This window comes from Pseudomonas sp. BJa5 (assembly GCF_030272875.2).
In the GTDB taxonomy this organism is placed as follows: Bacteria; Pseudomonadota; Gammaproteobacteria; order Pseudomonadales; family Pseudomonadaceae; genus Aquipseudomonas.
In genome coordinates this window covers 1-57,671 of record NZ_JALRNG020000029.1, presented here as the reverse complement: position 1 = coordinate 57,671, position 57,671 = coordinate 1, and the positions used below count along the sequence as shown (strand labels likewise).

General features: G+C 64.8%; 47 protein-coding genes (1 of these 47 running past the window's edge). 34 read left to right on the top strand and 13 right to left on the bottom strand.

Annotation, left to right across the window (positions count from 1 at the left end; genetic code table 11):
- A protein-coding gene (locus tag M2D63_RS17100; protein WP_285864130.1) for a hypothetical protein crosses the window boundary here: on the top strand, positions 1-220 show its 3' end. 1,745 nt of this gene lie to the left of the window's left edge; 220 of the gene's 1,965 nt are visible here — the last part of the coding sequence; the start codon falls outside the window, past its left edge; the stop codon is at positions 218-220.
- Positions 221-335: 115 nt separating this feature from the next.
- Positions 336-1,178: a 2OG-Fe(II) oxygenase gene (locus M2D63_RS17095; RefSeq protein WP_285864129.1), complete on the top strand. Its 843-nt coding sequence runs from the start codon at positions 336-338 to the stop codon at positions 1,176-1,178.
- Between the two features lie 55 nt (positions 1,179-1,233).
- On the opposite strand, the gene M2D63_RS17090 is transcribed toward M2D63_RS17095, so the two are convergent.
- The 3 genes from M2D63_RS17090 to M2D63_RS17080 form a co-directional block, all read right to left on the bottom strand.
- Positions 1,234-1,515, bottom strand: a complete 282-nt coding sequence (locus M2D63_RS17090; protein ID WP_285864128.1) for a peptidylprolyl isomerase — start codon at positions 1,513-1,515, stop codon at positions 1,234-1,236.
- A 32-nt stretch (positions 1,516-1,547) separates the two neighbouring features.
- A complete protein-coding gene (locus tag M2D63_RS17085) occupies positions 1,548-2,645 on the bottom strand; it encodes a 3-deoxy-7-phosphoheptulonate synthase (protein WP_285864127.1) in 1,098 nt (365 codons plus the stop codon).
- Positions 2,646-3,292: 647 nt separating this feature from the next.
- A complete protein-coding gene (locus M2D63_RS17080) occupies positions 3,293-3,958 on the bottom strand; it encodes a response regulator transcription factor (protein ID WP_285864126.1) in 666 nt (221 codons plus the stop codon).
- A gap of 175 nt (positions 3,959-4,133) precedes the next feature.
- On the opposite strand from M2D63_RS17080, the gene M2D63_RS17075 reads away from it, so the two are divergent.
- The gene (locus M2D63_RS17075; RefSeq protein WP_285864125.1) at positions 4,134-4,766 is read left to right on the top strand and encodes a response regulator transcription factor; all 633 of its coding nucleotides are present in this window, start codon (positions 4,134-4,136) and stop codon (positions 4,764-4,766) included.
- Here M2D63_RS17075 and M2D63_RS17070 read toward each other — a convergent pair.
- A complete protein-coding gene (locus M2D63_RS17070; protein ID WP_285864124.1) occupies positions 4,763-5,401 on the bottom strand; it encodes a pentapeptide repeat-containing protein in 639 nt (212 codons plus the stop codon). The genes M2D63_RS17075 and M2D63_RS17070 overlap by 4 nt on opposite strands.
- Positions 5,402-5,482: 81 nt before the next feature.
- Positions 5,483-7,354 carry a quinoprotein ethanol dehydrogenase gene (gene exaA / locus M2D63_RS17065; RefSeq protein WP_285864123.1) on the bottom strand — a complete coding sequence of 624 codons (1,872 nt, stop codon included), beginning with the start codon at positions 7,352-7,354 and terminating at the stop codon, positions 5,483-5,485.
- Between the two features lie 310 nt (positions 7,355-7,664).
- Between exaA and pedF the strand changes: the two genes are divergently transcribed.
- Positions 7,665-8,051, top strand: a complete 387-nt coding sequence (pedF, locus tag M2D63_RS17060) for a cytochrome c-550 PedF (protein WP_405310421.1) — start codon at positions 7,665-7,667, stop codon at positions 8,049-8,051.
- Between the two features lie 123 nt (positions 8,052-8,174).
- Here pedF and M2D63_RS17055 read toward each other — a convergent pair whose 3' ends face one another.
- Positions 8,175-9,326, bottom strand: coding sequence for an acyl-CoA dehydrogenase family protein (locus M2D63_RS17055; protein WP_285864121.1), 1,152 nt, complete (start codon positions 9,324-9,326; stop codon positions 8,175-8,177).
- A 16-nt stretch (positions 9,327-9,342) separates the two neighbouring features.
- Positions 9,343-10,413 carry an enoyl-CoA hydratase/isomerase family protein gene (locus M2D63_RS17050; RefSeq protein WP_285864120.1) on the bottom strand — a complete coding sequence of 357 codons (1,071 nt, stop codon included), beginning with the start codon at positions 10,411-10,413 and terminating at the stop codon, positions 9,343-9,345.
- Between the two features lie 337 nt (positions 10,414-10,750).
- On the opposite strand from M2D63_RS17050, the gene M2D63_RS17045 reads away from it, so the two are divergent.
- Positions 10,751-11,926 carry a porin gene (locus M2D63_RS17045; RefSeq protein WP_285864119.1) on the top strand — a complete coding sequence of 392 codons (1,176 nt, stop codon included), beginning with the start codon at positions 10,751-10,753 and terminating at the stop codon, positions 11,924-11,926.
- Positions 11,927-12,011: 85 nt separating this feature from the next.
- On the opposite strand, the gene M2D63_RS17040 is transcribed toward M2D63_RS17045, so the two are convergent.
- From M2D63_RS17040 to M2D63_RS17030, 3 genes are read right to left on the bottom strand one after another with little or no spacing between them, the layout of a single operon-like run.
- Entirely contained in the window at positions 12,012-12,758 is a 747-nt protein-coding gene (locus M2D63_RS17040; protein ID WP_285864118.1) for an enoyl-CoA hydratase, read from the bottom strand.
- Between the two features lie 30 nt (positions 12,759-12,788).
- Positions 12,789-13,394 (bottom strand): cupin domain-containing protein, encoded by a 606-nt coding sequence (locus tag M2D63_RS17035; protein ID WP_285864117.1) that lies wholly within the window; start codon positions 13,392-13,394, stop codon positions 12,789-12,791.
- A gap of 46 nt (positions 13,395-13,440) precedes the next feature.
- Positions 13,441-15,390 (bottom strand): FAD-dependent oxidoreductase, encoded by a 1,950-nt coding sequence (locus M2D63_RS17030; protein WP_285864116.1) that lies wholly within the window; start codon positions 15,388-15,390, stop codon positions 13,441-13,443.
- 182 nt (positions 15,391-15,572) lie between these two features.
- Between M2D63_RS17030 and M2D63_RS17025 the strand changes: the two genes are divergently transcribed.
- The 15 genes from M2D63_RS17025 to M2D63_RS16955 all read left to right on the top strand — a co-directional run bounded on the left by M2D63_RS17025 (position 15,573) and on the right by M2D63_RS16955 (position 39,430).
- Positions 15,573-16,610: an ABC transporter substrate-binding protein gene (locus M2D63_RS17025; protein ID WP_285864115.1), complete on the top strand. Its 1,038-nt coding sequence runs from the start codon at positions 15,573-15,575 to the stop codon at positions 16,608-16,610.
- A gap of 73 nt (positions 16,611-16,683) precedes the next feature.
- Complete coding sequence (locus tag M2D63_RS17020; protein WP_285864114.1) at positions 16,684-17,445, top strand: class II aldolase/adducin family protein; 762 nt, start codon at positions 16,684-16,686, stop codon at positions 17,443-17,445.
- A 132-nt stretch (positions 17,446-17,577) separates the two neighbouring features.
- Positions 17,578-18,222, top strand: coding sequence for a TetR family transcriptional regulator C-terminal domain-containing protein (locus M2D63_RS17015; protein ID WP_285864113.1), 645 nt, complete (start codon positions 17,578-17,580; stop codon positions 18,220-18,222).
- A 69-nt stretch (positions 18,223-18,291) separates the two neighbouring features.
- Positions 18,292-19,008 carry a response regulator gene (locus M2D63_RS17010; protein ID WP_285864112.1) on the top strand — a complete coding sequence of 239 codons (717 nt, stop codon included), beginning with the start codon at positions 18,292-18,294 and terminating at the stop codon, positions 19,006-19,008.
- A 5-nt stretch (positions 19,009-19,013) separates the two neighbouring features.
- Positions 19,014-19,787: an ABC transporter substrate-binding protein gene (locus M2D63_RS17005; protein WP_285864111.1), complete on the top strand. Its 774-nt coding sequence runs from the start codon at positions 19,014-19,016 to the stop codon at positions 19,785-19,787.
- Positions 19,784-22,039: an ATP-binding protein gene (locus M2D63_RS17000; RefSeq protein ID WP_285864110.1), complete on the top strand. Its 2,256-nt coding sequence runs from the start codon at positions 19,784-19,786 to the stop codon at positions 22,037-22,039. Before M2D63_RS17005 ends, M2D63_RS17000 begins: the two co-directional genes overlap by 4 nt.
- Before the next feature lie 204 nt (positions 22,040-22,243).
- Complete coding sequence (locus M2D63_RS16995; protein WP_285864109.1) at positions 22,244-23,647, top strand: amino acid permease; 1,404 nt, start codon at positions 22,244-22,246, stop codon at positions 23,645-23,647.
- Between the two features lie 284 nt (positions 23,648-23,931).
- Positions 23,932-30,210, top strand: coding sequence for a hypothetical protein (locus M2D63_RS16990; protein ID WP_285864108.1), 6,279 nt, complete (start codon positions 23,932-23,934; stop codon positions 30,208-30,210).
- A 70-nt stretch (positions 30,211-30,280) separates the two neighbouring features.
- On the top strand, positions 30,281-30,571 hold the full coding sequence (locus M2D63_RS16985; protein ID WP_285864107.1) for a hypothetical protein: 291 nt from the start codon (positions 30,281-30,283) through the stop codon (positions 30,569-30,571).
- A 522-nt stretch (positions 30,572-31,093) separates the two neighbouring features.
- The gene (locus M2D63_RS16980; protein ID WP_285864106.1) at positions 31,094-31,885 is read left to right on the top strand and encodes an enoyl-CoA hydratase/isomerase family protein; all 792 of its coding nucleotides are present in this window, start codon (positions 31,094-31,096) and stop codon (positions 31,883-31,885) included.
- A 31-nt stretch (positions 31,886-31,916) separates the two neighbouring features.
- The gene (locus M2D63_RS16975; RefSeq protein ID WP_285864105.1) at positions 31,917-33,077 is read left to right on the top strand and encodes an acyl-CoA dehydrogenase family protein; all 1,161 of its coding nucleotides are present in this window, start codon (positions 31,917-31,919) and stop codon (positions 33,075-33,077) included.
- An 18-nt stretch (positions 33,078-33,095) separates the two neighbouring features.
- Positions 33,096-35,195: an acetate--CoA ligase family protein gene (locus M2D63_RS16970; RefSeq protein WP_285864104.1), complete on the top strand. Its 2,100-nt coding sequence runs from the start codon at positions 33,096-33,098 to the stop codon at positions 35,193-35,195.
- 10 nt (positions 35,196-35,205) lie between these two features.
- Positions 35,206-36,810 (top strand): 5-guanidino-2-oxopentanoate decarboxylase, encoded by a 1,605-nt coding sequence (locus tag M2D63_RS16965; RefSeq protein ID WP_285864103.1) that lies wholly within the window; start codon positions 35,206-35,208, stop codon positions 36,808-36,810.
- A 27-nt stretch (positions 36,811-36,837) separates the two neighbouring features.
- Positions 36,838-38,028, top strand: coding sequence for a pyridoxal phosphate-dependent aminotransferase (locus M2D63_RS16960; protein ID WP_285864102.1), 1,191 nt, complete (start codon positions 36,838-36,840; stop codon positions 38,026-38,028).
- Complete coding sequence (locus M2D63_RS16955) at positions 38,021-39,430, top strand: aldehyde dehydrogenase family protein (RefSeq protein ID WP_285864101.1); 1,410 nt, start codon at positions 38,021-38,023, stop codon at positions 39,428-39,430. The genes M2D63_RS16960 and M2D63_RS16955 overlap by 8 nt, the downstream gene beginning before the upstream one ends.
- Before the next feature lie 21 nt (positions 39,431-39,451).
- Here M2D63_RS16955 and M2D63_RS16950 read toward each other — a convergent pair whose 3' ends face one another.
- Positions 39,452-39,892, bottom strand: coding sequence for an Rrf2 family transcriptional regulator (locus tag M2D63_RS16950; protein WP_285864100.1), 441 nt, complete (start codon positions 39,890-39,892; stop codon positions 39,452-39,454).
- 254 nt (positions 39,893-40,146) lie between these two features.
- Between M2D63_RS16950 and M2D63_RS16945 the strand changes: the two genes are divergently transcribed.
- The 10 genes from M2D63_RS16945 to M2D63_RS16900 all read left to right on the top strand — a co-directional run bounded on the left by M2D63_RS16945 (position 40,147) and on the right by M2D63_RS16900 (position 50,905).
- Positions 40,147-41,745 (top strand): ABC transporter substrate-binding protein, encoded by a 1,599-nt coding sequence (locus M2D63_RS16945; RefSeq protein ID WP_285864099.1) that lies wholly within the window; start codon positions 40,147-40,149, stop codon positions 41,743-41,745.
- A gap of 52 nt (positions 41,746-41,797) precedes the next feature.
- The gene (locus M2D63_RS16940; protein ID WP_285864098.1) at positions 41,798-42,757 is read left to right on the top strand and encodes an ABC transporter permease; all 960 of its coding nucleotides are present in this window, start codon (positions 41,798-41,800) and stop codon (positions 42,755-42,757) included.
- A 3-nt stretch (positions 42,758-42,760) separates the two neighbouring features.
- Complete coding sequence (locus M2D63_RS16935) at positions 42,761-43,588, top strand: ABC transporter permease (RefSeq protein WP_285864097.1); 828 nt, start codon at positions 42,761-42,763, stop codon at positions 43,586-43,588.
- 2 nt (positions 43,589-43,590) lie between these two features.
- On the top strand, positions 43,591-45,231 hold the full coding sequence (locus M2D63_RS16930; protein WP_285864096.1) for an ABC transporter ATP-binding protein: 1,641 nt from the start codon (positions 43,591-43,593) through the stop codon (positions 45,229-45,231).
- An 11-nt stretch (positions 45,232-45,242) separates the two neighbouring features.
- Positions 45,243-45,944 (top strand): NAD(P)H-dependent oxidoreductase, encoded by a 702-nt coding sequence (locus M2D63_RS16925; protein WP_285864095.1) that lies wholly within the window; start codon positions 45,243-45,245, stop codon positions 45,942-45,944.
- Positions 45,945-46,141: 197 nt separating this feature from the next.
- A complete protein-coding gene (locus tag M2D63_RS16920) occupies positions 46,142-47,245 on the top strand; it encodes a polyamine ABC transporter substrate-binding protein (RefSeq protein ID WP_285864094.1) in 1,104 nt (367 codons plus the stop codon).
- A 33-nt stretch (positions 47,246-47,278) separates the two neighbouring features.
- The gene (locus M2D63_RS16915; protein WP_285864093.1) at positions 47,279-48,697 is read left to right on the top strand and encodes an aminotransferase; all 1,419 of its coding nucleotides are present in this window, start codon (positions 47,279-47,281) and stop codon (positions 48,695-48,697) included.
- A 103-nt stretch (positions 48,698-48,800) separates the two neighbouring features.
- The gene (locus tag M2D63_RS16910) at positions 48,801-49,616 is read left to right on the top strand and encodes a helix-turn-helix transcriptional regulator (protein WP_285864092.1); all 816 of its coding nucleotides are present in this window, start codon (positions 48,801-48,803) and stop codon (positions 49,614-49,616) included.
- Between the two features lie 76 nt (positions 49,617-49,692).
- On the top strand, positions 49,693-50,151 hold the full coding sequence (locus M2D63_RS16905; RefSeq protein ID WP_285864091.1) for a carboxypeptidase regulatory-like domain-containing protein: 459 nt from the start codon (positions 49,693-49,695) through the stop codon (positions 50,149-50,151).
- Positions 50,152-50,158: 7 nt separating this feature from the next.
- A complete protein-coding gene (locus M2D63_RS16900) occupies positions 50,159-50,905 on the top strand; it encodes a phytanoyl-CoA dioxygenase family protein (protein WP_285864090.1) in 747 nt (248 codons plus the stop codon).
- Positions 50,906-50,908: 3 nt separating this feature from the next.
- On the opposite strand, the gene M2D63_RS16895 is transcribed toward M2D63_RS16900, so the two are convergent.
- A complete protein-coding gene (locus M2D63_RS16895; RefSeq protein ID WP_285864089.1) occupies positions 50,909-51,805 on the bottom strand; it encodes a universal stress protein in 897 nt (298 codons plus the stop codon).
- A 204-nt stretch (positions 51,806-52,009) separates the two neighbouring features.
- Here M2D63_RS16895 and M2D63_RS16890 point away from each other — a divergent pair, with 204 nt between their 5' ends.
- Complete coding sequence (locus M2D63_RS16890) at positions 52,010-53,578, top strand: mechanosensitive ion channel family protein (protein ID WP_285864148.1); 1,569 nt, start codon at positions 52,010-52,012, stop codon at positions 53,576-53,578.
- A gap of 12 nt (positions 53,579-53,590) precedes the next feature.
- Here the strand turns inward: M2D63_RS16890 and M2D63_RS16885 are convergent, their stop codons facing one another.
- A complete protein-coding gene (locus M2D63_RS16885) occupies positions 53,591-54,985 on the bottom strand; it encodes an aldehyde dehydrogenase family protein (protein WP_285864088.1) in 1,395 nt (464 codons plus the stop codon).
- Between the two features lie 103 nt (positions 54,986-55,088).
- On the opposite strand from M2D63_RS16885, the gene M2D63_RS16880 reads away from it, so the two are divergent.
- The 3 genes from M2D63_RS16880 to M2D63_RS16870 all read left to right on the top strand — a co-directional run bounded on the left by M2D63_RS16880 (position 55,089) and on the right by M2D63_RS16870 (position 57,375).
- Positions 55,089-55,976, top strand: a complete 888-nt coding sequence (locus M2D63_RS16880) for a putrescine utilization regulator PtrR (protein WP_285864087.1) — start codon at positions 55,089-55,091, stop codon at positions 55,974-55,976.
- 73 nt (positions 55,977-56,049) lie between these two features.
- Positions 56,050-56,412 (top strand): DUF3302 domain-containing protein, encoded by a 363-nt coding sequence (locus M2D63_RS16875; RefSeq protein WP_285864086.1) that lies wholly within the window; start codon positions 56,050-56,052, stop codon positions 56,410-56,412.
- 3 nt (positions 56,413-56,415) lie between these two features.
- Complete coding sequence (locus M2D63_RS16870; protein WP_285864085.1) at positions 56,416-57,375, top strand: HlyD family secretion protein; 960 nt, start codon at positions 56,416-56,418, stop codon at positions 57,373-57,375.
- Positions 57,376-57,671: the final 296 nt, after the last annotated feature.

Genomic DNA, 57,671 nt, shown 5'->3' with positions numbered 1-57,671 from the left:
CTATGTCGTACAGCCGCCACCACCGCCGCCACCGCCACCGCCACCACCGCCGCCACCAGATCGACCTCCACACATTGATCCATCATTCGCTGCTAGGCGCAGCGATGGTACTTATGTGCTGTGGGGCGGTAACGTACAGAATCAGTATTACGACCCGACCAGCCCGGGTGCTCGGGGAGCGGTGAGGATCACACCTCGTCCACTGGATGAAGAGGTGTAACTGAAGCAGGGCGTGGCCAGCGCAGCCACGCCTTTTTTTGGTGCTGTAGAAAGTCCGCCTGGCGAATGTCGCAGCAGCGTCGCTCGGCCCGTGGGTGTTCACAGGGAGTTTCAGTATGGGACAGCAACAAAGAATCACGGAGCAACTGCGTCATTGGATCTTGATGCAACGCGCAGCCCATTACCCTGATGCACTGTTGTATACCCAACTGTTGTCGGTGGGCTGGAGTGATGGAGCAGCAAGGCAAGCCTTGGCAGAGCAGGGTATCGCCAGTGCCCAGGCGTTAGCGCTCGACCCTGGCAAGCCGATGCCAGGGCCGGACCTGTCCGGCTCACCGATGTATGTCGACGCCGGCGACCGCCGTGTGCAAGTGCTGCAAACCCTGCAGCACCCACGGGTCGTTGTGTTCGATGAGCTGTTGTCCGAGGACGAGTGCACAGGCCTGATCAGTATGGCGCGCATGCGCCTGGAGCGGTCCTTGACCCTGGATCTGGACTCCGGAAAGGACATCCTCTGCGAGGAGCGAACCAGTGACGGCATGTTCTTCCAGCGAGGTGAAAACGCGCTGATCACTCAAGTGGAACAGCGTATTGCGGCGTTGCTGCAATGGCCGGTCGAATGTGCTGAAGGCTTGCAGGTACTTCGCTATTTGCCGGGTGCGCAATACGCCCCGCATTACGACTATTTTTCACCCGAGCGTGCCGGGACTTCAGAGGTGCTGGCAAGTGGCGGGCAGCGTGTCGCCACGTTGCTGATGTATTTGCAGGCGCCGGACGCGGGGGGCGCTACGGTGTTCCCGGATGTTGGCCTGGAGGTCATGCCCAGGCGAGGAAGCGCGCTGTTTTTCAGCTACGACAGGCCGGACCCATCGACCCGCTCGTTGCATGGCGGCAGTCCTGTTGTGGCGGGTGAAAAATGGGTGGCAACGAAATGGCTGCGCGAACGCGAATTCGTATGAGCCGACCAAGGCTGCTTGTGTGCTCGCACAGCCTTGGCCGGATGCTGGGTGCGACTCAGTCCTGACGGCTGGTCACTTCCAGCAGGTGGTAGCCGAACTGGGTCTTCACCGGGCCCTGGACGGTGCCGACCGGGGCGCTGAATACCACGGTGTCGAACTCCTTGACCATCTGGCCCGGGCCGAACGAGCCCAGGTCACCGCCCTGGCGGCTGGACGGGCAGGTGGAGTTGGCCTTGGCGATTTCGGCGAAGTCGGCGCCAGCTTCGATCTGGGCCTTCAGTTCGTTGCACTTCTCTTCAGAGGCAACCAGGATGTGACGGGCAGTGGCTTTGGCCATGGGAGTTACTCCTTTGCAAGAAAGTGCCGAGACTACCCGATTGCCAGCGGTTTTGCCTGCGCAATGTCACGCAATGCGCTTGCCGCCTGGCGCAACAGGGCTTCAGTGCCCTCCCAGCCCAGGCAACCGTCGGTGATCGATACGCCGTATTTGAGCGGCTCCTTGCCCAGTGCCTGGCAGCCGTCGAACAGGTGGCTCTCGAGCATCATGCCGATCAACGAACGATCGCCCTGCAGGCGTTGGTCCAGCACGGCGTTGAACACCTCGGGCTGACGCAGCGGGTCCTTGCCGCTGTTGGCATGGCTGCAATCGACCATGATCCGTGCGGCGACGCCGGCCTTGGCCAGGCCCTGGCGCGCCATGGCGATGCTTTGCGCGTCGTAGTTGGGGCCCTTGCTGCCACCGCGCAGCACCAGGTGGGTGTCGCGGTTGCCCAGGGTCTCGATGATCGCCGGGAAGCCCTGCACGTCCATGCCGAAGTGGCGGTGGCTGTGGGCGGCGCTGCGAATCGCGTCGCAGGCGATGCCGACCCCGCCGTCGGTGCCGTTCTTGAAGCCCACGGGCAGGTCCAGGCCGCTGACCATCTCACGGTGAATCTGCGATTCGGTGGTGCGCGCGCCAATGGCCGCCCAGCTCAGCAGGTCGTCGAAGTAGCCGGCCGCCATCGGTTGCAGCAGCTCGGTGGCCACCGGCAGGCCGGCTTCGAGCATGGCCAGCATCAGGCCGCGGGACAGGGCGATGCCGCCGTGCATGTCGTCGCTGCCATCGAGGTGCGGATCGTAGGCCAGGCCTTTCCAGCCGACGGTGGTGCGCGGTTTTTCGACGTAGGCGCGCATCACCAGGAGCATCTGGTCGCTGACCTCGGTGGCCAGTTGTGCCAGGCGCTGGGCGTATTCGCGGGCCGAGCGTGGGTCATGCAGCGAGCAGGGGCCGACGATCAACAGCAGGCGTGAGTCTTTTCCGTCGAGGATGGCGCGTATGGCCTGGCGATGGGCCTGGACCTGGGCGGTGAGGGCGGTGGACAGCGGCATTTGCTGCTTGAGCAACAACGGGCTCGGCAGGCGCTGGCTGACGGCGTTGTTGGCAGCGGTGGGTTCGGACAGTGGCAGAGCGAGAGTGGACGATTGCATGTGCTGGTATCCCTGGGCGGATGGCGGGTTCTGGCCCGCGCTGTCGGCCCTATCGAGGTGTTCGACAGATGGCCTGATTGGCGTCTTGTGTAGGTGTGCCACCAACAATTGACCGATCGGAGGCGGCAGACTGGCCCGAACGGGATTGGCTAAATCGCCAGGCGGTAAAGCTTGGGTAACGGTAATAGGTGGCGTAGTTCATGGGGTAATCCTCGGTGTCTGTTCGGTTGTCGTGGGGCCTTGAAAAACAAAACCCCCGGTCGGGGGGCCGACCGGGGGTTGAGTATTCTCGTGTTCGGCGGCCCCTTGAAAGTGGGCGCCGGTGTGGGTATCAGCGGCGCCTGTGGCTAAACCAATACCCAAAATAAAATGCAGCGGGAGCCGCCGTCGCGCACTCGGCCACAGCCAGCACAGGGCGCGACAGGCGACCGGTGTGACGAGCGTGAGTGAGGGGGGTGTGCGACATGGGACTCTCCAGTTGATGAGCCCGAGCTTACTTCAGGCTTGGGCGTGGTTTCAATGGCTAATTTGCATGAGTGTGATATGTGCCGGCTATTTGGGGCTGCTTTGCAGCCTATCGCGGCGCAAGGCCGCTCCCACAGTGCATACCCGGACACTGTGGGAGCGGCCTTGTGCCGCGATTACGGCTAGCGCCGCAGGTAGGCGGTGAAGTCGATATCGCCGGCGCTGAGGATCGCCTGCACCCGGTTGTGCACGTTGAGCTTGCGCAAAATCGCCGAGACGTGGGCCTTGACCGTGGTTTCGGCGATGTCCAGGTTGTAGGCGATCTGCTTGTTCGACTCGCCCTTGGTCATGCGTTCGAGCACCAGCAGTTGCTTGCGGGTCAGGGCCTGCAACAGTTCGGGGGCAAACCCCGGGTGCTCGCCCTGGCTGCGGCGGCTGCCGGTCTTTTGCGTGCGGATGATGTCCGGTGGCAGGTAGACGTTGCCATTGAGGATCTGCTCGATGGCCTCGGTCATCTGCGAGCGCGGCGAGGATTTGGTGATGAAGCCGACGGCGCCGTAGGTGATGGCCTGCAGCACGATCTGCTTGTCCTGCTCGGCGGAGACGATCACCACCGGCACCGTCGGTGCCTCGTTGCGCAAGTTGATCAGGCCGCCCAGGCCGTGCATGCCGGGCATGTTCAGGTCGAGCAGGATCAGATCCAGGTCGTCGTGCACGGCGGTCAGGGCCAGGGCGCTGTCCAGGTCGGCGGTCTCCATCACTTCGCTGCCGGGAAAGCCATCGCTGATCACATTGTGGATGGCCTCGCGAAACAACGGGTGATCGTCGGCGATCAGAATCTTGTACATGGCTTTGCACCTTATTGTTGTGGTTGTCGCTGCACCCCTTCATTACAGGCCAGTAACAGCGCTTTGGAAATGCGACCATCGACAACTGAAACAGTACCAAAGTAGTAGTCCGACGGGGATAGCCGCGCCCTAGCATTGAGCAAGATTGTCTACGGCTGACCCGAGGAGCGCCGCCATGGCCATTTTGCTGGTCGACGATCATCCGCTGCTGCGCCTGGGCCTGGCCCGGGTGCTGGAACAGGGCCTCGAAGGCCTGGCCATCGTCCAGGCCGGCAGCGGCGAAGAGGCATTGCTCAGGGTTGCCGAACAGGTGCCGGGGCTGGTGATCATGGACTACGAGTTGCCGGGCATCAGCGGCCTGGAAACCACCCGCCGCCTGCGCCAGCGCCTGCCGCAGCTGCGGGTGCTGTTCTTCAGTGAACACCGGGAACTGGGGCTGGTGCGCCAGGCGCTGGATGCCGGTGCCTGTGGCTTTTTGTCCAAGGATGCCGAGCCGGGTGTAGTGCTTGAAGCGGTACGCCGGGTGTTGAGTGGTCATGCCTATATCGAGCAGTCCCTGGCCACGGAACTGGCGCTGCAGGTGCCGGGCAGCCATGCCCGTCTGCAGGGGCTGACCCCACGGGAAATCGAAATCTTCCGCCTGCTGGCCAAGGGCAGCTCAAGCCGGGTGATCGCCCGGCAGCTGTGCCTGAGCAGCAAGACCGTATCCAACTACCTGACCCTGCTCAAGAGCAAGCTGCAGGTCGGCTCCCAGGCCGAGATGGTGCACCTGGCCATCGAGACCGGCCTGCTGAAACGGGTAGCCTAGTTCCAGCTGTCGGGGCAGCCCTGGCAGCCTTCCATGTTGCTGTCCTGGAAGTTGGCGTAGTGCTGGCGACTACCGCGCAGGTCGGCGCCTTCCAGGTTGCTTTCGCCCAGCTTGGCCTCCTGCAGGTTGGCGTCGGCCAGGTTGGCGCCCTTGAGGTCGGCCTTGCTCAGCCAGGTCATTTCCAGGTCGGCGGCTTGCAGGTTGCTGTTGTGCAGGCGTGCGCCGGAGAGGCGGGCGAACTCGAGGTAGGCGGCGGCGAGGTTGGCGTCGCTGAAGTTGGCGCCCTGGCCGAACAGGCCCCAGCCTTGTACGGCGAGCAGGGTCGCGCCCTGCAGGTTGGCCAGGCGCAGGTTGCTTTGCTGCAGGCTGGCGCGGGTCAGGTTGGCGCCTTGCAGGTTGGCTTTTTCCAGGTTGGCCAGGTCCAGGCGGGCGTGGCGCAGGTTGGCGCCGCGCAGGTCGGCGCCGGCCAGGTTGATCTTGCGCAGGTCCTGGTTGCTCAGGTCGGCACCGCGCAGGTCGGCGTTGGGGCACTGGCTTTCCTGGGCGATCAGGCAGCCGTTGATGGAGAGCGGGGTGTCGTCGCTGGCGAAGGCGCAGGGCAGGGCGGCGGCGAGTAGCAGGGGAAGGTATTTCATGGCGATCTCCTGTGGCCGTGGAATGGTTTTCGCGGGGCAAGCCCGCTCCTACGGTAGGAGCGGGCTTGCCCCGCGATGCGGTCAACGCTGGGCGGTCTTGGTATCCCAGGCCGGAATCTTGAACACCCAGAACGAACCACCCTGGGCCACCGGCTTGGTCAGCTCGGCCATGTCGCCACCCCACAGCGGCACCGCGCCGCCATAGCCGACGGTGACACCGATGTACTGCTCACCGTCTTGTTCCCAGGTGATGGGCGGCGAGACGATGCCGCTGCCGGTCTGGAATTTCCACAGCTCTTCGCCGGTCTTGGCGTTGAAGGCCTTGAAGTAGCCATCGCCGGTACCGGTGAACACCAGGTTGCCCTTGGTCGCCAGCACGCCGGCCCATAGCGGCAGTTTTTCCTTGTGTTCCCAGACCATCTTGCCGGTGCTCGGGTCCATGGCGCGCAGGGAGCCGACGTGGTCCTCATACATGCGCTTGATGCGGAAACCCATGCCCAGGTAGGCCGAGCCCTTCTTGTAGTTGACCTCCTCGGTCCAGTATTCCTCTTTCCACTGGTTCGACGGCACGTAGAACAACCCGGTGTCCTGGCTGTAGGCCATGGGGTTCCAGTTCTTGCCACCGAGGAACGGCGGCGAGACCTCCACCGGCTTGCCCTTGGTCTGGCCGGGCTCGGGCTTGGCCGGACGCTGGCCAGGGTTCTCCACGGGACGTCCGGTCTTGAGGTCGATGTGGCTGGCCCAGGTGATGTTGTCGGAGAACGGGAAGGCGTTCTTGAGCTTGCCGTTGGTGCGGTCTACCACATAGAAGAAGCCGTTGCGGTCGGCGTGGGCGGTGGCCTTGTACTGCTTGCCGTCCTTGTCCTTGTAGTCGAACAGCACCAGTTCGTTGTTCCCGGAGAAGTCCCAGGCATCGTTGGGGGTGTGTTGGTAGAACCACTTCACCTCGCCGGTACTCGGGTCGACGCCGACCTGGCCGGAGGTATACAGGCTGTCGTAGTCGTGCGGGTTGCCATCCTTGGCCGTGCGCGCCCAGGTGTTCCACGGACCGGGGTTGCCGGCGCCGACGATGATGGTGTTGGTCTCGGCATCGAAGCTTGCGCTCTGCCACGGGGCACCGCCGCCATGGCTCCAGGCCTGGACCTTGCCAGTCTCGGTGCTCGGATCATCCGGCCAGGACGGCGCCTTGACGTCGCCGGTGGGGGTGCTGTCCTTGCCGTTCAGGCGACCCATGTGGCCCTCGACGAAGGGACGCATCCACACCTCGTCACCGGTTTCCGGATCGCGGGCGAACAACTGGCCGACCACGCCGAACTCATCGCCGGAGCTGCCATGGATCAACAGCACCTTGCCGCTCTTCTGGTCCTTGATCAGGGTCGGGGCGCCGGTCATGGTGTAGCCGGCGCCGTGGTCGCCGAACTTCTTCTTCCACACCACCTTGCCGGTGTCCTTGTTCAGGGCGACCACCTGGGCATCGAGGGTGCCGAAGTAGATCTTGTCGCCATAGATCGCTGCCCCGCGGTTGACCACGTCGCAGCACGGGCGGATGTTGTCGGGCAGGCGGTGGGTGTAGGTCCACAGGCGCTTGCCGGTCTTGGCATCGAGGGCGAACACCCGCGAGTAGGAACCGGTGACGTAGATCACCCCGTCGTTGACGATGGCCTGGGACTCCTGGCCGCGCTGCTTCTCGTCGCCGAAGGAGTAGGACCAGGCCGGGGTCAGCTTGAACACGTTCTTGTCGTTGACCTGGGCCAGCGGGCTCCAGCGCTGGGCGTTGGTGCCCATGCCGTACTGCAGCACGTTGCCGGTGCTCTTGTGGTCGTCGGCGATGTCCTCCCAGCTCACCGGCTGGGCGAAGGCAGGGGTGCCCAGGGCCAGGGTGCCGAACAGCAATACGGCATGCACGGCGGCAGACAGTGGTGAGCGAGTGGTGGGTAACGATCTTATTGTCATGGTTGGAGTTCCCAGTGAAGGTTTTGGCCTGTCTAGCCTGGAACGCCAGCGCCCTGCTTGATACGGAAAAACTCCCGCTCACGGCGGGAATACTTCCCAAACGGCCCCTGATTTGGCACTGCTCCTCAAGCCCTACGACCAAGGGAGTAGAACGCGACCTCCAAAGCAGCATGGGGGGCGCAGCGGCGGCTGCCTAAGCTGTCGGACAACCTTTCAGCCGAGAGGGGTTCGCGTGCAAACAGCAGTCGAGGGCAGAACAATGACAACAGCAAAAAACGCCTGGTTGAGCCTGATCGTGGCCGGCAGCCTGATGAGCAGCGCCGTGGTGCTCGCCCATGGCAACGTCACACCGACGGCAGTCAATACCGGCAATCTGGAGAAACTCGGCGAAGAGTGGCGAACGGAAAACCCTTATCGCAATAGCAAGGACCACGACGAGGCGGTGGCGATTGGTGCGTCGGCCTACAACCAGAACTGCGCGGCCTGTCATGGGCTCGAGGCCAAGTCCGGCGGCATTGCCCCTGACCTGCGCCTGCTCGATGAAGGCGCTGCCGGAGATGAGTGGTTTGTCGAGCGGGTGCGCAACGGCGCTGTGCGCGATGGCCGGGTGTACATGCCGAAGATGGCCGACTACCTGAGCCAGGAGGCGCTGTGGGCCGTGCGCAGTTACCTGGACAGCGTGCACGTCACCGAGTAACCCTGGTAGGCGCGGGCATGCTGTGGGAGCGGGCTTGCCCCGCGATTCGATGTGGCTGACACACCGCAATCGCGGGGCAAGCCCGCTCCCACAGCAAGCCCGCTCCCACCGACTGCAGCTGTGTCACAAGGCGTAGTGCTTGAGCTCCCGGGCAATCAGCATGCGCTGGATCTCACTGGACCCTTCGTAGATCTGGGTGATCCGCGCATCGCGGTAGTAGCGCTCCACCGGATAATCTTCCAGGTAGCCATAGCCGCCATGCACCTGGATCGCCTTGGAACACACCCGCTCGGCCATCTCCGAGGCGAACAGCTTGGCCTGTGACGCCTCGCTCAGGCACGGCTTGCCGGCGCTGCGCAGGCGCGCGGCATGGAGGATCAGCAAGCGCGCGGCATTGATCTGCACCTGCATGTCGGCCAGCAGGTTGGCGATGCTCTGGTGCTCGTTGATCGGCTTGCCGAACTGGATACGGTCACGGGAGTAGGCCAGCGCCGCCTCGAAGGCTGCCCGGGCGATCCCCAGGGCCTGGGCGGCGATGCCGATGCGTCCGCCTTCGAGGTTGGACAGGGCGATGGCCAGGCCCTTGCCACGCTCGCCGAGCATATTGGCGGCCGGCACGCGGCAGTTGTTCAAGGTCACCGCGCAAGTGTCGGAGGCGCGGATGCCCATCTTGTGTTCGCTGCGATCGACCACGAAGCCTTCATTGTCGGTGGGCACCAGGAAGGCCGAGATGCCTTTCTTGCCCAGTTCCGGGTCGGTGACCGCAAAGACGATGGCCAGGCCCGCGCGACGGGCGTTGCTGACGAACTGCTTGGCGCCGTTGATGACCCACTGGTCGCCCTGCAGCTCGGCACGGGTGCGCAGGTTGTGCGCCTCGGAGCCGGCCTGGGGTTCGGTCAGGCAGAAGCAGCCGATCACCTCGCCAGTGGCCAACGGTTGCAGCCAGGTCTGCTGCTGGTCGGCGTTGCCGTAGGCGAGCAGGGGGCCGCAGCCCACCGAGTTGTGGATGCTCATCAGCGCGCCGGTGGCACCGTCGCCAGCGGCGATTTCTTCCACGGCCAGGGCATAGGCGACATAGTCGGTGTAGCTGCCGCCCCATTGCTCGGGCACCACCATGCCCAGCAGGCCGAGCTCGCCCATCTTTTTGACCACGTCGTTGTCGATCCAGCCGGCCTTTTCCCAGGCCTGGGCATGGGGCGCGATCTCGCCGCGGGCAAAATCCCGGGCCATGTCGCGGATCATGATCTGTTCTTCAGTCAGTTCAAGGTCTTGCATCTGCGTACTCCAGCCCTTACAGGCCTTCGAAGAATTGGTCGACGCGCGAGCGGTTCAGGTCGGCGAGGGAGGCCAGGCTCCAGCGCGGCTGCTTGTCCTTGTCGATGATCAAGGCGCGCACGCCTTCGATCAGGTCGCCATGGTCGAACCACTGCCGGTCCAGGTGCAGCTCCATCTTGAAGCAGTCTTCCAGGCCCAGGTGACGGCCGCGACGCAGCATCTCCAGGGTCACGGCCATGGCCAGTGGCGAGCGAGTCTCCAGCAGGTCGGCGGTTTGCAGTGCCCATGCGTGGCTGTCGGCCACGGTCACGGCCCGCAGTTGTTCAACGATACTGCTGGCGTCGGGCAGGGCAAAGAAGTGGTCGATGGCCGGGCGCAGGCGGGCCAGCGGGGCGTCGTCGAGGGTCTGGGTGCCGAGCTTGGCCAGCACGCCTTGCAGGTCCTTGAGCGGGTGATCGCCAAACTTCAGGGTATCGAGGCGCTCGTCCAGCAGGGCCAGCTTGCTGCTGTCCAGGTACCAGTCGGCGAGGCCGCAGTACAGCGCATCGGCGGCCTGGATCTGCACGCCGCTGACGCCCAGGTAAGTCCCCAGTTCACCGGGAATGCGCGACAGGAAATAGCTGCCGCCTACGTCGGGGAAGTAGCCGATGCCCACTTCCGGCATGGCCAGGCGACTGCGCTCGGTGACCACGCGCAGTTCGGCGCCCTGGGCCAGGCCCATGCCGCCGCCCAGGGTGAAGCCGTCCATCAGGGCCAGGACGGGCTTTTCATAGCGATGGATGCACAGGTCGAGGGCGTATTCCTCGACGAAGAAATCCCGGTGCAGGCTGTCGCCGGCCTTGTAACTGTCGTATAGCGAGCGGATGTCGCCGCCGGCGCAGAAGCCCTTGGGGCCGGCGCCACGCAGGACCACGGCCTTGACCTGCGGGTCGTTCGACCAGGCGTCGAATTGCTGCTGCAGGCGGCGGACCATGTCCAGGGTCAGGGCGTTGAGGCCGGCGGGGCGGTTGAGGGTCAAGTGCCCGATGTGGTTACGGACCTCGGCCAGAATGGTCGCCTCGATGGGCGGTTGCGCGTGCGCGGTCATCGCTGTCTCCCTGCTTTGTTATTGATTTTCCACGTGAATTATCACGATCTGGATAAGCGCTAGAGGATCGGGGGATCCTAGCAGTGCAAATTTGCCCAGTACAATCGATAAAACTGCAGTTTGAGTCTGCATTTTTGCACGCCAGGCGCGCCTTCCGGACCCGTAGCAGACACTTTAGCCTTGCGACCCGGGCGGGCAGGGTCGTAGTTCCGTCCGTCAGGCCTGCACACGCCCGGCCCAAAGCAGTGGCTTTGTGCCGCCAAGGCAGCGTATGGCCCTGCGGCATGGCTTTCGATAATCGCCTCCGACATCGGTTCCCCTGATCGCGGAGAGCGTCATGCACAACAATAACAACCGCCGTATCCTGCCCCTGCTGACTGGCCTGGGGGCCATGAGCCTCGGCTCGCTTGCCTGGGCCGACATCATGCTCTATGACAAGGACCAGACCAGCTTTTCCACCGACGGCTACATCAACGCCTTCTACGTCAACAGCGACATCGATCGCGCCGGCGAGCAGTACGACCGGCGCCAGTCGCGGGTGAAGATGGGCTTTTTGCCCAACACCCTGGGCTTCAACATGAGCCGCCAGGCCGATGAGTTGAAGCTGGGGGCACGCGCCTCGTTCTGGGTGACCATCAACGACAGCGAAACCAACGGCACCGACACCGCCATCGACGTGCGTCAGTTCTATGGCACCGTGGCCAACCCCGAGTGGGGCGAAGTGCTGATCGGCAAGGACTTCGGCCTGTTCGCCCGTTCCAACATCCTGCTTGACGAACTGCTCGCCGGCTACGGCCAGGTCAGCGACACCCTGGGCCTGGTCGATGGCGGCGGGGTGTCGTTCGGCAACATCGGCAGCGGCTACCCATACCCGTTCCCCACCTCGCAGATCACCTACCGCACGCCGGTGATGGAGGGGCTGCGGGTGGCCGTGGGCATCATGGACCCGGTCGACACCAATGACGACAGCGAAGTGGGCAAGGCCTACCAGGAAAACCCGCGCACCGAGAGCGAGATCACCTACCAGTTCGACCTGGGCGGCGCGCAGATCTACAGCTGGGTCAACGGCAGCTACCAGACCTCGGACAACACCGACAGCAGTGTCGACTCGGTAACCTCCAAGGGTGTTGGCTACGGTGTGCAGGCGAAAATGGGCGGTTGGTCGTTGGCAGGTTCCGGCTTCACGGCCAAGGGCATCAACCCATTCTTTACCAACAACGCCGGCGAAGCGACCCTGCGCGAGGTGGACAGCACCGGTTACCTGGTGCAGGGCTCCTACCGTTTCGGCAAGAACCGCCTGGCGCTGTCCTACGGCAAGACCAAGGATGACGGCAATGGTGCGGTGAACACCGGGGCCGATTATGAGACCCGTGGCGTTGCCCTGTTCCATGACATCAACGACCACCTCAAACTGGTGGCCGAGTACAACCAGTTCGAGATTGACGGCCACGAGGGTGATGCGCAGAACGAGGACACCGACACCCTGGCGCTGGGGGCGGTGCTGACCTGGTAGCGGGCTCTGTGGGAGCAACTGTCTTTGTGGGAGCGGGCTTGTCCCGCGATTGAACGCACCGCCATATCGCGGGGCTAGCCCGCTCCTACGCCTTGACCAACGCCTTCAGCGCCGCTTTCGCCTGCGGGGTATGCAGGCGTTCGATGAACAACAGCCCCTCACGCTGCACCGTGGCTTCCAGCTCCGCCCGATGGGCATCCTTGAGCAAGCGCTTGCTGAGCCGCAGCGCGTCCTGCGGCAAGGCTTGCAAACGCGCCGCCAGTTGCCGGGCCGCGGCCAGGCACTGCTCGCCATCGTCGTGCAGCTCGTTGGCCAGGCCCCAGGCAACGGCCTCTTCGCCCGTGAGCAATTCATTGCACAGCAACAACCGAGCGGCGCGGGCATGGCCGAGCAGGCGCGGCAGCAACAGGCTGGAGCCGAACTCCGGGCACAGGCCCAGGGGCACGAAGGGCATGCGCAGCTTGGCCGTGCGGCTGACCAGCACCTGGTCGCAGTGCAGCAACAGGGTGGTGCCGATACCGATGGCCGCGCCCGAGACGGCGGCAATCAGTGGCTTGTCCAACGCCATGACCACCCGCATCAGGCGAAACACCGGGCTGTCCATGTCGCTGGGCGGGTTGTCGAGAAAGTCCTTGAGGTCGTTGCCGGCACTGAAGCACTGCGCGCCGCCGGTGATGAGGATCACCTCCACCTGCGGGTCTTCGCCGGCCGCCAGCAGCAGGTCGCCCAGCTGGCGGTACATGGCGTTGTTCAGGGCGTTGAGCTTGTCGGGACGGTTGAAGGTCAGGGTCAGCAGGCCCTGGTCCAGCTCGCGGGTGATCAGGTCGTTCATGAAGTGCCTTTTATTGTTGTTGTCGCAGGGTCAGAAGGTCGGTGGCGTGATCACCCAGATGACCACGGCATCCACTTCGCCAGGGTTGCCGTAACGGTGTGGCTCCTGGCTGGAAAAACTGAAACTGTCGCCTTCGCTGAGCTGGAAATAGCGCTCGCCCACCCACAGCTCGAAGCTGCCGGCCAGCAGGTAGCCGGCTTCTTCGCCTTCGTGGCTGTAGCTCTCCTGGCTGTAGGTGCCCGGCGGAAAGCGCGAGTGGAGGATTTCCAGCTGGCGGTTGGGCTGCGGGGTCAGCAGCTGGTCGACGATGCCGTCCTCGTAGTGCACGCTCAGGCGACTGTGCTTGCGCACCACGTAGCCGTTGTCGTCGGGATCGGTATTGGCTTCGCTGGCGAAGAACCACTGGATAGTCACGCCCAGGCTGCGGGCGATGTTGAACAGCGCTGGGATCGACGGGTAGGAGAGGTTGCGTTCCAGCTGGCTGATGTAGCCGGCGGTCAGCTCGCTCTGCTGCGCAAGCTCGGCCAGGGTCATGCCCCGGCGCTTGCGCAGGCCGCGAATGCGGGTGCCGAGAAACTGCGGGGCGGCGGTGCCTTCCTGGCTCGCCGCGGGCGGCGTCTTGCTGCTGTTGCTCATGGCGTGCTCCGAACCGCAGGGTCAAAACGCCGGAGTATAAACAGCCTCACAGGGTCCAGGCGACCTTCAATCCGTCGTAGACAGCTTCTTCGACGGTGCGCGGGGCCAGGCAGTCGCCGATGCGCTTGACCTCGACCACACCGCGCAGCTCATCGGCCAGGGTGTCCACCGGCTGATGCCCCTGGCACAGCACCAGGGTGTCGATGTCTTCGAAGATCATCGGTTCGCCGCTGGCGGTGTGTTGCAGGTACACCGTGTTGTCGTCGCAGCCGTAGAGGCGGGCATAGGGGGTGATCGGGATGCCGAGCTTGTGCAGCTCGCCGGCCATCTGGTCACGCACGTACAGCGGCAGGCTTTCGCCGCAATGGGTACCGTTGACCGCCAGTTGCACCTGGTGCCCGGCGCGTACCAGGCGCTCGGCGATGCCCGGGCCGATCCAGTCGCAGCGCCAGTCGACCACCAGCACCGAGCGGCCGAGGCTGACCTCGTCGCGCAGCACTTGCCAGGCGTCCACCACCTGCAGCTCGCCGCCGCGCTCGAAGGCCGGCCAGTAGGGTTCGGCGCCGGTGGCGACGATCACCAGGTCTGGCTGTTCACGTTCGACCAGGGCGCGATCGACCCGGGTGTTGCGCACCACCTCGACCCCGGCCAGTTGCATCTCGCGCTGCAGGTTGGTGCTAGCCCCGCCGAACTCGGCGCGCCGCGGCAGCAGTTGCGCCAGCTGCACCTGGCCGCCCAGTTGCGCGCTGGCTTCATACAAGGTCACCTGATGCCCACGGGCCGCCGCCACTGCCGCGGCCTTCATGCCGGCCGGGCCACCTCCGGCGATCATGATGCGTTTACGTGTGGTGGCCGGTTGCAGTTGGCCGAACTGTTGTTCACGGCCGGTTTCCGGGTGCTGGATGCAGGAGATCGGCAGGCCGCGGTGGAAGTGGCCGATGCAGGCCTGGTTGCAGGCGATGCAGGCGCGCACATCTTCGACCCGGCCGCTTTCGGTCTTGCCCGGCATCTGCGGGTCGCAGATCAGGGCGCGGGTCATGCCGCAGACATCGGCCTGGCCACGGGCGAGGATCAGTTCGGCTTCCTGGGGCTGGTTGATGCGTCCGGTGACGAACAGCGGGATCGACAGGCTGGCCTTGAAGGTACCGGCTTCGCGGGCCAAGTAAGCGGCTTCGATGGCCATCGGCGGGACGATATGGATGGCGCCGCCAAGCGAGGCCGAGGTGCCGGCGACGATATGCACATAGTCCAGCGAAGCCTGCAGCGCCTGCACGGCGGCCAGGGATTCGTCTTCAGTCAGGCCCTCGGCGTCGCGCTCGTCGGCGCTGATGCGCAGGCCGACGATAAAGTCGGGGGCGGTGGCGTCGCGCACGGCGGCGATCACTTCACGCAGAAAACGCAGGCGTTGCTCCAGTTCGCCGTTGTAGCCGTCGGTGCGGCGGTTGACCCGTGGATTGATGAATTGCGCGGGCAAGTAACCATGGCTGGCGACCACCTCGACGCCATCGATGCCGGCCTGGTGCAGGCGCCGGGCGGCATCGGCGTAGCCCTGGACGATCTCGTCGATCATGCCCTGGTCCAGCGCCCTGGGCATGACCCGGAAACGCTCGTTGGGCACCGCCGACGCCGAGTAGGCCACCGCCAGCAAGCCATCGCTGGACTCCATGATCTCGCGCCCCGGGTGGAAGATCTGCGACAGCACCACGGTGCCGTGGGCATGGCAGGTCTCGGCCAGGCGACGGTAGCCCTCGATGCAGGCATCGTCGGTGGCCATCAGCACATGGGAGGTGTAGCGGGCGCTGTCGTGGACCCCGGCGACCTGCAGCACGATCAGGCCGACACCGCCTTCGGCGCGGGCCTTGTGGTAAGCGATCAGGCGCTCGTTGACCAGGTTGTCGGTGGGGATCGAGGTGTCGTGCCCACTGGACATGATGCGGTTTTTCAAGCGTTTGCCGCGGATTTCCAGCGGTTCGAACAGGTGCGTGAAGGTCGACATGCTGCGCAGGCTCCAGCGGGGTGTTGTTATTTTTTTCTATAGAAGTGTACCGCCAGTAAAAAATCAACTTGTTTTTTTACTTGGCTTTGACTAGCGTTCGAATCACCCCGCGTCCTGGGGCACACCTCACACAACAAGAAAACGGACCACGCCCGGCGTGGTACCAGCATGAGGAACCACTGATGACATCGAACCTGCTCAAACTGTCTCCCTGGCTGCTGGCACTCGGTATTGGCAGCGCCCAGGCAGCACCGGACATGGTCGTGGTCGCCTACGGCGGCGCCGGCCAGAAAGCCCAGGATGCGGCGATCTTCCAGCCTTTCAGTGCCCAGGACGGCAGCAAGTTGATCCAGAGCGAATACAACGGCGAAATGGCCCGCATCAAGGTGATGGTCGACACCGGCAACGTCGACTGGGACCTGGTGCAGATCGAAGGCCCGGACCTGATGCGTGGCTGTGACGAGGGCATGTACGAGCCGCTGGACTGGGCGCGCCTGGGCCATGCCGAACAGCTGATTCCCGATGCCGCCCAGGCCTGTGGCTCGGCCGCCCTGGTGTGGAGCGTGGCGATCGCCTACGACCGCAGCAAACTGGCCCAGGCGCCGACCTCCTGGGCCGACTTCTGGGACGTGAAGAAGACCCCTGGCAAGCGCGGTCTGCGCAAGCGCGCGGTGTACAACCTGGAATTCGCCCTGATGGCCGACGGGGTCAAGGTCGAGGACGTGTACAAGGTGCTGGCCACGCCCGCAGGGGTCGATCGCGCCTTCGCCAAGCTGACCGAACTCAAGCCGTATATCCAGTGGTGGGAAGCCGGTGCGCAACCGCCGCAGTGGCTCAGCGCCGGCGATGTGGTGATGACCTCCACCTACAGCGGCCGGGTGGCCGTGGCCGCGCAGCAGGGCAGCTCCCTGGCCCTGGTCTGGCCGCAAAGCCTGTACGGTATGGACTACTGGGCGATCATCAAGGGCTCCAAACATGCCGACCAGGCCAAGCGCCTGATCGCCTACGCCAACCAGCCGGACACCCAGGTGCGCTATGTGAACACCATTCCCTACGGCCCGACCAATACCCAGGCCGCGGCGCAACTCGATCCGGCCCTGGCCAGCTGGGTGCCGACCTCCAAGCAGAACCTTGAAGGGGCCTTGTCGATGAACGTCGAGTTCTGGGTCGATCATGGTGACGAACTGGAGGAGCGCTTCAACGCCTGGGCCAGCAAGTAACCCGCGGTGGCTGGACATCGAGCGATGTCCAGCCCTATTGTCAGCCCAGCCCTCAGCCTGAGAACAACAACCAATGAACCCGACTGAAACGGAAATCCGTCTGCGCCAGGAACTGGCCGCCTGCTACCGGTTGATCGCGCACTTTCGCATGACCGACCTGATCTTCACCCACATCTCGGTGCGCATTCCCGGGCCCGAGCATCACTTTCTGATCAACCCCTACGGCCTGATGTTCGATGAGATCACCGCCTCCAACCTGGTCAAGATCGACCTGCAGGGGCGTGCCGTGGAGTCGACCCGGTATCCGGTGAACCCGGCGGGCTTTGTCATTCACAGTGCCATCCACGGTGCCCGGGAGGATGCCCAGTGCGTCCTGCACACCCACACCAAGGCTGGCTGCGCGGTGGCCGCGCTCAAGTGCGGGTTGCTGCCGGTCAACCAGATTTCCATGGAGTTCTACGGCAAGGTCGCCTACCACGACTACGAAGGCATCGCCCTGGACATGGACGAGCAGCGGCGCCTGGTCGATGACCTGGGCGACAAACCGGTGCTGATGCTGCGCAACCATGGCCTGCTGACGGTGGGCGAGACGGTCAGCCAGGCGTTCCTGCGCATGTACTACCTGGAAAAAGCCTGCGAGATCCAGTTGGCGGCACAGGCGGCGGGGGAGATCCTGTTGCCGCCGGACGCCGTCTGCACCCATACCGAGCGCCAGTTCAACGAGCCGGCGCGGCCGTTGAAAGAGGGCGAGCTGAGCGATCCGGATGGCATGCAACTGGCCTGGGCGGCGTTGCTGCGGTTGCTGGATCGGGTGGCACCGGGCTATCGCGACTGATCGATACTTGTTGTACAGTCGTTCAGCTATGCGGCCTTATCGCGGGGCACGCCCGCTCCTCCGGCCTGTAGGAGCGGGCTGGCCCCGCGAAAGGGCCGCTGAATATTTTTACAGTCCCCTCGAGACCCGCCCATGACCCAGGAAGCCCGTTACAGCCGTATGGTCCCGGAATTGCGCAAGGCCAACCTGGTCGAAGCGACCCTGGTGTGCCTCAAGCGCCATGGCTTCCAGGGCGCCTCGATCCGCAAGATTTCCGCCGAGGCGGGTGTTTCGGTGGGGCTGATCAGTCACCACTATTCGGGCAAGGACGAACTGGTGGCCGAAGCCTACATGGCGGTCACCGGGCGGGTCATGGGCCTGATCCGCGAGGCCATGGCCCAGGCCGCACCCAACGCCCGCGAACGGCTGTCGGCGTTCTTTCGTGCCTCGTTCTGCGCCGAGCTGCTCGACCCGCAACTGCTCGACGCCTGGCTGGCCTTCTGGGGCGCGGTAAAGACCGCCGAGGCGATCAACCAGGTGCACGATCACTCCTACGGCGAATACCGCAACGAGCTGGGCCGGCTGCTGCGCGACCTGGCCCGGGAAGAGGGCTGGCAGGCATTCGATGCGGATCTCGCGGCCATCAGCCTGAGCGCCTTGCTTGACGGCCTGTGGCTGGAGTCGGGCCTCAACCCCGGTACCTTCACCCCGGAGCAGGGCATACAGATCTGCGAGGCCTGGGTCGACGGCCTGCAGGCCGGCGGGCGGCGGCGCTTCACCCTGACCGAGGGCTGTTGATCGGTTGTTCAACAAGGGGTAGGCTGCTGACGCGAGTCATAGAACAATTCCTATAAGAGACAACACGCAATGACGCCTCGGGTACTGATCGTCGATGACGATCCGCTTATTCGCGACTTGCTGCACGCCTACCTGTCCCGGGAAGGCTACGACGTCCACTGCGCCGACACCGCCGAGCAGGCCGAGCAGTTCCTGGCCAGCCACAGCGTCGACCTGGTGATGCTCGACATCCGCCTGCCGGGCAAGGACGGCCTGACCCTGACCCGTGAGCTGCGGGTGCGCTCGGAGGTCGGCATCATCCTCATCACCGGCCGCAACGACGACATCGACCGTATCGTCGGCCTGGAATGTGGCGCCGATGACTACGTGATCAAGCCCCTCAACCCTCGCGAACTGGTGTCGCGGGCCAAGAACCTGGTGCGCCGTGTGCGCCACGCCCAGGCATCGCGCCCGGCAGTGGCCAGCCCCCAAACCCTGAAACAGTTCGCCGACTGGGCGCTGGACGTCGACCGCCGCCGCCTGATCGACGCCCAGGGCGCCGAAACCTTGCTGACCCATGGCGAGTTCCAGCTGCTCAGTGTGTTCCTGCGCAACAGTGGCCACACCCTGAGCCGCGACCAGTTGATGGACCAGATCCGCAACCGCGAATGGGTGCCCAACGACCGCTCCATCGACGTGTTGGTCGGCCGCCTGCGACGCAAGCTGCATGACGACCCGGCCGAGCCGCAACTGATCATCACCATTCACGGCGCCGGTTACCTGTTCACCGCCAGCGTGGCGGCCTGACAGCCATGCGTCACCTGTTCGGGCTGCTGTCGCTGTTGCTGGCCCTGTCTGCACAGGCGGGTGAACGCATTCGCTATTGCGATTACCCGGTGTACCCGCCGGTGTCCTGGAGCGACGGCAAGCAGGTGCGCGGCCTGGCGCCGACCGTGGTCCGCCAGCTGTTCGGGCGCCTGGGCTATGAGGTGGAAATCGTCGTGCTGGGCAACTGGAAGCGCTGCCTGCTCGATGCCGCCGAAGGCAGGGTGGATGTGGTGCTGGCCTACAACAGCGACCAGCGCGACCAGGGCATGCGTTTTTCCAGCGTGCCGGTGCTGCGCGAAGAGGTCGCGGTGTTCTTCAATCGCCAGCGCCCGGTGAAGTTCGAGCGCCTGGAAGACCTGGCCAACTACCGGGGTGGCTTGCTGTTCGGCGAGAGCTACGGGGCCGAGTTCGATCGCTTCGTCGCCCGCCACCAGAACATCGAATGGGTGTCGTCCAGCCAGCAGAACTTCGGCAAATTGATTCGCGGGCGCATCGATTTCGTCATCCAGGAGCGGCGCACCGGCCAGCTGTACATTGAGCGCCTGCCGGGCGCCGAGGACATCCAGGTACTGCCCAGGGCCCTGAGCGTGGATTACCTGCGCGTTGCGGTGTCGCGCCATAGCGAGCTGAGCCAGCGCATGGCGCAGATCGACCAGGAGCTGCAGCGCATGACCGATGCCGGCGAGATCGAGCAGTGGCTTGCACAAAGCGAAGTCACCTACCGCGACATGATCAACCTGCCGGCGGATGCCCGATGAAGCGCCTGCACCCGGGCGGTTTGCTGCGGCGCCTGCTGCTGTTCATCCTGCTGTTCAGCCTGTGTTTCACCGTGCTGGCCAGCAGCGTGCAGCTGTATTTCGAGTACCGCCGCGAGATGCGTGACATCGACGCGCGCATGGCGCTGATCCGCGGCGGCTACCTGGCTAGCCTGGAACGCAGTCTCTGGGACCTCGACCAGGAGCAGCTCAATGTGCAGTTGCGCGGCCTGGTGGACTTCTCCGATGTGGCCCGGGTGCGCCTGACCAGCAGCGATTTCAACCTGCTGCAGGGCGAGGCCAATCCGCCCGGGCCGCTGCGCATCGAGCGCTTCGCCCTGGACTTCCAGCCGCCCTCGGGGCCGTTGCGCCATCTGGGCGAGCTGGAGGTAAGCATCGACCTGGGCGCGGTGCATCGGCGCCTGTTCGCCACCGGGCTGACCAGCCTGCTGTGGATGGGCGTGTTCCTCTGCGGCCTGGCGGTGGCCTTGTCGGGTTTGTTCTATCGCCTGGTGACGCGCCACCTCAAGGTCATGGCCGAGTTCGCCCGGCGTGTGGGCGCCGGTGACTGGCAGGAACCCTTGCGCCTGGCCAAGCGCCGTTCGGCGCGGCCCGACGAGATCGACACGGTGGCCAACGCCCTGGACGACATGCGCCGGGCGATTCTCAGTGATATCGAGCGCCGTGAAGAAGACCGCCTGGCCCTGCAGGACAAGCGCGACGAGCTGCAGAAGATGGTCGAGCGCCGCACCGCCAGCCTGATGCGCGCCAAGGACGACGCCGAGGCGGCGAACCTGGCCAAGTCGCGCTTTCTCGCCACCATGAGCCACGAACTGCGCACACCGCTCAACGGCATCCTCGGCATGGCCGAACTGCTGCGCGGCGCCGGGCTGCACGGCCAGGACAGCAAGCGCCTGGAGGCCTTGTACAAAGCCGCCGAAGGCCTGCTGACCATCCTCAATGAAGTGCTGTACTTCGCCCGCCTGGAAGAAGGCGAAAGCCGCCCGGAGCCGGTGGACTTCTCCCTGCGCCAGCTGTGCGACGAAGTGATGACCCTGCTCGAACCCCGGGCCCTGGGCAACGGCAGCACCCTGGAGTGCCGCATCGACCCGCACCTGGCCGAGCGTCAGCACGGTGCCGAGCAGTACCTGCGCCAGGTGCTGAGCAACCTGCTGGCCAACGCCATCAAGTTCACCGCGGCCGGGCAGGTCAAGGTCGCGGTCGAGGTGCTGGGCGAGCAGGGCGAGCGCCAGCACCTGCGTATCAGCGTCAGCGACAACGGCATTGGCATTGCCCCGGCGATGCAGGCCAGGATCTTCGACCGCTTTGTCCAGGCCAGTGAGGCGGTGGCCCGGCAGTACGGAGGCACCGGATTGGGCCTGGCAATCTGCAAGCACCTGGTCGAACAGCTGGGCGGACGCATCGGCCTTGAAAGTCATGAAGGGCAGGGCAGTTGCTTCTGGTTCGAGGTCGAGCTGCAAGGTTCCGGCGACAGCGCCGTTTCCCTGCCAAGGGCAAATCCGGTCGCCGCCCTGGACATCCTGGTGGTCGAGGATGTGGAGCTGAACCGCGAGGTGGTGCGTGGCCTGCTGCGCCGCGACGGCCATCGGGTGTGGCTGGCCGAGGAGGCCGAACAGGGCCGCGTGCTGTGCAGCCAGCGACGCTTCGACCTGATCCTGCTCGACGTGCACCTGCCGGGCATCAGCGGGGTCGAGCTGTGCCGGCAGATTCGTGCATCGCCGGGGCCCAACCGCGATAGCCGGATCCTGGCGTTGACTGCCAGTGTCCAGCCGGCGCTGGTGCGCAGTTACCTGGATGCCGGCATGCAAGGCATCCTGGCCAAGCCGCTGAAACTGGAGAGCCTGCGCCAGGCGCTGGCGCAGGAGATGCCGGTGGTCGAGCAACAAGAGGCCGACCCGGGCATGGACTGGGCGTTGCTGGAAACCCACCGCACCTTGCTCGGCGAACAGAAGGTCCAGGGCCTGCTGGCGGTGTTGAACGAGGCGATCGAGCAGCATCAGGCGGCGTTGGGCGAAGCGCTCAAGGCCATGGACTTTACCGAGATCACCCACCTGGCCCACCGCCTGGCCGGCAGCAGCGACTCCCTGGGTTTTCGCGGGCTGGCCGGCGTGTTGCGCCGCCTGGAAATAGCGGCGCTGAGCAACGACCCCCTGGCCGTACAGGGCCTGAATGCACCGCTCGACGCGCAAATGCAGCAGGCCAGGGAGACCCTGGAACAGCTGCTGCAGGGCTGACGTACAAAAAAGTTACGACTTTTTACATCTTCGATCTTTACGTACAACAGCACCTTACATCGCTTTCCAATAATCGACGTCAACCGCAGAGCACGCGGTCTTCGAAGCTTATTGGAGATAATAATAATGAACTGCCGCAAAGCTGATCGTCCCTCGCCGTATCCCTTGTCCCTTTCGCACTTCAGCCACAGTTGAGGTGCCGACATGAGTGAATCTACCGAACGTAAAGGCATTCACCTGACCCGCGCGCTCAAGAGCCGGCATATCTTCATGCTGTCGCTGGGCGGGGTGATCGGCACCGGGCTGTTCATGGGCTCGGGCGTGACCATCAACCAGGGCGGACCCATGGGCGCGATCCTGGCCTACCTGGTGGCGGGCTTTCTGATGTACCTGGTGATGGTCTGCCTGGGTGAGCTGTCGGTGCAGATGCCGGTGTCCGGCTCGTTCCAGGCCCATGCGACCAAATACATCGGCCCGGCCACCGGCTTCATGATCGGCTGGGTGTACTGGATGAGCTGGGCCACCACCGTGGGCCTGGAGTTTACCGCCGCCGGCATGCTGATGGTGCGCTGGTTCCCGGAGGTGCCGATCTGGTACTGGTCGGCGCTGTTCGTGGTGGTGCTGTTCGGCCTCAACGCCCTGGCCACCCGCGCCTTCGGTGAGGCGGAGTACTGGTTCTCGGGGATCAAGGTGGCGGCGATCCTGGGCTTTATCATCGTCGGCGTGCTGGTGATCTTCGGCGCCATCCCGCTGAGCAGCGGCGAACCGGCGCCGATGATGAACAACCTGATTGGCGATTCGATGTTCCCCAATGGCCTGTCTGCGGTGTTCGCGGTGATGATGACCGTGGTCTATGCCTTCCAGGGCTGCGAGATCATGGGTGTGGCCGCCGGTGAAACCGACCAGCCGGAAAAGAGCATCCCCCGCGCCGTGCGCAATGTGGTGTTCCGTGTGCTGATCTTCTACGTGCTGGCCATCGTGGTGCTCTCGGCGATCGTGCCGTGGCAGCAGGCCGGCCTGATGGAAAGCCCGTTCGTGCAGGTGTTCGACATGGTCGGCATTCCCTATGCGGCCGACCTGATGAACTTCGTCATCCTCACTGCCATCCTCTCGGTGGGCAACTCGGGCCTGTATGCCTCCACCCGCATTCTCTGGGCCATGTCCAAGACCGGCATGGCGCCGAAAAGCCTGTCGCCGCTGAGCAAGCGCGGCGTGCCGCTGCGGGCCCTGAGCATCACCCTGTGCTTTGCCCTGGTGTCGCTGATGACCAGCTTCGTCGCCGCCGACACCCTGTTCATGGTGCTGATGGCGGTGAGCGGGATGTCCGGCACCGTGACCTGGATCGTCATTGCCCTGGCCCAGTACCGCTTCCGCCGCAGCTACCTGCGAGAGGGCGGCAAGCTGGCCGACCTCAAGTACCGCGCACCGCTGTACCCGCTGGTGCCGCTGCTGTGCATCACCCTGTGCAGTTCGCTGTTCGTGTTCCTGGCGATGGACGAGACCCAGCGGCCTTCGCTGTACTGGGGTTTTGGTTTCATTGCAGTGTGTTACGCGGCGTACTTCATCATCAATCGCAAGCGCCAGGCGGTGTTGGCGCCGTCGGTGTGAAGTCGGGGGCTGCCTTGCAGCCCCTTCGCAGGCTTCGCCAGCTCCCACAGGGTTTGTGCAGTAACCGGGTAGGCGCAATTGTCTTTGTGGGAGCTGGCGAAGCCTGCGATCGAGCGCGCAGCGCTCGTCATCCAGTCCAGTGTTCTCGCCACCTGGTATTTCTGTCAGTTGTTGGGCTCCAAAGTGAGGTATTGAATAAGGGTCGACTTTCCCCCGGTCGACCCTTTCTCATTGCGGTTATTGCGTAGGGTCGAGGCTGTACTTCCTGCAGACGAGGCCTTGCCATGAATGACCTACAAGCACCGACCAACCTTGTGCGCACCACACTGAGCCCACTGGCGATCTATCGCATGGCCACCCCCGTCGAGGGCTTTGACGGCGGCGTTAGCATCGACACCCTGGCCACCAGCGTGCTCGGTGTGCTGGCCACGGTGCCAACCTTTCGCGACGCCCAGGTCGGTGACCTGCTGCAGGTGTTCATGGAGGGCGAGCCGGCGCCGATTGCACCGGCATTGCAGGTTGCCGAGCGTGACCTGAACCGGCCGCTGTCGCTGTACCTGGCCGCCGACCGCTTCACCCCGGGGGAGAAACGCCTGTACTACACCTTCACCCGCCAGGGCCTGGAGTACCAGCGCGCAAGATCGTTGTCGGTGTGGGTCAAGCTGACCCGGCCCGGCGGCGAGGACATCGATCCTGCGCCTGGCCACCAGGGCCTGGTGGCGGCCGAGGTGGCCGCCAATCCGGTGACCGCCGCGCACCTGGAAGCCGGGGTCGATGTGCGCATCTTCCACTACGAGAACAAGGCCGTCGGCGATGTGATCCGCCTCAGCTGGGGCGGCATCATGCGCACTTACACCCTGAGCGAGGCCGATATCAATCACCCGGTGGTCATCAACGTCCCGGGCAGCGTCATCCTGGAAGCGGGCGACAGCCCCAACCTGGTGGTCAGCTGGGAGGTGCATGACCTGGTGTACAACACCAGCCAGGCCTGGGCGCCCCATGTGTCGATCGTGGTCGACACCGGCACTGCGCAACTGCCCGTGGCGGCGGTGCAGGGGGTCGACAGCGACGGTTATCTTGATCTGGAAGCGCAGGGCGACGCGCCGCTGCTGATTGCGGTAAACGCCAAAGCCCCGGACTTTGCGGTGGGTGACCAGGTCAAACTGCGCTTTACCGGCTACATCGACTCCGGATTGCCCACCCATACCGACCTTGAGCAGGTCATCCGTGGTCAGCTTCCCCAGGTGATTGTGTTCAGCATCGCCAACGACAAGCTCTGGGCGTTGGCCAACGGCCTGGCCGTGGTGTCCTATACCCTGGTGACGGCCAGCGGCGAGCTGCGTTCGCAGCGCCTGACCGTGGGGGTCAAGGGGCAGCCACAGGCGCTGCAGGCACCGAGCGTCAATCAGGCGGTGGAGGGCGAGTTGGCCTACGACGCCACACGGGCCACGGTCATGATTCCCAAATACCTGGGGCGCACGGCAGGCCACGAGATCGTGCTGGTATGGCTGGGCACCATGTTCGACGGCAAGCCGACCGTGCATGAACAGGTCCGCACCGTCAGCGCCCAACAGGCCGGCTCGGATGCGCCCATCGCGATCAACGTCGCGGCGGAGCACATTCGCCTGCTGGAGTCGGGCTCGGTGAAACTCTACTACCGGGTACGCATGGCCACTTCGCGCAGCGTCGGCTACCGCGAGTCGGCGCCGCTGAATTTGACGGTCAGCACGGCGGGGCTGCTGCCGCTGCCAGGCGTGGAGGCTCCCGGGAATCAGCTCGATCCGCATTTTTTCCCTGGCGGGGTGCAAGTCAGTGTCGACTACCCGGTGATGCTGGTCCAGGACACCGTCACCCTGACCTGGCAAGGCGCCGATGCGGCGGGAACGGTCAGCCTGGTGCAAACCGTGACCCAGCCGGGTACGGCACTGCTGTTCAACGTGCCGCAAGCGGTGGTGCAGGCCAGCCTGGGCGGCGCGGTGCAGGTCAGTTATCAGGTCGAACCGCGCGATGGGCGGCCCTTGCCGTCCCAGGTGCTGAACCTCGCAATCCGCTCGCAAGCGCCGACACTGACGCTGCCCACCCTGACCGGCGCACAAGGCGGCAGCTACGATGCCATGCTCGGCTTGCACGGTGCCCAGGTGCGCATCAGCTACACCGGCATGCGTGCCAGCGATCGTGTCCAGTTGCTCTGGCAAGGCGCGCCAGGTGTCGGCACGCCGGCGCTGATCGAGCGGCCAGGCAGCGACAGCGGCTTCATCATGGCCAGTGTGCCGCCGTCGGCGGTGGGGGCCAATATCAACGGCCAGGTGCGTATCAGCTACCAGGTGCTGCGCAATGAACTGCCCGCCCTGGATTCCCCGGTGCTGAGCGTCCAGGTACGGGCACCGGCGGCAGATGCGCTGGTCAAGCCAACCATCGAGCAGGCCGTTGGCGGCGAGCTGGAGCTGGACAGCTTCGATGGCCCGGCCACGGTCACCGCCGCGCCCTGGCCGTTTATTGCCCTTGACCAGCGGGTGTGGCTCGAAGCCCGTAGCGGCAGTGCCGTGCAGCCACTGCTGGTGGCCAGTGTCATTGACGCCTCGACGCTCAATGGCCTTTCGGTCGAGCTGCCCCGAGCGTTTCTCACCGCGCTGGCGGATGGCGCCGAGCTGAGCCTGCACCTGAAGGTGAACTTCGGCGCCACGGCCGATGCCGGGCAAACCGTGGACTTTCCCGTGCGCAGCTACCAGGTACGCCAGGGCCAACTGCATATCATGGTCTCCGACCTGGGCCTGGCCACCTCGGCCTTGCCCCAGGACTGGTCATTGAAAACCCAGACCTGCGGCCTCACCCTCATCGGTCGTCCGGGCGCCCAGGGCACGCTGTCGGTCAATGGTTCGGCGCAGTTCGACAATGACAGCCAGCAACTGGCCTTTACCCTCGACAGCCGCGGCGAGTTCAGCGCCTGGCTTGGCGATGCCTTTGCCGAAACCGTGCTGGTCAGCGCGCTGATCGATGGCGTGGCGCCGCGCTACGTGCCAGTGCGCTTCAGCGACGTCTTCGTCTTCGACCAGGAGCAGGACGAGCAGGGCGTACGTGCCCGTGCCGCCGCCGGCGCCCTGGCCAACGGGCGCGCGGGCAACCGTGTGTGTTTCGATGCCCGGGGTTTTGCCGATGTCACCTACGTGCAGGTCGAGCTCAGCGGCAGCGCCAGTATTCCAGGCCATCCCGGGCAGATTGCCAGCCTGGCGCTGACAGAGCTGTCCGGCGACTGCCAGTTCGAGGTGGTCGACAGCGTGGCCGAGGAAGTCACCCTGACCTTCCATCTGCCCCAGGGCGGCAGTTGGACGCGCTTCAGCAAGACCCTGTACTTCTCCAGCCTGGCTTCCAACTACTCGCCCAGGGCCGCGGGCGGCGATCCGCGGCCCTGGTTCATGCGGGTCAACCAGATCAAACCGCTGGACTTGAGTGCACTGCGCATTCCCAACCTGCGCGAGTACGTCGATCACCCGGATGGCCTGCACGGCGGGATCGGTAAGCCGGGCCTGGAGAACGACCCCAAGGGCCTGCAAGTGATCGTCGAACCTTACCTGGGCATGGAGGCGGGCGACGAGATCCAAATTTACTGGGGCGACGAAGCCACCCCGGTGACGCCGTTCCCCTACGTGGTCAAGCCGGAGGACCGGCACGAGCTGGTGTTCATCTATGTGCCGCCCGGGCGTATTCCCAATGGCAACAGCAAGGTGTGGTTCACGGTCAGGGCGGCCAACGGTAACGACTATGCGTCGGCGCAGCTGTTCATCAAGGTCAAGCGCAGCTTGCCGGGCGGGCCCAATCCGAATCCGGGCAGCCCGCACCACACCGGTCTGATGTTCCCGATCATCCCGCCCGGCATCATCGACTGGAACGCCGCCCAGGAGGGGATTTCGGTCAGTGTCTACCCATGGCGCTTCATGGAAGTGGGCGACCGGCTCAACCTGAGCTGGGGTGGCGTCAAGGTGCAGCATGTGGTGCAACCGGGAGAGGTCGGCACAATCATTTCTGTGTACGTCGATCTGGCTACCATCGAGGAGGCCGGAGATTCCGAAGAGCTGTTGGTGTTGTACTGGCTTGAAGATGAAGTCGGCAACCCGTCCGATGGTGCCTCGCTGCCTAGCTACGCCTTCGTGGAAATCAGTGCCTTCCTGTTGCCGCGCCCTGCGGTCGAGCCATTGGACAGCGAGGGCTTTATCGAACTGGGGGAGCTTGGCCCGCAGGATGTCACGGTCACCGTGGTTGCCGACTTCCCTCGATTTATCGCCGGAGATCGCCTGAGGCTGGTCTGGCGCGGCTTTACCAGTGACGCGGTGGCATTGCCGGTCCATGAGCAACTATCAGATCCGTTGCCCAGCATGCCGCCGGCTCGCCGCGTGGAGTTTCGCGTTGCCAATGCATTGATCCAGGCCATTGCCGGTGGGCTGGCTTATGTCTCCTACAGAGTCGTGCGCAATGGCTTCCCAACGCCAATTCCCTCCAAGACTTCAGCGGTGGGGGTACGGGGCGTGGCGACGCAGTTGGTCAGGCCCGACGTTGACGGTCGTGACGAGGATTACCTGCCCGATACCTTGAGCCGCGTGGTCATCAGAATCCCGCCGTGGTTGGCGATGTTCCCCGGGCAGGAGGTGCGGGTGGTGTGGCAGGGCACCAAGGCCAATGGCAACGAATATGTCTACATGGAAGAGCGACGGCTGACGGGTGCCCAGGTGGGCAAAGAAGTGGTGTTTGTCTGGCATGACCCTGTGCATCTGGTGGCCATTGCCGGTGGTAGCCTGGTGTTGTTTTTCCAGGTCAAGAATGCCTCGGGAGAGCCCTGGGAGTCGGAGCGCCTGGAAGTCTGGGTGGGCGAACCGGCGCCGGAGTTCATCAGGCCCGAGGTGGAAGAGGCCGAGAATGGGGTGCTCGATCCGGTCGGCATTGTCGTGGCCAGTACCCTGGTGCCGCTCTACACCGGCATGGCCCAGGGGCAGACCATCCACCTGGAATGGCTGAGTCCGGTGGTGGCGGGCAACTGGTTCGACTATCTACCGGTGCAAAGCGCCCGGGATGAGTACTTTGGCGTACCTGAAGAGAATATCCTGCCCAGCCTGAACCGGCCGGTGCGGGTGCGTTATGTGGTCAGGGAGCCAGGAGAGCGAAGCCGGAACTCGGATTACTTGAACTTGTGGATCGGACCGGTGTTGACCAATCCGCCGCAGCCGCTGATCGAAGAGGCCAGGGGCGATAGGCTGGACCTGTTGCTGTTCCCCGGCGATGCATTGGTGACCGTCGCACCCTGGGTCGGTATCAACGAAGGGCAATACTACTGGTTGCGTTGCATTGGAGTGGACGAAGCCGGTGGTGAAAAGATCATTACATTGGCTGAACGGCAGGCCATTGCGCCCGGTGAGGTCGATCTGGGCATACGCGCGGTGTTACCGCGTGCCGAGCTTCAAGGCTTTGCGCATGAAAGCCGTATTCGCCTGGAAATGCAGGTGGTGTTGCATGAGGACGCCGGGGACGACGAGGCTATTGTGTTTCCGCAGCGGCACTACCAGATTTTCCTGGTACAGGTTCAACTCGTCGCGCCGTTCATTGAAGAGGCCAGGGGGATTGTCCTGGAACTGGCGGCTTTCCAGGGCGATGCAACCCTTAGGCTTGAGCCGTGGCAAGGTATAGTGCAAGGTCAGGTCATCTGGATCACGCTACGCGGAACCCAAGGTCAAAATACGGATTGGCAACTACCGCTTGTAGAGGCTGAGCTTGTATCCGCGGATGAGACCGTCGAAGGGTTTCGATGGTCTATTCCGAGAGCAGAACTGGACACACTTTCTCATGGTACGCAATTGACCATTCATGCGGCGGTTAATACCGCAGGAGAGGATGACTTCGACGCAGCGATCGAAGCGCCTGTAAAGGCATATGAAATGAACGTTGCTACTTTCGTTCTGGCCGTTTCTAGTCTTGGGATGCAGAGCACTGCGCTGCCAACCGACTGGATCCATCCGAAGGAAACAAACAGTGTCACGGTGATAGGTAGCCCCGGTGAAGTCGCGACGTTAGTCGCTGGGTCGAGAGCAAGTTTTGTCGGGGGAGCGCAACAGCTTCAAGTCACCCTCGACCAAAACGGTGAAGCACATCAGATGCTCCGCGCTACAAGCCCCTACACAACCGTCACAGCGAGAAGAACCGGTAAACCTTCGGTCACAGCCGAACTGCAATTTACCGGTAAATTCCCGTGGGACAGGTACTCTGGAATACACCGTGTGGGGGCAATGTTGGCTCAATCCGCCAGAGCCAATGGTCGAAGCCGAAATCGCGTGTGTTACGACACTGAGATTTATTATGTTGCTCCATTAAGTCATGTGATAGTCAGCATACCAAGTCACTTTCAGATCGTCGGCTACGCGGGACAAAGGGTGCATATCACGCTGCACGGTAGTGCTGTAGGGGAACCAGGGGATATTTACTTTGATGTGGTCAGTACGGTACCAGGGACATATGGGATAACCTTTGAGCTGCCGGGTTATAGTTGGGCACGTTTCACCAAATACATGACCTTCACATAAGTAATTTTTTGCACTGTGCTCTTGGGCCATCCCTTCGGGATGGCCCTTTAGTTTTGACTTGTGCGAAGTTGTGACGTCCTTCAGCCTGAAAAACCTCCACGCCTTGCTCGATGCCCATGACGCCGACCAGGCTGTGCGCGTGGTGGTGGTGACTTGCTTCGTTGCCGCCGACACTCTGTGCAGTTCGCTGCTCGTGTTCCTGGCGATGGATGAGATCTCGCCGCCTTCGTTGTGCTGGTTTTTTTGGTTCTTTCGCTGTGTGTTAAGCGGTGTACTTCATCATCATCATCATCATCATCGATCGCAAGCGGCAAGCGGCAAGCGGCAAGCGGCAAGCGGCAAGCGGCATTGGCGCTTGTGAGTGAAGTCGGGGGCTGCTATGCAGCCCTTTCGCAGGCTCCGCCAGCTCCCTCAGGATTTGTTCAGTCACCAGGTAGGAGCACTGTCTTGATTGCCTGAAGGTGTAGCCGCTGCCGCTAGGCTGCGATCGGCCGTATAACGGCCGCAGAGCCCGGCGACTGCGGTATACCAGGGACAACGAAGTGACCGGGTTGCGACTGCTGCGCAGTGGATCGCAGCCTCGTTCCTCGGCAGCGGCTACACGGGTAGGCGCAATTGTCTTTGTGGGAGCTGGCGAAGCCTGCGATCGAGCGCGCAGCGCTCGTCATCCAGCCCACGCTCGGCAACAGTTGTGCGAAGTTGTAACAGTCCCCGGATTGGGCAAATCTGGCTAAAGAAAATAAATCAATAAAAACAGCTAGATATATCTGTAATTTAATGTGTTACACGAGCTAATCTCCCCGATTGTCTCCTTGCTGAACACTCGTTTAGTATCTCCCCAAGTCCTACCCCTCACACCAATCACAATAATTCGAGGCCTCCCATGACTACTTCCCCGTCTCTGCTCAGCAAGGTCGAAGCCGGCGTCGCCTGGATCACCCTGAACCGCCCCGAGCAGCGCAACGCCCTGGACATCCCTGCGCTCAAGCAACTGCATGCCCTGCTGGATGCCTTCAACAGCGACCCGGCCGTGCGCGTGGTGGTGCTGACCGGTAGCGGGCGCAGCTTCTGCGCCGGCGCGGACCTGGCCGAATGGGCCGAGGCCGAGGCCCGTGGCGCCCTGGAGAGCTACGGCTGGACCGAGACCGCCCACGCCCTGATGCAGCGCCTGCACAGCCTCGACAAACCCACCATCGCCGCCATCAACGGCACCGCCGTCGGCGCCGGCATGGACCTGACCCTGTGCTGCGACCTGCGCGTGGCCGCCGCCTCGGCGCGTTTCAAGGCCGGCTACACCAGCATGGCCTACAGCCCGGATGCCGGCGCCAGCTGGCACCTGCCGCGCCTGATCGGCAGCGAACAGGCCAAGCGCCTGCTGTTCCTCGACGAACTGTGGGGTGCCGAGCGTGCGCTGGTGGCCGGGCTGGTGGGTGAGGTGTGCGCCGATGACCAGTTGCTGGCAGTCACTGCCGAGTTGGCCGGTCGCCTGGCCAATGGCCCGACCTTCGCCTTCGCCCAGACCAAACGCCTGATCCGCGACGGCGCCCAGCGCACCCTGGCCGAGCAGTTGCAGGCGGAGCTGGCGGCCGGCCTGCTGTGTGGCCGCAGCGAGGACGGCGCCGAGGCCCTGCGCGCTTCGACCGAGAAGCGGGCAGCAAAATTCGTTGGCAAATAAATACTTACACGACCTTCTTCAGGAACGACTCATGAATTTCCAACTGACCCAAGAACAAGAAATGTTGGTGGAAGCGGTACGCAGTTTTGTCGCCAAGGAGTTGCTGCCTCACGAGGAAGCAGTGGACCGCGCCGATGAAGTCTCCCCGGAACTGGCCGCGCAGATCCGCGGCAAGGCCATCGCCGCCGGCTTCTACGCCTTCAACATGCCCGAGGAAGTCGGTGGCGGCGGCCTCGACTACCTGTCCCAGGCCCTGATCGAGCGTGAGCTGTCCAAGGTCTCCTGGGCGGTGCACGTGTTTGTCGCCCGGCCCTCGAAAATCCTCATGGCCTGCAAGGGCGAGCAGATCAACGACTACCTGCTGCCGTGCATCCAGGGCGAGAAGGTCGACTGCTTCGCCCTCACCGAGCCTGGCGCCGGTTCCGATGCCAACGCGATCAAGACCCGCGCAGTGCGCGAGGGCGACGACTTCGTCCTCAACGGCAGCAAGCACTTCATCAGCCACGCCGGGCATGCCGATTTCGCCATTGTCTTCGCCGTGACCGACACCTACGAGCACAACGGCAAGAAGCGCAACGCCGTGACCGCCTTCCTGGTCGACCGTGGCACCCAGGGCATGACCATCCGCCGCGGGCCCAAGTGTGTGAGCAACCGTGGCTACCACACCTACGAGCTGTTCTTCGACGACTGCCGCGTGCCGGCCAGCAAGGTGCTGGGCGAAGTGGGCAAGGGCTGGGAAGTCGCCAACGCCTGGCTCACCGCCGGGCGCGTGATGGTCGCCGCCAACTGCGTCGGCCAGGCCCAGCGGGCGCTGGATGTGTCGCTGCAATGGGCGGCGGACCGCAAGCAGTTCGGCCAGCCGATCGGCACTTACCAGGGTGTGTCGTTCAAGCTCGCCGACATGGCCACGCAGATCCGCGCTGCTGAGCTTCTGACCCTGCACACCGCCTGGAAGATGGACCAGGGCACGATGACCGACGGCGAGGCCGGCATGGCCAAGCTGTTCGCCAGCGAGGTGCTGGGCAAGGTCGCCGATGAGGCGGTGCAGATCTTCGGCGGCATGGGCCTGATGGACGAAGGCCCGGTCGAGCGGATCTGGCGCAACGCGCGGATCGAGCGGATCTGGGAGGGTACCTCGGAGATCCAGCGGCACATCATTTCCCGCGAACTGCTGCGTCCACTGTTGCGTTGATCGGGTCGGAGAATACTTATGTCGCAGTCGATTCGTGACAACCTCAAGCGCCTGCTGGCGCCGCGTCACCTGGCCTTCGTCGGTGGCCGCAGCATGGCCCGGGCGCTCAAGCGCTGTGCCGAGGGCGGCTACCAGGGGCAGATGTGGTTGGTCAACCCGCAGCACGACAGCATCGATGGCGTGCCCTGCGTGCGTAGCGTGGCCGAGCTGCCCTGTGGCCCGGATGCCGTTTTCATCGCCACCAACCGCGAGCTGACCCTGACCTGCGTCGGAGAGCTTGCCGCCAAGGGGGCGGGCGGGGCGATCTGCTACGCCTCGGGCTTTGCCGAGACCGGCGCCGAAGGCCAGGCGCTACAACAACAATTGATCGAGGCCGCCGGCAGCATGGCCTTGCTCGGGCCCAATTGCTACGGCCTGCTCGACTACCTGCACAGCAGTGCGCTGTGGCCCGTGGCCCATGGCGGCAAGGCGGTGGAGAAGGGCGTGGCGATCCTCACCCAGAGCGGCAACTTCGCCTACAACCTGTCGATGAGCGACCGCTCGCTGCCGGTGGCCTATATGGCCTCGGTCGGCAACCAGGGGCAGATCGGCATTGCCGAGCTCATGGATGCGCTGCTCGACGAGCCGCGGGTGACCGCCATCGGCCTGCACCTGGAAGGGCTGAAGAATGTGCCCGGTTTTGCCCGCGCCGCGCACAAGGCGCTGGAGAAGGGCATTCCGATCATCGCCTTGAAAACCGGCGTGTCGCAGATCGGTGCCGAACTGGCGTTGAGTCACACAAGCTCCTTGTCCGGCTCCGACGCCCTGTACGACAGCCTGTTCCGACGCCTGGGGGTGATTCGCGTCAGCGGCCCGGTGAGCTTTGTCGAAACCCTCAAGGCCGCGGCCTGCGGCAACCTGCCCAAAGGTGGCAGCCTGATCGCCCTGGCCTGTTCCGGCGGCGACGCCGGGCTGATTGCCGACTATGCCGAACGCAACCAGCTGAGCCTGCCGAAGCTCGATCAAGGCCAGGTCGACGAACTGGCCCAGGTGCTGCCCGGTTACGCCAACCTGGTCAACCCGCTGGACTTCACCACGGCGATCTGGGGCGACGGCGCAGCGCTTGAGCGCATGCTCGACAGTGCCCTGCGCACCGAGGCCGACGCGGCCATGCTGGTGCTCGACTACCCGGCGGAATTTACCGGTGAACGCAAGGAGTGCGACCTGCTGCTGGAGCTGTACTGCGCCGCCTTGAAGCGCCATGGCAAGATCGGCTTCGTCACCTCGGCCTTTCCCGAGCTGCTGCCGGCCAGTGCCCGCGAGCGCCTGCACGCTCATGGCATCGCTGCCTTGCAAGGCGTCGAGGACGGCCTGGCCGCCTGGGGCCGTATCGCGGCCTATCAGGCCAGCCGCCAGGCCTTGCTTGATCGCGGTGAGTCGGCCCTGGTGCCGCTCTGCCCGCAAGCGCTTGCAGGGGACAGTCAGTTGCTCAACGAATGGGATTCGAAACAGGCCCTGCAGGCGTTCGGGCTGCCCATTCCGGCAGGCCGCTTGAGTACACCGGAACAGGCGCAGGGCGATGCCGCCGCTGTCGGTTACCCGCTGGTGCTAAAGGCCGTCAGCGCGCAACTGCCGCACAAGACCGAAGCCGGTGCCGTGGCCCTGAACCTGCGCGATGCCGACGCCCTGGACCGCGCACTGGCACAGATGCGTGGACGGATTGCCGACTATGCCCCCGAGGTACCGTTCGATCAGGTCTTGCTCGAACCTATGGCCGAAGCGCCGCTGGCCGAACTGATCGTCGGCATCAAGCGCGAGAACGATTTCGCCCTGGCCCTGGTGATTGGCGCCGGCGGCGTGCTGGTCGAGTTGCTCAAGGACAGCACCAGCCTGTTGCTGCCCACCACCGAGGGCGCCATCCGCGCGGCCTTGCTCAGCCTGCGCAGCGCCACCTTGCTACAAGGCTTCCGTGGCCGTCCGGCGGCCGATCTGGACGCCCTGGTCGCGGCGATCGGCGCGGTGGCCGACTACGCCTGCGAGAACGCCAGCCAGTTGCTGGAGCTGGATGTGAACCCCTTGATGGTCGGCCCGCACGGTAGTACCGCGGTCGACGCCCTGATCCGCCTGGGCAAGGCGTGAGGAATTGAACATGACTACTCCATTGACCGGCGGCCAGGCCCTGGTGCGCCTGCTGGCCAACTACGGCGTCGACACCGTGTTCGGCATTCCCGGGGTGCACACCCTGGAGCTGTACCGCGGCCTGCCCGGCAGCGGCATCCGCCATGTACTCACCCGCCACGAGCAGGGCGCCGGATTCATGGCCGACGGCTACGCCCGGGTCAGCGGCAAGCCGGGGGTGTGCTTCGTCATCACCGGCCCCGGTGTCACCAACGCCGCCACCGCCATCGGCCAGGCCTATGCCGACTCCATCCCGATGCTGGTGATCTCCAGCGTCAACCACACCGCAAGCCTGGGCAAGGGCTGGGGCTGCCTGCATGAAACCCAGGACCAGCGCGCCATGACCGCGCCGATCACGGCGTTTTCCGCCGTGGCCCTGAGCGCCGAGGACCTGCCGGAGCTGATCGCCCGGGCCTATGCGGTGTTCGACAGCGAACGCCCGCGCCCGGTGCATATCTCGGTGCCGCTGGATGTACTGGCCGCGCCGGTCAAACGCGACTGGAGCGGTGAAGTGGTGCGCCGGCCAGGTCGGGGCGTCCCGGCCAGCAGCGTGCTGGAGCAGGCCGCGGCGAAACTGGCGGCGGCCAAGCGGCCGATGATTATCGCCGGTGGCGGCGCACTGCAGGCTGCCGACGTGTTGCAGCAACTGAGCACGCGCCTGGCGGCGCCGCTGTTCACCAGCGTGGCCGGCAAGGGCCTGCTGGCCCCGGACGCGCCGCTCAACGCCGGTGCCAGCCTGTGCGTCGAGCCCGGCTGGAACCTGATCGGCGAGGCCGACCTGGTCCTGGCCGTGGGTACCGAGATGGCCGATACCGACTTCTGGCGCGAGCGCCTGCCACTCAACGGCGAGCTGTTGCGGGTGGACATCGACCCGCGCAAGTTCAACGATTTCTACCCTTGTGCGCTGGCCCTGCAGGGTGACGCGCAACAGACCGTTGCCGCCTTGCTGGACCATCTGCCGCAGATCAACCGTGATCCCGCTGCAGCCATCGAAGCGGTGGCCGCCTTGCGTGGCGCGCTGCGCGAAGGCCATGGTCCGTTGCAGGCGATCCACCAGGCGATCCTCGACCGCATCCAGGCAGTACTGCCGGACAACGCCTTTATCAGCACCGACATGACCCAGCTGGCCTACACCGGCAACTACGCGTTCGCCAGCCGGGCGCCGCGCAGCTGGCTGCACCCCACCGGCTACGGCACCCTGGGCTACGGCCTGCCGGCCGGCATCGGCGGCATGTTCGCCACCACCGATCGCCCGGGGCTGGTGCTGGTCGGCGACGGTGGCTTCCTCTACACCGCCCAGGAGTTGGCCACTGCGGTGGAAGAGCTGGACCGCCCGCTGGTGGTGCTGCTGTGGAACAACGATGCCCTGGGGCAGATCCGCGACGACATGCTGGGTCTTGATATCGAGCCCATCGGCGTCTTGCCGCGCAACCCGGACTTTGCCGGGCTGGGCCGGGCCTTCGGCTGCACCGTCGCCCAGCCGCACAGCCTGGATGAACTGCAACGCGAGCTTGCGGCCGGCTTTGCCCGCAACGGCGTGACCCTGGTCGAGCTCAAGCATGCCTGCGCTCGCTGACGTCCACTCTTATTCAGGAAGCTTGCCATGCGTTTTTCCGATCTGACTCAACGTATCGCCGGTGACGGCGCCGCCGCCTGGGACATTCACTACCGCGCCCTGGAGCTGCAGGCCCAGGGCCAGGACATCCTGCTGCTGTCGGTCGGTGACCCGGACTTCGACACCCCGGCACCCATCGTCCAGGCGGCCATCGACAGCCTCAAGGGCGGCCACACCCACTACGCCGACGTGCGCGGCAAGCTGGCCCTGCGCCAGGCCATTGCCCGCCGTCACCAGCAGCGCAGCGGCCAGGCAGTCAGCGCCGACCAGGTGACGGTGTTGGCCGGCGCCCAGTGCGCGCTGTTCTGCGTGGCCCAATGCGTACTCAACCCGGGCGATGAAGTGATCGTCGCCGAACCCATGTATGTCACCTATGAAGCGGTGTTCGGTGCCTGCGGCGCCACGGTGATCCCGGTGCCGGTGCGCCCGGAGAACGGCTTTCGCGTGTGCCCCGAGGACGTTGCCGCGCGCATCACCCCGCGCACCCGCGCTCTGGCCCTGAACAGCCCGCACAACCCCTCGGGGGCCAGCCTGCCGCGCAGCACCTGGGAGGCCCTGGCCGAACTGTGCATCGGCCATGATCTTTGGCTGATTTCCGATGAGGTCTACAGCGAGCTGTTGTACGAAGGCGAGCACATCAGCCCCGGCAGCCTGCCGGGCATGGCCGAGCGCACCGCGACCCTCAACAGCCTGTCCAAGTCCCATGCCATGACCGGCTGGCGGGTGGGCTGGGTGGTGGGTTCGACGGCGCTGGCCGCGCACCTGGAGAACCTGGCGCTGTGCATGCTCTATGGCTCGCCCGATTTCATCCAGGATGCCGCCGTGGTGGCGCTGGAACAGCAACTGCCGGAATTTGAGACCATGCGCGAAGCCTATCGCCAGCGCCGCGACCTGGTTTGCGAATGCCTGGCCGATTGCCCGGGCCTGAAGGCGCTCAAGCCCGATGGAGGCATGTTCGTGATGGTCGATATCCGTGAAACCGGGCTCAGTGCCCAGGCGTTTTCCCAGCAGCTGCTGGAGCGTCATGGCGTCTCGGTACTGGCCGGTGAAGCCTTCGGACCGAGCGCCGCCGGGCATATCCGCCTGGGCCTGGTGCTGGACACCGAGCCGTTGCGCGATGCCTGCCAGCGTATTGCCCGCTGCACGGCGGAACTGATGGAGGGCAAGGTCCATGCGTGAGTACGCACGACTGTTTATCGACGGCGCCTGGCAGGTGCCGTCCGGGCAGGGCCTTGCCGAGGTGATCGACCCGGCCAGTGAAACCGCCATCGGCCGGGTGCCGCTGGGCGACGAGCAGGACGTCAATCGTGCGGTGGCGGCAGCGCGCCAGGCCTTTGCCGGCTGGTCGCGCACACCGTCCAGCGTGCGGGCCGGCTACATCCGCGCACTGGCCGAGCAGTTGAAACAGCGCGCCGGGGAAATGGCCGGGGTGATCACGGCCGAACTGGGCATGCCGGTGCAGTGGTGCCAGGCGGTGCAGGTCGAGGGGCCGATCGTCGGCCTTGAGCAGTACATCGAACTGGCCGGGCTGATGGATGAGGTGCGCGAGGTCGGCAACTCCCTGGTGTACCGCGAGGCGGTGGGCGTCTGTGCCTTCATCAACCCCTGGAACTACCCGCTGCACCAGTTGATCGGCAAGCTGGCCCCGGCGCTGGCCGCAGGCTGCACCGTGGTGGTCAAGCCGAGCCAGGAAACCCCGCTGCACGCCTTCCTGCTGGCCGAGATGATCGAAGCCATCGGCTTGCCGGCCGGGGTGTTCAACCTGGTCAGCGGGCCCGGTTCGAAGGTCGGCGAGGCGTTGGCGAAGCATCCACAGGTGGACATGGTGTCGTTCACCGGCTCCACTGGCGCCGGGGTGCGGGTGGCCCAGGCCGCAGCGCCGACGGTCAAGCGGGTATGTCTGGAGCTGGGCGGCAAGTCGCCACTGCTGATCACCGCCGACGCCGATCTGCAAGCGGCCGTGCGCTACGGCGTGCAGGACGTGATGATCAACTCCGGGCAGACCTGCACGGCCCTGACCCGTATGCTGCTGCCCGCCAGCCGCTATGCCGAGGCACTGGAAATCGCCCTGGAGGAGACCCGCAGCCTGGTCATGGGCGATCCGCAGGATCCGCGCAGTTTCCTCGGCCCCATGTGCTCGGCGGGCCAACGGCGCACGGTGCTGGACTATATCCGTATCGGCCAGGAGGAGGGCGCACGGCTGTTGTGCGGCGGTGAAGCGGGAGCGGCGCGTGGTTTCTACGTGCAGCCGACTCTGTTCGCCGACGTCGACAACCGCATGCGCATCGCCCAGGAGGAGATCTTCGGCCCGGTGCTGTGCCTGATCCCCTACCGCGATGAGGCCCAGGCCATCGAGCTGGCCAACGATTCACCGTTCGGCCTGTCCAGCGGCGTCTGGGCCGCCAGCCGCGAGCAGGCCATGGCGCTGGGGCGGCAACTGCGTGCCGGGCAATGCTTCATCAATGGCGCCGCCTTCAACTACCAGGCACCGTTCGGCGGCTACAAGCAGTCGGGCAATGGCCGCGAGTGGGGCGAGGAGGGGCTGGCCGAGTTCGTCGAGATCAAGGCCATGCAGGTCTGAGGGTGCTGCAAACGAGCAGGCTCAGGCCTGCTCGGCTTTTTCCACCGGCTTGTCGAAGGCCACGAACAACTGGTCGGCGGTGATCGCACCGAGGTCCAGGCGCATGTTGGCTTCGAGCATGGCGAACAGACGGGTGAACACCTCGAACACCTTGCAGTGATCTTCAAGGCCCGAGAAGGGGTTGTCGATCTTCTCGGCGATCAGCGAGCTTTCCTGCACCGCGTCGTACACCTCGCGCAGGGTGATCTCGCTGGCCGGGCGGGCCAGGGTCAGGCCACCGTTGGCGCCGCGCCAGGACTTGAGGATATTGGCCTTGACCATCTGCGAGGCCAGGCTGCGCACGCGGGTGGGGTGGGTCTTGACCCACTTGGCGATGGTTTCGGTGCGCAGTTTCTGCGGGGCGTTGGCGGCCACGAACGACAGAATGTATGAAGCGGTGATCAGGCGGGTCGACTGGCTCATCGGCTGAAATTTCCCTGTGGGAGCGGGCTTGCCCCGCGAAACGATCTTACTGACAAACTGCAATCACTGACAAACCACAATCGCGGGGCAAGCCCGCTCCCACAGCGATCGCAAAAAGCACCCCGTGGGGGCTTGGCAGCGGTGTGCTGTTGAGTCTAATGTAATTGTCACGATGACAAATACAAATATTTGCACCATCGATGCGTGCGAGGTCGACTGAATCCTTTTCTCTGCGGTTTTTCAGGGGCAATGCCATGAGCGATAACAACAACAAGATTACTCAAGCGATGCACGACGGCGGCCTGCCGCGTCGGGATTTTCTCAAGTACAGTGCGGCCGCGGCGGCCGTGGCCGGTGCCTTCTCCCTCGGCCTGCCCAGCCGTGGCTGGGCCGAGGAGACGCCCAAGGCCGGCGGCGTGCTGCGCATGGGCCTGGCCGGGGGCAGCACCACCGATTCGCGTGACCCGGGCTCCTGGAGCGACACCTTCACCTTCGTCGGCTTCTCGGCGGTGTACAACACTCTGAGCGAGATCGGCGTGGACGGCAACGCCATTCCGGAGCTGGCCGAGCGCTGGGAGTCGAGCCCCGATGCGCGTATCTGGACCTTCACCCTGCGCCAGGGCGTGACCTTCCATAACGGCAAGACCCTGAGCGCCGACGACGTGGTGGCCTCTATCCAGCATCACCTGGGCGACAAATCCACCTCGGCGGCCAAAACCGTGCTCGGCGACGTTGCCCAGGTCCGCGCCCAGGGCACCGACAGCGTGGTGTTCGAGCTGCATTCGGGCAACGCCGACTTCGCCTACGTGGTTGCCGACTATCACCTGGTGATCATGCCGGCCAAGGACGGCCTGGCCGACTGGCAGTCGGCGGTCGGCACCGGCGGCTATCGCCTCAAGGCCTTCGAGCCGGGCGTGCGCATGGACCTTGAGCGCAGCCCCGATTACTGGAAGCCGGGGAGGGCGCACTTCGCCAGCGCCGAGTTGCTGGCCATCGCCGACGGCGCCGCCCGGGTCAATGCCCTGGTCACAGGCCAAGTCGATGTGATCAACAAGGTCGATCTGAAGACCGTGGCACTGCTCAAGCGCAACCCGAATCTTGCCATCGAGGAAACCAAGGGCGCCCAGCACTACACCTTCCCGATGCTGACCGACAGCCAGCTGTTCCAGGACAACAACGTGCGCATGGCGCTCAAGCATGCGATCAACCGCGAAACCCTGCTGGCCTCGGTGCTCTACGGCTACGGCCAGATCGGCAACGACCACCCGATCCAGCCCGGCAGCCGCTTCATCAACAATGCCCTGGAACAACGCAGTTACGACCCGGACAAGGCGCGCTTCTACCTGCGCCAGGCCGGTCTCGACTCGCTCAAGGTACGCCTGCAGGCCTCCGATGCCGCCTACACCGGTGCAGTGGATGCCTCGGTGCTGTTCAAGGAGCAGGCGCGCCAGGCCGGTATCGACATCGACGTGGTGCGCGAGCCGGCCGACGGCTTCTTCACCAACGTGTGGATGAAGCAGCCTTTCACCACCTCCTTCTGGTACAGCAGCCTGACCGCCGACCGCATGTTCAGCATCGGCTATGCCAAAGGTGCGGCCTGGAACGAGACGCACTGGGACAACGCCCGTTTCAACCAGTTGCTCAGCGCCGCCCGGGGCGAGATGAACGCGCCGCTGCGCCAGGAGATGTACAACGAAATGCAGGCGCTGTGCCGCGATGAAGGCGGGGCCATCGTGCCGTTGTTCGCCAGTTCCGTGGCGGCGCGCTCCAAGCGGGTTACCCATGGCGGGCTGACTGCGCCCTACGGCGAGCTGGACGGCCTGCGCCTGATCGAACGCTGGTGGCAGGCGTAAGCGCCACTGCTCGAAAGCCTTCTTTCGGTGTACCTGTTCGAGGAACTGTACGGTGAATAGTCTTTGCAAACTGCTTGGCCAGCGCCTGGCGCTGGGCCTGCTGTCGCTGCTGGCGGTGGCGGTGATCATCTTCCTGGCCGTCGGCATGCTGCCGGGCGATGTCGCCCAGGCCATGCTCGGCCAGGCCGCCACTCCGGAAACCGTGGCGGCGCTGCGGGCCCAGCTGGGGCTGGACATGCCGGCGCTCAACCGCTTCGGCCACTGGGCCTGGCAACTGCTGCACGGTGACCTGGGGGTGTCGCTGGCCAACCAGCGGCCGATCGCCGAACTGATCGGCGCACGCCTGGGCAACACCTTCAGCCTGGCCTTGCTGGCGGCGCTGGTGTCGGTACCGGTGGCGCTGGTGCTGGGCATGCTCGCGGCGCTGTACCGCAACAGCTGGTTCGACCGCCTGCTCAACACCAGCGCCCTGAGCGCGGTGTCGTTCCCGGAGTTCTTCGTCGCCTACATCCTGATCCTGGTGTTCGCGGTGAAGCTCAACTGGCTGCCGAGCATCTCCAACCTGGCACCGGGGGCGAGCCTGGGCGAGGTGCTGGAGCGCTCGCTGCTGCCGGTGCTGACCCTGAGCCTGGTGGTGATCGCGCAGATGATGCGCATGACCCGCGCCGCCCTGATCAACCTCCTGGCCAGCCCCTACATCGAAATGGCCCGGCTCAAGGGCATCAGCCAGGCGCGGATCATCTTCCACCATGCCTTGCCCAATGCCCTGGCGCCGATCATCAACGTGGTGGCGCTGAACCTGGCCTACCTGGTGGTCGGGGTGGTGGTGGTCGAGGTGGTGTTCGTCTACCCGGGGCTCGGCCAATTGCTGGTGGACTCGGTGGCCAAGCGCGACATCCCGGTGGTGCAGGCCTGCAGCCTGATCTTCGCCGCCACCTACATCCTGCTCAATACCACGGCCGATGTGCTGTCGATTGCCAGCAATCCACGCCTGATGCATCCGAAGGGGTAGTCCATGAGCCTGATCAAACACCTGCTGCGTGCGCCCCTGAGCGCCCAGTTCGGCCTGCTGGTGATTCTTTTGTATGTGCTGGTGGCGCTGTTCGCGCCGCTGCTGGCGCCCTTCGGCGAAACCCAGGTGGTGGGCGAGGGCTTCGCGCCCTGGGGCGGCGAGTTCCTGCTGGGCACCGACAACCTCGGCCGCGACATGTTCAGCCGCCTGGTCTTTGGTGCCCGCAACACCCTGGGCATCGCCTTCCTGACCACCACCCTGGCCTTTGCCCTGGGCGGTTTCTGCGGCCTGGTGGCGGCGATCAAGGGCGGCTGGATCGACCAGGGCCTGTCGCGGGTGGTGGACATCCTCATGGCCATCCCGCAACTGATCTTCGCCTTGCTGATCCTCAGCGTAGTCGGCACCACCGCCACCTCGCTGGTGCTGGTGATCGCGCTGCTCGACGCCACCCGGGTGTTCCGCCTGGCGCGAGCGGTGGCGATGACCGTGGTGGTCCAGGACTTCGTCGAGGCCGCGCGCCTGCGCGGGGAAGGGCTGTGGTGGCTGGTCAGCCGTGAAGTGCTGCCCAATGCCGCGGCACCCTTGATCGCCGAATTCGGCCTGCGTTTCTGCTTTGTCTTCCTGTTCATCAGCGCGCTGTCGTTCCTCGGCCTGGGCATCCAGCCGCCTACCGCCGACTGGGGCAGCATGGTCCGCGACAACGCCGTGCTGATCACCTTCGGCGACATCAGCCCGCTGCTGCCAGCGCTGGCGGTGGCGCTGATCACCGTCAGCGTCAACTTTGTCGTGGACTGGGTGCTGCATCAATCCAGCGGTCTGAAGGAGTGCTGAACATGACTGTTGCTGAACAACCGCTGCTTCAAATCCGCGACCTGCGTATCGAAGGGCATTACGAAGACGCCTGGCATCCGCTGATCAAGGGTATCGACCTGACCCTGCAGCGCGGCGAAGTGCTGGGGCTGATCGGCGAGTCGGGCGCGGGCAAGTCGACCCTGGGCCTGGCGTCCATGGGCTATGTGCGCAATGGCTGCCGGATCACCGGCGGCTCGGTGATCTTTGACGGCATGCAACTGGTCGGCGCCAGCAGCGAAGCCTTGCGCAAGCTGCGCGGCCTGCGCATCGCCTACGTGGCGCAAAGCGCTGCTGCTTCGTTCAACCCGGCCCACCGGCTGATCGACCAGCACGTCGAAACCGCGGTGAAGAACGGCGGCATCGACCGCGCCCAGGCCGAAGCCGAGGCGGTGGAGCTGTACCGGATTCTGCGCCTGCCCAACCCCGAGCAGATCGGCCAGCGCTATCCGCACCAGGTCTCGGGCGGGCAGTTGCAGCGGGTGATGACCGCCATGGCCATGGCTTGCCACCCGGACCTGATCATCTTCGACGAACCGACCACGGCGCTGGACGTCACCACCCAGATCGAAGTGCTGGCGGCGATCCGCGATGCGGTGAAGACCTACGGCAGTGCGGCCTTGTACATCAGCCATGACCTGGCGGTGGTGGCGCAGATGGCCGACCGCATCATGGTGCTGCGCCACGGCAAGCTGGTGGAGGAGGCCGACACCCGCACCATGCTCGATGCGCCGCAGCAGGACTACACCAAGTCGCTGTGGGCGGTACGCAGCTTCCGCACCGAGCCCAAGGCCTGTGTGCCAGAGCACAAACCCTTGCTGGAAGTGCGCAAGGCCAGCGCCAGCTACGGCCACCAGCCGGTACTGCATGACGTTTCGCTCAAGCTGCACCGGGGCCAGACCCTGGCGGTGATCGGCGAGTCCGGTAGCGGCAAGAGCACCACGGCGCGCCTGATTACCGGCTTGCTGCCGCCCAGCGCAGGGCAAGTGCTGTACGACGGCGAGGTGTTGCCGAAGGATTTTCGCCAGCGCAGCAAGGAGCAGTTGCGGCGCATCCAGATGATCTACCAGATCCCCGACACCGCCCTGAACCCGCGCCAGCGCATCGTCGACATCATCGGCCGGCCGCTGACCTTCTACCTGGGCCTCAAGGGCCAGGCCATGCGCAAGCGGGTCGCCGAACTGCTGGAGATGATCGAGCTCGATCCTGCCAAGTACATGGAGCGCCAGCCGCGCGAGCTGTCCGGCGGGCAGAAGCAGCGCATCTGCATCGCCCGGGCGCTGGCCGCCGAGCCGCAACTGATCATCTGCGACGAAGTCACCTCGGCCCTCGACCAACTGGTGGCCGAGGGCGTGCTCAAGCTGCTCAACCGCATCCAGCAACAACTGGGCGTGGCCTACCTGTTCATCACCCACGACGTGGCTACGGTACGCGCCATCGCCGATGAAGTACTGGTAATGCAGCGCGGGCGGGTGGTCGACCACGGCAGCCGCGACGCCATCTTCACCCCGCCGCACCGCGACTACACCGGCCTGCTGCTGTCTTCGGAGCCGGAAATGGACCCTGACTGGCTGGACCGTCTGCTGGCCAAACGTGCCGTGCCTGGCACCCTGCAACCTGTTTAAGGAAGTTGTTCATGAACGTACTGATCGTCCACGCTCATCCCGAGCCGCAATCCTTCACCGCCGCCCTGCGTGACCAGGCCGTCGAGACCTTCACCGCCCAGGGGCACCAGGTGCAGGTCAGCGACCTGTATGCGATGAACTGGAACCCGGTGGCCAGTGCCGACGACTTCGTCACCCGCGAGAACCCCGACTACCTGGTGTATGCCCTGGAGCAGCGCCTGGGGGTGAAGAGCCAGTCGATCGCCGCCGACATCCAGCAAGAGCTGGACAAACTGCTGTGGGCCGATCTTGTGGTGCTGAACTTCCCGATCTTCTGGTTCTCGGCCCCGGCCATGCTCAAGGGCTGGATCGACCGGGTGCTGGTGTCCGGCGTGTGCTATGGCGGCAAGCGCTTCTACGACCAGGGCGGGCTGGTGGGCAAGAAGGCCCTGGTGACCGTGACCCTGGGCGGGCGCGAGCACATGTTCGGCGAGGGCGCGATCCACGGGCCACTGGAGGACATGCTGCGGCCGATCCTGCGCGGCACCCTGGCCTATGTCGGCTTCGAGGTACTGGAGCCGTTCGTGGCCTGGCATGTGCCGTACATCAGCGATGAAGCGCGCAAGGACTTCCTGCAGGCCTACCGCCAGCGCCTGGAACACCTGTCGGATGACCAGCCGCTGACGTTCCCGCGCCTGTCGCAGTTCGACGAGGCACTGTACCCGCTGGCCTGACCTGACTGTCCCTGGTGGGTGGGAGCGGGCTTGCCCCGCGATGCGGCGGTGCGGCCCATCGCGGGGCAAGCCCGCTCCCACAGGTCGAAATCCTCGACAAACCACCACCTACCCATTCGGGTTATGGTCCGCCCAACCGAATCCCCTGATAGTTACCCCATCGGCTCACCCCGGAGCGATCACACGATGGAGTTGCTATGCGCAAGGCACTGAAGGTGATGGGTACGCTGTTGCTGCTATCCACCGCCACGGCCGCATCGGCCAGCGAGACGGACACCGGCAACACGCTCAGGCTGTACAACTGGACCGACTACATCGGTGAGACCACCCTGGCCGATTTCGAGAAGGCCACCGGCATCAAGGTGATCTACGACACCTTCGACGGCTACGAGACGGTGCAGACCAAACTGCTGACCGGCCGCTCCGGCTACGACCTGGTCATGCTCAATGCCTCCCTGGTACCGCCGCTGATCAAGGCCGGGGTGTTCCAGCCGCTGGACAAGCAGCAACTGCCCAGCTGGCACAACCTCGATGCCCAGGTGGTCGCCAACCTGCAAGGCTACGACCCGGGACTGAAGTACTCGGCGCCCTACACCTGGGGCAGCTCCGGGGTGACCTACAACGTCGACAAGATCAAGGCACGCATGCCCGATGCGCCCATCGGCTCGCTGGCCATGCTGTTCGACCCGAAGATCGTCGCGCGCTTCGCCGATTGCGGCGTGACCCTGATGGACGCGCCCACCGAAGTCATCCCCCTGGCCCTCAAGTACCTGGGCAAGGACCCGCGCAGCGCATCGCCGGCTGACTTGAAGGCAGCCGAAAAGCTGCTGCTGGACATCCGCCCGTACATCCGCAAGTTCGACTCGGTGAACTACCTCACCAGCCTGCCCAACGGCGATGTGTGCATGGCCCTGACCTGGTCCGGCGACTACGCCACCGCCCAGGCCCGCGCCGTCGAGGCGAAGAAGGACATCAACCTGGCGTTCTTCATCCCCGACGAAGGCTCGCTGATCTGGTTCGACAACCTCTACCTGCCCAAGGACGCCCCGCACGCGGCCAACGCCCACCGTTTCATCGAATTCCTGCTGCAGCCGCAGACCATGGCCAAGGTGACCAACTACATCCACTACGCCAACAGCAACGCGGCGGCCACCGCACTGGTGGAGCGCGAGATCCGTGACGACCCGGCGATCTACCCCGATGACGCCACCCGCGGGCGTCTGTTCGCCCAGAAGACCCAGGAGCCGAAGGACATGCGCGCCATTACCCGGGTCTGGAGCACGGTCAAGACCGGTTTTTGAACCCTTTCGATCCCCCTCGCCAAGGAACTGCCCATGGCTACGCCAAGCAAAGCATTCGTCACCCCCATCGCCCATGATCCGCTGGTGGCGGCCGACAAGGCCCACTACATGCACGGCTACCACATGTTCGACGAGCACCACGAACAGGGTGCGCTGAACATCGTCGCCGGGGAGGGCGCCTATATCCGCGACACCGAGGGCAACCGCTTCCTCGATGCCGTCGGCGGCATGTGGTGCACCAACATCGGCCTGGGCCGCGAGGAAATGGCCCTGGCGATTGCCGACCAGGTGCGCCAGCTGGCGTATTCCAACCCGTTTTCGGACATGGCCAATACCGTGGCCATCCAGTTGTGCGAAAAGCTCGCGCAGCTGGCCCCGGGCGACCTGGACCACGTGTTCCTGACCACCGGTGGCTCCACTGCGGTCGATACCGCCTACCGGCTGATCCAGTACTACCAGAACTGCCGCGGCAAGCCCCACAAGAAGCACATCATTGCCCGCTACAACGCCTACCACGGCTCCACCACCCTGACCATGTCGATCGGCAACAAGGCCGCCGACCGGGTGCCGGAGTTCGACTACGGCCATGACCTGATCCACCACATCTCCAACCCCAACCCGTACCGGGCCCCGGATGACATGGACGAAGCCGAATTCCTCGACTTCCTGGTGGCCGAGTTCGAGGACAAGATCCTGTCCCTGGGCGCCGACAATGTCGCCGCCTTCTTCGCCGAGCCGATCATGGGCTCGGGCGGGGTGATCATTCCGCCCAGGGGTTACTTCCAGCGCATGTGGGCGCTGTGCCAGACCTACGACATCCTGTTCGTGGCCGATGAAGTGGTGACCTCGTTCGGCCGCCTGGGCACCTTCTTCGCCAGCGAAGAACTGTTCGGCGTGCAGCCGGACATCATCACCACGGCCAAGGGCCTGACCTCGGCCTACCTGCCACTGGGGGCGTGCATTTTCTCCGAGCGCATCTGGAAGGTGATCGCCGAGCCGGGCAAGGGCCGCTGCTTTACCCATGGTTTTACCTACAGCGGCCACCCCGTGTGCTGCACCGCGGCGCTGAAGAACATCGAGATCATCGAGCGGGAAAACCTGCTGGCCCATGTCCAGGATGTCGGTGGCTACCTGGAGCAGCGCCTGCACAGCCTGCGCGAGCTGCCGCTGGTGGGCGACGTGCGCTGCATGAAGCTGATGGCCTGCGTCGAGTTCGTGGCCGACAAGGCCAGCAAGGCACTGTTCGCCGATGCGATCAACATCGGCGAGCGCATCCACCGCCGGGCCCAGGCCAGGGGCCTGCTGGTGCGGCCGATCATGCACCTGAACGTGATGTCGCCGCCCTTGATCATCACCCATGCCCAGGTGGACGAGATCGTCGAGACCTTGCGGGTGTGCATTCTGGAGACGGCCGAGGAGCTGCGCCGGGAAGGGGTGTATGCGGGTGGCTGACCATCGCGGGGCAAGCCCGCTCCCACAGGGGCCTGTGGGAGCGGGCTTGCCCCGCGATCGATCACAGATGCAGGCTCATCCCCGTCCCGTTAGACTGCGGGGCATGAGCCAACTCACCCTCGACACCCCCGTCACCCTGTCCTTTGCCGCCCTGCAGCAATGGCACGCGGCGTTGCAGCACGCCTTCGCCCACAGCGAAAGCCAGGATGCCCTCGCGCACCTGGCGGCCGCCATCGGCCAGCTGGTGGCGGTGGAGTCGATGATGATCAGCCTCGAACGCCAGGGCCAGGCCCCGCAACTGCTGTACCAGCAGGGCATTCCCGAGCAGCACCGCGATGCCATCCTCAACCGCTACTTCGCCGCCGGTTACCTGCTCGATCCGTTCTGCCTGGCGGTGGACAGCGGCCTTGCCCAGGGCTTCTATCACCTTGAGGACATCGCCCCGGACCACTTCTTCGACAGCGACTACTACAAGACCTACTACCTGGGCACCGGCTGCAGCGAAGACAGCTACTTCATTGCCGATGTCGGTGACGGGCACAAGCTCTCCCTGAGCCTGTTCCAGGGCTGCAGCGGCACGCGCCTGAGTGTCGAGCAGGTGCATCTGCTGCGCGCGGTGGAGCCGATGATCCGCGAGCTGCTGGTGCGTTTTGCCCGCCATGGACTGGCGCCGGCCAGTGCCGCGCGCGGCAGCATCCAGGCCGCTTTCGACAGTTTCGGCTGCCAGTTGCTGACCGACCGCGAGCGCGAGGTGGCGCACATGATCCTGCGCGGCCACTCGGCCAAGTCCACGGCCAGCGAACTGGGCATCTCCCCGGAAACCGTGCGCATGCACCGCAAGAACCTCTATCTCAAGCTTGAGATCAACTCCCAGTCCGAGCTGTTCGCCCGCTTCATCGACTGGTTGCGCCAGGGCTGAACCGCGCGTCCGGCAACGGGAACCCTGGCGTGGCGGCGCGGACAATAGGGTATGGACCCTTGTTGGAGGACTGGCCATGAACAGTCATCGCAAAAGCGTTCTCAGCGGTCTGGCCCTGGCGTTGGCCATGCTCTGCGTGGCACCGCTCGCTGCCGCGGCGCAATCGTCTTACCAGGAACCCATCGACCCTGCCGGCGTGCAGTTGCAGCCCCAGGAACAGAACGGCATCCCTTACCTCAAAGGCGGTATCGGCCTCGATGAGTCCCGAGCCATGCAGCAAACCCGTGGCTACAACCTGGAGATCACCCTGTCGTCGGGGGCCGACAACAAGTACCAGAGCGGCGCCGAAGTGCGCGTCGAGTCCGCGACCGGGCAACCGGTGCTGACCTTGCAGGATGTCGGCCCGATGCTGTTCGCCAAGCTGCCCAACGGTCACTACCAGGTGCTGGCCAGCCTCAATGGCGAGCAACAACGCCAGAGCGTGGTGATCAACGGCGCCACGCCGGTGAAGGTCAACCTGCACTGGCGTGAATGACCCGGACATGGACGTTCAAGCGGCGCTCAAGGCCTTGCATGGCGACGGCTTCGTGCGGTTGCCGGCAGCCCTTGCGCCGCAGCAGGTCGCGCAACTGCAAGGCGCCATCGACCGGCTAAAACCCGTGCACTGGGATTACAACGGCCTGGTCGAACACTACAAGTGCGTGTTCAATCGCGACCCTCTGTGGCTCACCTACCTGGACCTGCCCGGCATCATCGAGCTGGCCGAAGCGGCGCTGGGCGAGGATTGCCATATCATCGGCCAGACCGCCTGGCGCAGCCATCCGGGTGCCCAGGGCATGCCGTTGCACCTGGATTACCTGGCCATGCAACTGCCGGCGCAGCTGTTGGCCGACCCGGCTTTCGAGCTGCCCATGCAGATCTGCACCGTGCAGTTCTACCTCGACGACATCGATGCCGAGCTGTGCCCGACCCGGGTCCTGCCAGGCAGCCACCGGGCAGGGCGCAGGCCTGCTGCCGGTGAGCAGTCGTGGCAAGGGCAGGGGACGCAGACCATTCTGTGCCGCGCAGGCGATGCGCTGATGTTTCGCAGCGAGCTGTGGCATGGCGGCAGCGACAACAGCACGCTCGACCGCTGCCGCTCGATGTTGCAGGTGCATTACGGCCGGCGCATGGTTGCGCAGAAGTTCTCACCCTACCTGCACTGGCAATTCAACCCGGCCGTGCTCGCCCAGGCCACGCCGCGACAACGGCGTTTGCTGGGTGAACACGAGGAGGCCGAGTACGACTGAGCCTCAGTCGTGAACCCGGATCGCCAGCACGTTGCACAGCGATTGTTCGAGCACATGCTCGGTGACGCTGCCGGTCAGGCGTTCGAGCAACTTGCGCGGGTGGTTGCCCATCACCAGCACGTCGGCGCGGCTGTGGGCAACGAATTCGGCAATGCTGCGGGTGATCGGCGCCGAAAGAAAATGCTGGCGGTCCAGCGGCACGGCGTGGCGCTCGGCCAGGTGCCCGAACGCCTTGTGGATCGACTTGCGCACATCGCTGCCAAAGCCCGGCATGGTCACCGTACCGGCGCCAAAGTCGGCCATGTGGGTGTGGGTGCTGTCGCACACATGCAGCAGGTGCAGTTCGGCGTTGCACTGGCGGGCCAGGTCGCTGGCGGTCTGGATCACCGCTTCATTGAGGTCGCTGTAGGGGTGTTCGGGGTGTACGGGGTCGACGGCGGCCACCACGATGCGTGGCAGCGGGCAGTGCACGTCGGTGACCAGATGCACCGCGCACGGGCTCTGACGCAGCAGTTGCCAGTCCAGCGGGGTGACCAGCAGGCGCTTGAGCGCCGGCTCATGCTGCACATCCTTGATCACCAGGTCCGGTTCGATCTCATTGATCTGGGTCAGCGCCGCCTGCAGCAGGTCGCGGGTCAGCATCACCTCGGTGTGCACCCGGATACCGTTTTCATGCATCAGGGTAGCTTCATCGGCCAGCCATTGGCGGTTGTCGCTGACGCGGCTCTTGAGCAGGTTTTCATCGCCGCTCATCAGCCCCAGGGTGTCGACCTCTTCGATGAACGCGCAGATGTGCAGGGTGGCCCCCGTGGCGTGGGCCAGGGCGGCGGCGCGTTCCAGCGCCGGCGTGTGGCGCAGGTCGGCGCCAAGCATCAGCAGAAGGCGTTGGTACTGGCTCATGGGGCACCTCCGGTCGTGTTGCGTTGCCAGCCCCCGCGATTCAGTTTAGCCCATGGCTCACAGGCGCCCCGGGGCAACGGCCAGGGCGATCTGACAAGCGGTCGCCGCTGGTCTAGGCTGCGCTACAGGTGAGGGCTGGACGGTCGCGAGGAGCAGGGCATGGGCAGGGTGGGAATGGTTGGCTGGCTGTTGATGGTCTGCCTGATGCTGGGCGGGCAGGCCAATGCCGAGGAGACGGTGGCGGCCACGGCCACGCCGGTGGAATTGAAGGTCGCCAACCGCAGCATCATGCTGTTTCGGGCCACGGTACTGGGGGAAACGCCCGAGCACCGGGTCAAGCGTGCCAGGGTGGTGATCGACGAAACCCTGGAGGAAAGCCAGGACCTGGAGGTGCACATCGACCCGATCCAGAGCAGTTACCTGGTGCTGCTGGGCGATAAACGCGCGTTCATCGTTGCGCCCCACGATGTCGATCCGCTGACCCAGTCCTCGGTCCTCGACGCCGCCCAGCAGGCTGCCGCCAACCTGCGCCTGGCCGTGGCCGAAACCCGCGAAGCGCGCAACCTGCGCATGCTCATGCACTCACTGGTGGCGGTGGCCATCGCCACCGGCCTGTACCTGGCCCTGCTCTGGGTCATCGCCTTTATCCGCCGCAAGCTGCAGGCCAGCCTGCCGACCCTGATGCGCCGGCATGCCCGGGCCCTGACGGTCGGGCAGACACCGGTGATCGAGGCCAACTTCTTCTATACCTTGATCCGCCGTGTGCTGGAAACCCTGCGCTGGCTGCTGATCGCCTTGCTCAGCTATGAATGGCTGGGCTTCGTGCTGTCGCGCTTCCCCTACACCCGCCCCTGGGGCGAGCAGCTCAATCAATACCTGTACGAACTGGCCCGCTACCTGCTCGACGGCATCATCGGGGCGATCCCGGGCCTGGTCGTGGCCCTGGTGATCTTCTTCATCGCCCGCGGCGCGGTGGCGTTCAGCAAGCGTCTGTTGCGGCGCCTGGCGGTACCCGGGACGCTGAGCTGGCTGAATCAGGAAACCCTGCAGCCCACTACACGGCTGACCGCCCTGGCGATCTGGCTGTTCGCCCTGGCCATGGCCTATCCCTACCTGCCAGGGGCCGGTACCGAAGCCTTCAAGGGCTTGTCGGTGCTGATCGGCCTGATGATTTCCCTGGGCGCCACCAGTGTGGTCGGCCAGGCGGCGGCCGGCCTGATCCTGACCTACACCCGCACCTTGCGGCCGGGCGAGTTCGTGCGCATCGGCGATTACGAGGGCACGGTCACCGAGCTTGGCATGTTCACCACACGCATCCGCACCGGCCTTGGCGAGGTGCTGACCCTGCCCAATTCGATGATTACCGGCAGCGTGACCAAGAACTACTCAAGGATCGTGGAGGGTGAGGGCTATGTGGTGGATACCACGGTGACCATCGGCTACGACACGCCGTGGCGGCAGGTGGAGGCGATGTTGCTGGAGGCGGCGCAGCGCACCAACGGCATCCTGGGACAGCCGCGGCCGCAGGTGTTCCAGACTGCGCTGTCGGACTTCTATCCCGAGTATCGTCTGGTGGCCCAGGCCATTCCCAGCCAGCCGCGGCCCCGGGCGGTGCTGCTCAGCGAGCTGCACGCACATATCCAGGATGTGTTCAATGAATATGGCGTGCAGATCATGTCGCCGCATTACCTGGGCGACCCGCAGCAGCCCAAGTCGGTGCCCAGGGAGCAGTGGTACAGCGCCCCGGCACAGCCCCCGAAGCAGGAGCCGTGAGGGCGCAGGCACTCAGCCGCGGCGGTCGAGCCAGACGGTCTGGGCGTTGCAGAACTCGCGCACGCCGAAGTGCGACAGTTCGCGGCCAAAACCGCTCTTCTTGACGCCGCCGAAGGTGACGCGCGGGTCACTGGCGCAGACGCCGTTGATGAACACGCCGCCGGTGTCCAGCTCCTCGGTGAGCTGGGCGGCCAGCTCCAGGTCCTGGGTGTAGATCGTCGAAGCCAGGCCGAACTCACTGTCGTTGGCCAGTTCCAGGGCGTGGCGGGCGTCGCGGGCGGTGATGATCGAGGCCACCGGGCCGAACAGCTCCTGGCGGAACGAGGTCATCTGGTCGGTGACATCGGCCAGCACGGTCGGCTCGTAGAAGTTGCCCACGCCATCGGCCTTGCGTCCGCCCAGCAGCAGGGTGGCGCCTTCGGCCAGGGTCGCCTGGACCTGCTCATCCAGCTCGTCGCGCAGGTCGAAGCGGGCCATCGGGCCCAGGTAGGTCTGCTCGGACAGCGGGTCGCCCATGACCAGCTGGCGGGTGGCTTCGACGAACTTCTCGGTAAAGGCCTCGACCACGCCTTGCTCGACGATCAGGCGCTTGGCCGCGGCGCAGACCTGACCGGTGTTGGCGTAGCGGCCGATCACGGCAGCCCGGACCGCTTCGTCGAGGTTGGCGTCATTGAGGACGATGAACGGATCGGAACCGCCCAGCTCCAGCACGCATTTTTTCAGGGCGGCACCGGCCTGGGCACCGATGGCCATGCCGGCGCGCACGCTGCCGGTCAGGGTCACGGCGGCGATGCGCGGGTCCTTGATGGCCTGGGACACACCGTCCGGGGTGACGTTGATGACTTCGAACACACCCTCGGGCAGGCCGGCCTGCTTGATCACATCGAGCAGCAGGTAGGCGCTGCCCATCACGTTCGGGGCGTGCTTGAGCACGTAGGTGTTGCCGGCGATCAGCGCCGGCACGGCGCCGCGCAGTACCTGCCAGACCGGGAAGTTCCATGGCATCACCGCCAGGATCGGGCCCAGCGGGCGGTATTCGATGCGCGCCGTGCCGTTGTCCACCAGGGTCGATTCGGCCGTGAGCATGCCAGGGCCCTGGGCGGCGTACCATTCGCACAGCTGCGCGCACTTTTCCACTTCGCCACGGGCCTGGACCAGGGGCTTGCCCATTTCCAGGGTGATCATCCGTGCCATGGCCTGGGCGTTGTCACGGATGGCGCTGGCCAGGGCCAGGATCTGCGCGGCACGCTCGCTGACCGGGGTACGGCGCCACTGGGCGAAACCGGCGGTTGCCCGTGCCAGGGCCGCATCCAGGTCGGCCTCGGACGCGTAGGGGTAGTGACCAATGGCTTCGCCGGTGGCGGGATTGGTCGAGACGGCATGGGTGTGGCTGGAAAACGCGGTCATGGCACTGTCCTGCAAAAAGGAGGGAACACGGCCAGCGTAGAGGGCTATCAGCTTTGTGGAAACTGAATAATAATGAGCCTTTCATTCACGATCGGAGAATGACGTGGACCTGGTACAGCTGGAAATCTTCAAGGCCGTGGCCGAGCACGGCAGCATCAGCGTCGCCGCCCAGCACATCCACCGGGTGCCGTCGAACCTGACCACGCGTATCAAGCAGCTGGAAACCGACCTCGGCGTGGAGTTGTTCATCCGCGAAAAAAGCCGCCTGCGCCTGTCGCCGGCCGGCTGGAACTTCCTCGACTATACCCGGCGCATCCTTGCCCTGGTGGAGGAGGCGCGCCTGACGGTTGCCGGCGAAGAGCCACAGGGGCCTTTTGCCCTGGGTTCGCTGGAAAGCACCGCGGCGGTGCGCATCCCGGCCTTGCTGGCGGCCTATAACCAGCAGTACAGCAAGGTCGAGCTGGACCTTTCCACCGGGCCGTCCGGCTCGATGATCGAAGGGGTGCTGGCCGGGCGCCTGGTGGCGGCCTTTGTCGACGGTCCGGTGCTGCACCCGACCCTGGACGGAGTGCCGGTGTTCGAGGAGGAGATGGTGCTGATCGCGCCGCTCAACCATGCCCCGATCAGCCGCGCCCGGGATGTCAACGGCGAGAACATCTACGCCTTTCGCTCCAACTGCTCCTACCGCCATCATTTCGAGCGCTGGTTCAGCACCGATGCGGCGGTGCCGGGCAAGATCTACGAAATGGAGTCCTACCACGGCATGCTCGCCTGCGTCAGCGCCGGCGCAGGCCTGGCGCTGATGCCGCGCAGCATGCTGCAGAGCATGCCGGGGTGCGCCACGGTCAGCGTCTGGCCGTTGTCCGAGGACTTTCGCTACCTGCACACCTGGCTGGTGTGGCGGCGTGGCACGGTGTCCCAGAGCCTGTCGAGTTTCGTGCAGTTGCTGCAAGCGCGCCGCGAGGCTGGCGAGGGTGCAACGGCTGGATAAAACTCGCCGAACGCTGGCATAGATTAGCTAGAATCAATCCAAAGCATCCCCCCGTGTACTAATTGGAGTAGACATGCTGGATTACTTTGCTTTGGGTTTGTTGGTCTTTGTCGGGTTGGTGCTGTTCTACGGCATCATCGTGCTGCACGACATCCCTTATGAAATTGCCGTTCACCGCAACCATCCGCACCAGGATGCCATCCACGCCACCGGCTGGGTGAGCCTGTTCACCCTGCATGCGCTGTGGCCGTTCCTGTGGATCTGGGCGATGTTGTACCGCGAGGACCGTGGCTGGGGCATTGGCGGCGGTCTGTCGAAAACACCGCTTTCGGACCTTGAACGCCAGGTGCAGGAGCTGCAGCAGCGGGTGGCGCAACTGGAAGCGGAGCACGCCAGGTCCGGCGCTGACCGGAAGGGTTCTGGGGAAGGGGTCTGACACATGGATCTGTTGCTGGTTCTTACGTATGCCGCGATCTGCGTGGGCATTTTCAAGCTGTTTCGCATTCCCCTGAACAAATGGACGGTGCCTACGGCTGTACTGGGTGGCGTGGTCATCGTCGGCGCGTTGATCTTCACCATGAACTACAACCACCCATACTCGGAGGTGGCACGTTCCTACTTCGTCTCGACCCCGGTGATCCCGGTGGTGACCGGTCGGGTGGTCGAGGTACCGGTACAGGGCAATACGCCGCTTAAAGAGGGTGATGTGCTGTTTCGCATCGACCCTGCGCCCTTCGAATACAAGCTCAGGTCGCTCAAGGCCCAGCAAGTGGCGGCGCAGGGCGACCTGTACCGGATCAACGAACTGGTCAAGCGCAACTTCGGCACCCGCCGCGAGCAGGAATCGGCCCTGGCCAGGGTTGACGACTTGGCGGCCCAGATCGACAACGCCGAATTCGAACTGAGGAGCACCGTGATACGTGCGCCGAGCAATGGTTTCGTCACTCACGTGTCGCTGCGGCCGGGGATGATGGCGAGCAGACTGCCGCTGCGCCCCTCGATGGTGTTCGTACCCAACGAAGGCCAGTATTTTGCCGCCTGGATGCGCCAGAACAGCCTGCTGCGCCTGGTGCCGGGAGACGAGGCGGAAGTGGCGTTCGACGGCATCCCCGGGCGGGTGTTCAAGGGTCGGGTGAAGAATGTCATCGCGGTGATCGGCGAGGGCCAGGTACAGCCTTCGGGCACCCTGATCAGCTACTCCGGTTCACCACCACCGGGGCGGGTCCCGGTGATCATCGAAATCACCGACCCGGACTTTGCCCAGTACAGCATGCAGATGCCTGGCGGTGCCTATGGCCAGGCGGCGGTGTACAGCCAGCACTTCCACCACATCGCGACCATGCGCAAGATCCTTTTGCGCATGGCGGCGTGGATGAACTACATCTTCCCGTTCCATTGATAGGTGGTGGGATGGCGACTGCTGCGCAGTCGATCGCAGGCTTCGCCAGCTCCTACAGTTGTCATGTGGTTACAGGGTATCTGTGGGAGCTGCCGCCAGGCTGCGATCGACCGCGAAGCGGTCGTAGAACCTGACGACACGATGCATCAGGCCCACCTGGCGACTGCTGCGCAGTCGATCGCAGGCTTCGCCAGCTCCTACAGTTGTCATGCGATTGTAAGGGTATCTGTGGGAGCTGCCGCCAGGCTGCGATCGACCGCGAAGCGGTCGTAGAACCTGACGACACGATGCATCAG

Bases quoted from the DNA above. Each gene is read 5' to 3' on its own strand.
- M2D63_RS17095 (WP_285864129.1), top strand. From the start codon at position 336: ATGGGACAGCAACAAAGAATCACGGAGCAACTGCGTCATTGGATCTTG.
- M2D63_RS17090 (WP_285864128.1), bottom strand. From the start codon at position 1,515: ATGGCCAAAGCCACTGCCCGTCACATCCTGGTTGCCTCTGAAGAGAAG.
- M2D63_RS17085 (WP_285864127.1), bottom strand. From the start codon at position 2,645: ATGCAATCGTCCACTCTCGCTCTGCCACTGTCCGAACCCACCGCTGCC.
- M2D63_RS17080 (WP_285864126.1), bottom strand. From the start codon at position 3,958: ATGTACAAGATTCTGATCGCCGACGATCACCCGTTGTTTCGCGAGGCC.
- M2D63_RS17075 (WP_285864125.1), top strand. From the start codon at position 4,134: ATGGCCATTTTGCTGGTCGACGATCATCCGCTGCTGCGCCTGGGCCTG.
- M2D63_RS17070 (WP_285864124.1), bottom strand. From the start codon at position 5,401: ATGAAATACCTTCCCCTGCTACTCGCCGCCGCCCTGCCCTGCGCCTTC.
- exaA (WP_285864123.1), bottom strand. From the start codon at position 7,354: ATGACAATAAGATCGTTACCCACCACTCGCTCACCACTGTCTGCCGCC.
- pedF (WP_405310421.1), top strand. From the start codon at position 7,665: ATGAGCAGCGCCGTGGTGCTCGCCCATGGCAACGTCACACCGACGGCA.
- M2D63_RS17055 (WP_285864121.1), bottom strand. From the start codon at position 9,326: ATGCAAGACCTTGAACTGACTGAAGAACAGATCATGATCCGCGACATG.
- M2D63_RS17050 (WP_285864120.1), bottom strand. From the start codon at position 10,413: ATGACCGCGCACGCGCAACCGCCCATCGAGGCGACCATTCTGGCCGAG.
- M2D63_RS17045 (WP_285864119.1), top strand. From the start codon at position 10,751: ATGCACAACAATAACAACCGCCGTATCCTGCCCCTGCTGACTGGCCTG.
- M2D63_RS17040 (WP_285864118.1), bottom strand. From the start codon at position 12,758: ATGAACGACCTGATCACCCGCGAGCTGGACCAGGGCCTGCTGACCCTG.
- M2D63_RS17035 (WP_285864117.1), bottom strand. From the start codon at position 13,394: ATGAGCAACAGCAGCAAGACGCCGCCCGCGGCGAGCCAGGAAGGCACC.
- M2D63_RS17030 (WP_285864116.1), bottom strand. From the start codon at position 15,390: ATGTCGACCTTCACGCACCTGTTCGAACCGCTGGAAATCCGCGGCAAA.
- M2D63_RS17025 (WP_285864115.1), top strand. From the start codon at position 15,573: ATGACATCGAACCTGCTCAAACTGTCTCCCTGGCTGCTGGCACTCGGT.
- M2D63_RS17020 (WP_285864114.1), top strand. From the start codon at position 16,684: ATGAACCCGACTGAAACGGAAATCCGTCTGCGCCAGGAACTGGCCGCC.
- M2D63_RS17015 (WP_285864113.1), top strand. From the start codon at position 17,578: ATGACCCAGGAAGCCCGTTACAGCCGTATGGTCCCGGAATTGCGCAAG.
- M2D63_RS17010 (WP_285864112.1), top strand. From the start codon at position 18,292: ATGACGCCTCGGGTACTGATCGTCGATGACGATCCGCTTATTCGCGAC.
- M2D63_RS17005 (WP_285864111.1), top strand. From the start codon at position 19,014: ATGCGTCACCTGTTCGGGCTGCTGTCGCTGTTGCTGGCCCTGTCTGCA.
- M2D63_RS17000 (WP_285864110.1), top strand. From the start codon at position 19,784: ATGAAGCGCCTGCACCCGGGCGGTTTGCTGCGGCGCCTGCTGCTGTTC.
- M2D63_RS16995 (WP_285864109.1), top strand. From the start codon at position 22,244: ATGAGTGAATCTACCGAACGTAAAGGCATTCACCTGACCCGCGCGCTC.
- M2D63_RS16990 (WP_285864108.1), top strand. From the start codon at position 23,932: ATGAATGACCTACAAGCACCGACCAACCTTGTGCGCACCACACTGAGC.
- M2D63_RS16980 (WP_285864106.1), top strand. From the start codon at position 31,094: ATGACTACTTCCCCGTCTCTGCTCAGCAAGGTCGAAGCCGGCGTCGCC.
- M2D63_RS16975 (WP_285864105.1), top strand. From the start codon at position 31,917: ATGAATTTCCAACTGACCCAAGAACAAGAAATGTTGGTGGAAGCGGTA.
- M2D63_RS16970 (WP_285864104.1), top strand. From the start codon at position 33,096: ATGTCGCAGTCGATTCGTGACAACCTCAAGCGCCTGCTGGCGCCGCGT.
- M2D63_RS16965 (WP_285864103.1), top strand. From the start codon at position 35,206: ATGACTACTCCATTGACCGGCGGCCAGGCCCTGGTGCGCCTGCTGGCC.
- M2D63_RS16960 (WP_285864102.1), top strand. From the start codon at position 36,838: ATGCGTTTTTCCGATCTGACTCAACGTATCGCCGGTGACGGCGCCGCC.
- M2D63_RS16955 (WP_285864101.1), top strand. From the start codon at position 38,021: ATGCGTGAGTACGCACGACTGTTTATCGACGGCGCCTGGCAGGTGCCG.
- M2D63_RS16950 (WP_285864100.1), bottom strand. From the start codon at position 39,892: ATGAGCCAGTCGACCCGCCTGATCACCGCTTCATACATTCTGTCGTTC.
- M2D63_RS16945 (WP_285864099.1), top strand. From the start codon at position 40,147: ATGAGCGATAACAACAACAAGATTACTCAAGCGATGCACGACGGCGGC.
- M2D63_RS16935 (WP_285864097.1), top strand. From the start codon at position 42,761: ATGAGCCTGATCAAACACCTGCTGCGTGCGCCCCTGAGCGCCCAGTTC.
- M2D63_RS16930 (WP_285864096.1), top strand. From the start codon at position 43,591: ATGACTGTTGCTGAACAACCGCTGCTTCAAATCCGCGACCTGCGTATC.
- M2D63_RS16925 (WP_285864095.1), top strand. From the start codon at position 45,243: ATGAACGTACTGATCGTCCACGCTCATCCCGAGCCGCAATCCTTCACC.
- M2D63_RS16920 (WP_285864094.1), top strand. From the start codon at position 46,142: ATGCGCAAGGCACTGAAGGTGATGGGTACGCTGTTGCTGCTATCCACC.
- M2D63_RS16915 (WP_285864093.1), top strand. From the start codon at position 47,279: ATGGCTACGCCAAGCAAAGCATTCGTCACCCCCATCGCCCATGATCCG.
- M2D63_RS16910 (WP_285864092.1), top strand. From the start codon at position 48,801: ATGAGCCAACTCACCCTCGACACCCCCGTCACCCTGTCCTTTGCCGCC.
- M2D63_RS16905 (WP_285864091.1), top strand. From the start codon at position 49,693: ATGAACAGTCATCGCAAAAGCGTTCTCAGCGGTCTGGCCCTGGCGTTG.
- M2D63_RS16900 (WP_285864090.1), top strand. From the start codon at position 50,159: ATGGACGTTCAAGCGGCGCTCAAGGCCTTGCATGGCGACGGCTTCGTG.
- M2D63_RS16895 (WP_285864089.1), bottom strand. From the start codon at position 51,805: ATGAGCCAGTACCAACGCCTTCTGCTGATGCTTGGCGCCGACCTGCGC.
- M2D63_RS16890 (WP_285864148.1), top strand. From the start codon at position 52,010: ATGCTGGGCGGGCAGGCCAATGCCGAGGAGACGGTGGCGGCCACGGCC.
- M2D63_RS16885 (WP_285864088.1), bottom strand. From the start codon at position 54,985: ATGACCGCGTTTTCCAGCCACACCCATGCCGTCTCGACCAATCCCGCC.
- M2D63_RS16875 (WP_285864086.1), top strand. From the start codon at position 56,050: ATGCTGGATTACTTTGCTTTGGGTTTGTTGGTCTTTGTCGGGTTGGTG.
- M2D63_RS16870 (WP_285864085.1), top strand. From the start codon at position 56,416: ATGGATCTGTTGCTGGTTCTTACGTATGCCGCGATCTGCGTGGGCATT.